The sequence below is a fragment of the Pseudomonas sp. JQ170C genome (assembly GCF_035581345.1).
Classification (GTDB): Bacteria; Pseudomonadota; Gammaproteobacteria; order Pseudomonadales; family Pseudomonadaceae; genus Aquipseudomonas.
Genome location: NZ_CP141608.1, coordinates 5,091,365 through 5,147,821 on the forward strand (window position 1 = coordinate 5,091,365; position 56,457 = coordinate 5,147,821).

Genomic DNA, 56,457 nt, shown 5'->3' on the forward strand with positions numbered 1-56,457 from the left:
GTGAAGGTGTAGTTGGTGGCCAGCGACAGGCTCTGGGTGATGTCCCAGTCCAGGGTCGCTTCGATACCGCGCATTTGCGCTTCATCCACGTTCACCCGGTCGCTGATGAACTTGTACGAGGTGCCGCCGATCTGGCATTGGCCCGAGGCATTGCCGGTGCTGTCGGTGCAGCGGCGCTGTTCGGTGATCTTGTCCTTGAAGTCGGTGTTGAACACGGTCAGGCCCGTGGAGAACCCTTCCAGGTTGTCCCAGATCACGCCGATTTCCTGGCTCAGGCTTTCTTCAGGCTTGAGGCTGGAGTTGCCGACGATGATTGCCGGGTCGCCACCGCCGCCGGTGATCTGGCCCCAGTCATCCACCGCTGCACGGATATCCGGCGAGCGATAGCCGCTGGACACCCCCCCCTTGACGGTCCAGTGCTCGGTCGGGTGATAAACCCCGTACAGGCGCGGCGACCAGTGCGTACCGTAGTTCTCGTCGCGGTCCATGCGCAGGCCGCCGGTCAGGGCGAAGTCATCGGTCAGGCGCCACTCGTCTTCGGCGAACAGTGCCCACGACCAACGCGTCAGCTGGTTCACGCTGGAGGCCGACGCCAGTTGGTTGCCTTCGTCACTCAGGTCTTCGTACTTGTACTGGCCACCGAAGGTGGTGATGTGCGACTCGCTGAAGTACGAGACCTGGGAGTTGAGGACCGTGTTCTCCAGCTCCATGCGCCGGCCGGGGTTCTCGATCTTCTCGCGTTGCAGGTAGCTTTCGCTGGTCAGGCTGTCCCAGCGGCCGGAGTGGGTGATCGAGAAGTTGGTGCGGTCGTAATCGTTTTCGCTGTCGGAGGAGCGCGCCGAACGGCCCACGGTGGCGTTGCGCTCCTGCTCGGACTTGCCCGCTTCCAGGGTGATGTCGTTGTGCTCGTCAGGGGTGAACGAGAGCTTGGCGGTGCCGCTGTCGGTGCTCTGTTCGTTGAAGCCGTTGACGATGTGGTCTTCATCGCGGTGGGAGGTCAGGCCGTACAGCTGCAAGCCCACCAACCCCTCGACCAGCGGCCCGGAGATGAAGGCGCTGGTGCTGTTGTAGTCACCCGAGTCGGAGCGGTCCTGGAAGGTCGCTTCGCTGCGCACGCCGCCATACCAGGTCGGTGTCACCTTGCGGGTGATGATGTTGATCACCCCGCCCATGGCGTCGGAACCATACAGCGACGACATCGGGCCACGCACCACTTCGATCCGCTCGATGGCTTCCAGCGGCGGCATCCAGCCTTGCTCGATGCCGGCACCGTCACTGTTGGGGCGGGTGGCCCGGGAGTCCTGGCGCTTGCCGTCGACCAGCATCAGGGTGTACTTGGAGGCCATGCCGCGAATGCTGATGTCGCTGGAACTGGCGCCACCGGTGACGACCACGCCTGGCACATCGCGCAGGGCGTCAGTGACGTCACGGTAGGATTTGTTCTCGATCTGCTCGCGGGTAATCACCGAAATCGACGCCGGCGCATCCTTGATCTGCTGGGAGAAACCCGAGGCGGTCACCACGACATTGTCCAGCTCCAGCGATTTGGTTTCGGCACTGGCCTGGGCGGTGTACAGCGAGCAAATGGTGAGTGCAAGGCACGACTTGGTGAAAAACGGGGACACGAGGACCTCTCCCTGAGAACTGTAAAGATTGGGTAAATTCATTCAGGGCGCGGATGCTAAAGATTCTCAAATGAGAGTAAAGCGTATTTACGTTATTTACATTTTGCCGCTTCTGGTCTTGCCATCAGTCAGCGCCTGATTGCCGAGCGCACAGCACCTCTCTACAATGCGAACAATTCTTATTCTGTTGCGCAGCTTGGCGCCGGAGTGTTCACGGTGCCCAGTGCGTCCTCCCCTTCTTCGCTCGAAGGCCTCTACCACGCCCATCACAGCTGGCTGACCGGCTGGCTGCGCCGACGCCTGGGCTGCCCCGACAATGCCGCCGACCTGGCCCAGGACACCTTCATGCGCCTGTTGCAGGCCCGCGAAACACCAGTGCTCAACGAGCCACGGGCGTTCCTGACCACCGTGGCCAAGCGCGTGTTGTTCAATCACTACCGGCGCCAGGACCTGGAGCGTGCCTACCTCCAGGCCCTGGCCCAATTGCCGGAAGAACTGGCGCCATCGGAAGAGCACCGGGCAATCATCCTTGAAACCCTGCTGGAGCTTGACCGCCTGCTCGACGGCCTGGCGCCGGTGGTCAAGCGCGCTTTCCTGCTGGCCCAGGTCGATGGCCTGAGCTATGGCGAAATCGCGGCGCAGCTGAACATTTCGCTGGCCACGGTCAAGCGCTACCTGAACAAGGCGGCCTTGCGCTGTTACTTCGCCCTATGAACACGGCCCACCAGGAATTTTCACCCCAGGTGGCCGAGCAGGCCGTGCACTGGCTGATCGAACTGCAAGGTGGTGGGCTCGACCCGCGCCAGCAGCAGGCCATGCAGCAGTGGTTGCAGGCCCACGAGGACCATCGGCGGGCGTGGGAGCATATCCAGCGGGTCAACCAGCGGCTGAGCGGATTGTCGTCACCCTTGGCCCATGCCGCGCTTCAGGCGCCCCGTTCGGCGAGCCGTCGCCGGGCACTCAAGACCTTGCTGATACTCGGCGTCGGCGGCGCGGCGGGGCTCAGCCTGCAACAGCACAATCCCATGCCCGGCCTGCTCGCCGACTACCGCAGCCCGGTCGGCGAACGCCGCCGCCTGCAACTCGACGACGGCAGCCAGTTACACCTGAACACCCGCAGCAGCGCCGACGTGCGCTTCGACAGCCAGCGGCGCCTGGTACGCCTGCTTGAAGGCGAGCTGCAACTCACGGTGGCCGATGACGCCCGGCCCTTGCGCCTGCTGACGGACTTCGGCCTGCTGCAACTGGGGAGCGGGCGCTACAACCTGCGCCAGTTCGAGCACTACAGCCTGCTCGCGGTTCATCAGGGCAGCGCCAGCCTTGCCGGCAACGCCCTGGCCGCGGGTTTGCAAGCCCGCTTCAACGGCCCGCAATGGCAAGGCCGCCAGGTGCTGGACCCGAATGCCGGCGCTTGGGTTGATGGCATGCTGGTGGCGGCGCACATGCGCCTTGGCGACTTTCTCGGCGAGCTGGGCCGCTACCGCCGCGGCCAGCTCAACTGCGCCCCGGAGGTGGCCGAGCTGTTGATTTCCGGCAGCTATCCACTGGCCGACAGCGAGCGGATTCTCGACCTGCTGGAGGTGGCCTTGCCGGTGCGGGTCAGGCGCTTTACCCGCTACTGGGTGACGGTCGAAGCCCGCGCCTGATTTTTTTCCATGCCCCTGAGCCGTTTTTGCATCTCGCGTGACAGAGAAGGCAGAACCCTTTGCTTTGACCTTCTCAAGGACCTCCTGCATGCCCCTTCGACCGAGTCCACTCGCCCAGGCCCTTCGTGCATTGCTGTTCGGTGCCGGCCTGGCCGTTGCCGCCGTTCCCGCCCACGCCACCGAGGCTGCAGCGCGTACCTACCACATCGCGCCGATGTCGCTGGAAAGCGCCCTGAACCAGTTCGGTCGGGAAAGTGGCGTGCTGGTCTCGTTCGGCTCGCAGGTCACCAGCGGCATGCAAAGCCCGGGGCTGGAAGGACAACACAGCCCGCAACAGGCACTGGAGATCCTGCTCCGGGGCAGCGGCCTGCAAGCCCGCGCCGAAGGTGAGAATGCCTTCAGCCTGCAACCGGCAACGGCAGTGAACGCACCGGTAGAACTGGGCACCTCGACGGTGGTCGGTGACTGGCTGGGCGCGGCGCAGCAGGACAATGTCTTCGAGCACCCGGGTGCGCGGGATGTGATTCGCCGCGAAGAATTCGAGCGCCAGGGCGCCACCACCGCCCGCGAAGTGCTCAATCGCATTCCCGGCGTCAACGCGCCGGAAAACAACGGCACCGGCAGCCACGACATGGCGCTGAACTTCGGTATCCGCGGCCTCAACCCGCGCCTGGCATCGCGCTCCACGGTGCTGATGGACGGCATTCCGGTGCCCTTCGCCCCTTACGGCCAGCCGCAGCTGTCGTTCGCCCCGGTGAGCATGGGCAACATGGATGCCGTGGACGTGGTGCGCGGTGGCGGCGCGGTACGCTACGGCCCGCAGAACGTCGGCGGCATCGTCAACTTCGTGACCCGGGCGATTCCCGATGAGCCGACGGTCAAGGCCGGCATGCAGACCCAGACCAGCCCGTCGTCCAGCCACGACGGCTTCAAGACCAGCGCCAACCTGCTCGCCGGTGGCACCAACGCCAACGGCCTGGGCGGCGCCCTGCTCTACTCCGGCACCCGTGGTGGCGACTGGCGCGAGCACAGCGACACCCAGATCGACGACCTGATCCTCAAGGGCAAGCTGCAGCTCGACGAGGCCAACAGCCTGCACGCCATGGCCCAATACTACGAGGGCGAGGCGCAGATGCCCGGCGGCCTGAGCGTGGCCGACTACGACGCCGACCCGTACCAGTCCACCCGCCTGCAGGACAAGTTCTGGGGCCGGCGCACGATGTTCAATTTCGGCTACGACTACAAAGAGGATGCCCGCCAGTTCAGCGTCAACAGCTTCTTCACCAAGACCCTGCGCAGCGGTTACCTGGACCAGGGCAGCTTCGTCTCGCTGTCGCCGCGCGAATACTGGGTACGCGGTATCGAAACCCGCTTTTCCCAGGGGTTTGCCTTGGGCGAAAGCTGGCACGAAGTGGGCGTGGGTTATCGCTACATCAACGAAGCCGGGCACGAGCTGCGCTACCGCGAGCCGATCAGCGCCAACGAGCTGCCCACCACCGCCAGCCGCAACGACCGCGATACCCGTGGCAGCACTGAAGCCCATGCGATATTCCTCGACGACCGTATCGACATCGGCCAGTGGACCATCACCCCGGGCATTCGCTACGAGATGATCGACTCCGAGCAGAGCAACAAACTCACCGGCCAGCGCTACCAGGGCGACTACAACACCGCCCTGCCAGCCTTGAACGTGATGTATCACCTAACCGACAGCTGGAACCTGTACGCCAACACCGAGGGCTCGTTCGGCAGCGTGCAGTACAGCCAGATGCCCAACCGGGTCACCAGTGGCGAGGTCAAACCGGAAAAGGCCCGCACCTGGGAGCTGGGTACCCGCTATGACGACGGCCTGTTGCAGGCTGAAATCGGCGCCTTCCTGATCAACTTCGACAACCAGTACGAAAGCAACCAGACCAACGATTCGGTGATCGCCCGCGGCGAAACCCGCCACCAGGGTATCGAGACCAGCATCAAGTACGCACTCGAAGGTTTGAACCCGGCGCTGGCAGGTTTCGATGTGTACGCAACCTATGCCTTTGTGGACGCTAAAATCCGCGAAGACGGGCCGAACAAGGGCAATCGCGTACCGTTCTCGTCACGTCACAAAGGCACCCTGGGCGTGGGCTACAGCGAAGGCCCGTGGCAGCTGAACCTGGACAGCACCTACCAGAGTGACCAGTTTGCCGACAACGCCAACACCTCCAGCGAGAGCGCCGACGGCAGCACCGGACGCATCCCCGGCTACATGCTGTTCAGCAGCCGGGCGGGCTATGATTTTGGCCCGCAACTATCGAACCTGAACGTCGCGGTGGGGGTGAAAAACATCTTCAATCACCAGTACTACACGCGCTCTTACGACGACAACAACAAGGGCAAGTACGTGGGTGAACCCCGTACGATATACCTGCAAACCTCCATCGCGTTCTGATCCAGCGCATGCAAAAGCCCGGCCGATGCCGGGCTTTTGCTACAAGATATTTATCTTTGAAAAGGGGTTGAAAAGTTGCGCCAAGTGCCTGACCTTGTAGTCAAGAGGCGATGAGTTCCATCGGCCGCAACGGCCCATCGATTCTCTTGCGAGCTAGCTGAATAAGGGATTGAACTATGCAAATCCAAGTCAATAGCGACAACCATATTCAAGGCAACATTCGTCTGAACGAATGGGTCCGTAGCACACTGCAAAGCACGCTCGAACGTTATGAAGAAGACCTCACCCGCATTGAGGTCCACCTGCGCGACGAGAATGGCGACAAGCCAGGCCTGCATGACAAACGCTGCCAGATGGAGGCACGCCCAAAAGGCCATCAACCGATTTCCGTAACCCACAAGGCCGCTTCGCTGGACGATGCCGTCGACGGCGCCGCCACCAAGCTCACCAACGCCCTGGAACACTTCTACGGCAAACTGCGCAGCAAACGCGCCGTGACCCAGCAAAGCGCCAGCGACGGCAGCACAGATGGGCTGCTACAGGAAGAATTCCTGGAGAATGAACAAGCGCGCAGCATTGGCTGAACGCCATAACGCAGACGGTAAAAAGGCGAGCCCGGTGGGCTCGCCTTTTTTGCTTTTCACCATCAATTCTTGCCTTCAGACAGCTCGTACAAGCCCAGCCCTATAAGCACCCACACAGCCCCGATTACCGTCAGCCAGAATGATGCAATCATTCGATATTTGAGAGATGCGGGGAAAACGCGCAACTCATCGGCGTCAAACAATCCTCTTTGAATGCCAATCCTTGGAAAAACCATCGCCGCACACACTGTATTAACAAGGTAACAACGGGACACCAGGCTTTTGGTGCCCCAGAAAGGCATTTGCTGCTCAAGCCAAAGGCTGCTCTGAAGCGCTGCGAGCATGGTATTGAAGTCACGACTGCAGGCTATATATGCGCCCAATGCCACACCGGCCATGCTGATCAAAAATGGCGCTATGCCGAAAGCGATCTGAAGGTTTAACGGCCAGCTGTTGATATCAATCATTTCTGACCCTCATAGATACTCTCACCTACTTTCTCCCCTAAAGCTCCACCGCTCACGCCTCCCGCAATCGAGCCACCGCCAACCAAAACAATGCCGCAGACGGCCCCTCCGACCCCTCCCGTAGCAGCCGCTACAACTCCACAGACTACATACGCTGTATAACCTCCGAGATAGGCACCCGCTACGCTGCCACCAATTCCCCCAGTCAAGCTTCCAGCTTCAGTAAAACGAATCTTCTGGCATTCTTCGGTCTCCCCGGCTCGACAAGCTTCTTTCACTTTTAGCAATGACGCACCGCCCCCCAAAGCAATGCCAACATACCCACCGTACTTGAGATACTTCGCTGCCTTCGCCACTTGATCCAAATGCGTTGCATATCCCGGAATCTGGCCCGGCCCACCTGCGCGGCTCCAGTGATGCACAAGGCTTTTAGTGGAAATCCCCAGATCACGGCGCAAGGTGTCATAGCTTCCTAGATTCAGGTATTTATTGAGGAAGGCACTCTTCAATTGGGCATCAAGGTTCTTACGCAATTGCTGACGCGCCGCGAAGAAGTCCGGACTATTCAGATGACCATGAACAGCGAACGAACGCTGATGCAACTGCTCAATCGCGCGCAAAGTTTCATCAACTTGCTGCAGCCCTCGCCCAAGCATGGCCGTGCCAACCCCCATTGACAGGCTCGCATCCTCCAACAACCCAGCAATCTCCCCTTGGTACTTGACCATGAAGTCGGCCTCGGCCTCGCTAAGCTCCGCCAGCGCTTCGCGCACTTGGGCAGCGGCGCCCATCAGTTGGGCTTCTTCGCGGGTACATGCCGTACCCTTGTCCGGATCGCCGAGGATGAAGAGTTCACCGGCCTTGAAGCCCTGGCTGAAGGTGGGGTTGAGCCGGTGCAGGCCAGCCGAGAGGTAGGGGTTGCCCAACCGGGCCAGTACCTGCGGACCAGACATGCTGCGGGGGACGATATAGAAGCCGGGCTCCAACGTGCCAGGGGTGGCGGACATGACTGGCGTGGCATGTCGGGTACCCGCGAAGCTGGACGCTGGCGAGGGTGATGAAACTGCTGACGCCGGGTTAGCGGCTTCAGCAGATGACGACGACGCCGGCCCCCCAGGCCCGATCCATTCTCCCAATGGGGCAACCAGCCTGTTGGTACCCGGCGGACAACCGCAGCTAACCAGCATGCCGTCCAGCGCAACCGGAATGCCCTGAAAGGTGAAGCGCGAGTCCCCCTCGACGATGGTGCCCGGCTTGCTGCACTTCGGACAGGGGGTGGTGCTATCGCCCCGGCGCAGCACGCCGCGTCCGGAATGGGCTGCCTGCGGCAAGCTGCTGATGCACGTTGCCCCGCTCGTGGTCTTGTCGCCGTGAAGTCCTTCACCGCGACCGAACATATTGGCGCGCTTGCCCATTCACCACCCCACGGCCAGAAAATGATCTGCCGACGGCGCGCCGGGGTGCATTGCAGGGTGATTATTCCTTGTCATGTAGAGGTTCCTTGGGCAAATGAAGCCCGGAACCTAGCACGCCAGATTCAGCCTTCTGTTCAGGCAAAGGCGAAACAGAATCCTCCTACAAAGTTTTCAGAATGCCGTCTCGGTAGGAACGGGCTTGCCCCGCGATGGCGGTGTAACGCTCAGATCGCTGTCGCGGGGCAAGCCCGCGCCTACACGTCATTCGGCGGGCGTGCTGAACCAAACTCGCTTGCACCCGGTCAATCTCTGCATGTATTCACCAGGTGAAGCACCATGTTCAACCCCTTCAAACTGATCAACGAGGCTTTCGCCTCGCGCTACCGGGTCAATCTGAGTATCGAGCGGCTCGACGGCAGCATCATGCTGACCCTCTCCACCGATCAGGGCGTGGTTGCCAAGCGCTTGATCAACCCCGCCCAGCGCAACGACCCCAAACGCCTGCAGCGGGTGATCGACAGTGTGCAGTCCGGCATCGCTGTCGAGCATAGCGTGCCCGTGCTTGCCCACGTAGCCAGCCGCCGTCAGGCCGGGAAGGTCATTTGCCTTCCTCGATCTCCTTTCCATTAGCATCGATGGCTTTGGTCGACGGGTAGCGGTACGAGGCGTAGCGCACCACCAGGATGGCGAACGCCAGCAGCAGGATGCCGCCGCACACATACAGCAGGCCCACATCCGGCGCCTTGTGGTGCGACACGTCGCCGATCAGCAAACGGGTCAGCGCGGTGATGGCCACATACAGGAGGAAGCGGATCGGCATGTGGTTGGTCTTGAAGTAGATCCCCACCATCGCCCCAAGCTCGAGGTAGATGAACAACAGCAAGATGTCATCGACACTGATGCCGCCCTTGTGGAGCATGTCGATGAAGGTGGCCACCGCCGCGTAGGCGGTGATCGCACCGATGCCGAACAGGGCCAAGTAGTGGAACGCCTCGACGCAGAGGTTGCCCAGCGAGTCGGCCGAGCCATGCAGGCCTTTGCGCAGTTTGTCAGCCCATTTGATGTTCACGATGTGGTTTCCTTGATACGGCTTGAAGGATGATGCGGCACGCGCATGACGCTTTGTCTGCATGCAGTAAAAAGGCCAGGCACCCTGCTTGAGAAGGCGACCAAATGCCGCAAGGCACAGCCATCGCTGGCTGTGCCTTGTCCGTTCAAGCGTGTATCAGGAAAACCGCATCATTCCAGGGCAGAGGCCGGGCCGAAGAATTCGTAGCGGCTCTGCTTCTCTGGCACGCCCAGGCCCTTGAGGTGGCCCTTGATGGTGGCCATGAAGCCTTTGGGGCCGAGGAAGTAGGCGTCCAGGTCGCGTTCCTGCGGCAGCCACTGACCCAGCTGATCGGCACTGAGCAGGCCGACCGCATCGGCAGGCGCGCTGACACCGTCGTCTTCGGCGTAGCAGTAGAAGCGCTTGACCTGCGGGTGACGCGCCGCCAGTTCGTCGACCCAGTCACGGAAGGCGTGCACCGCGCCGTTGCGCGCGCAGTGGATGAAGTGCACCAGACGACCGCTTTCCAGCGCCGCTTCGAGCATCGGCAAGGTTGGGGTAATACCCACGCCGCCGCTGATCAACACCAAAGGCTTGTCACTGGCGCTGAGGGTGAACTCGCCCGATGGCGGGAACAGTTTCAGCGTATCGCCCACCGCCAGTTGCTCGTGCAGGTAGTTGGAAACCTTGCCACCGGCTTCGCGCTTGACGCTGATGCGGTACTGGCCGGCATCGCTCAGGGCCGACAGCGAGTAGTTGCGACGCTGCTCTTCACCGTCGATGAACAGCTGCAGGCCGATGTACTGGCCAGGCTCGGCCTTGAGAATCGCCCCGCCATCGGCCGGTGCGAAGTAGAACGAGACGATCTCGCTGCTCTCTTCGACCCGCTCTACCAGTTTGAAGTCGCGCGCCCCGCGCCAGCCGCCTGGCGCTTCGGCTTTCTGGGTGTACATGTCGGCTTCAGCGCCGATGAGGATATCGGCCAGTTGCTGATACGCCGCGCCCCAGGCAGCAATGACTTCAGGCGTGGCGATTTCCTTGCCGAGCACTTCTTCGATGGCACGCAGCAGGCAGCTGCCGACGATCGGGTAATGCTCCGGCAGGATCTGCAAGGCCACATGCTTGTTGATGATCTGGCCGACCAGGCCGCCCAGTTGTTCCAGCTGGTCAATGTGCCGGGCATACATCAGCACGCCGTTGGCCAGGGCACGGGGCTGGTCGCCACTGGCCTGGTGGGCCTGGTTGAACAGCGGACGCACTTCGGGGTATTCGCTGAGCATCAGCTTGTAGAAATGGGTGGTCAGCGCCTCACCACCGCTTTCCAGCAGGGGAACAGTGGCTTTGACGATCGCACGATCCTGGGCATTGAGCATTGAATGACTCCTGAGCCTGTGGCTTCTTGATGAATGCGTGGGTTATTACAGGTTCCGTGCCAACTTTAAAAACCTTATAAATCAATAAGTTATAAATTAATGAGTCAAAAAGACCATTGCTGTGATATAGTCATTTCGACTAACAGGAGTCTTTATGACTGCAAAATCCCTGCTCACCGCCCTGCTGCCCCTGGTCAGCGACCTGTCCCGCGACTTGCCCGAGCGCGAGCGCTATCGACGCCTGCTCGAAGCCATGCGCAGCCTGCTGCCGTGCGACGCCGCCGCGCTGCTGCGCCTGGACGGCGAGTGGCTGGTGCCGCTGGCGGTGGATGGCCTGAGCACCGACACCCTGGGGCGACGCTTCAAGGTCAGCGAGCACCCGCGCTTTGCTGCCATTCTCAGCCGCAGCGAACCCACCCGGTTTGCCAGCGACAGTAACCTGCCCGACCCTTACGACGGCCTGGTCGAAGGCCTGCACCATCACCTGGAAGTCCACGATTGCATGGGCTGCCCGCTGTTTGTCGATGAACAGCCCTGGGGCCTGATTACCCTGGATGCCCTCGACCCGGAGCAGTTCCAGCAAGTCGAGCTCGATGCCTTGCAGGCCTTTGCAAGCCTTGCGGCGGCCACGGTGAATGTCGCCGAGCGCATCAAGCGCCTGGCCCTGCGCGCCGAAGATGAACACGAACGCGCCGAGGTCTATCGCCAGGCCAGCGGCCAGCAGCACAAGGAACTGATCGGCCAGAGCAAGGCGCACAAACGTCTGCTCGAAGAAATCCAGCTGGTGGCCAGCAGTGACCTGACCGTGCTGATCACTGGCGAAACGGGCGTGGGCAAGGAGCTGGTGGCCCAGGCCATTCACCAGTATTCGGCGCGGGCCGACAAACCCATGATCAGCCTCAACTGCGCCGCCCTGCCCGATACCCTGGTCGAGAGCGAGCTGTTCGGTCATGTGCGTGGCGCGTTCACTGGCGCAGTGGGCGAACGTCGCGGCAAGTTTGAACTGGCCAATGGCGGCACCCTGTTTCTCGACGAGGTGGGTGAGCTGTCGCTGACCGTGCAGGCCAAGCTGTTGCGGGTGCTGCAGAGCGGGCAGTTGCAGCGCCTGGGGTCGGATCAGGAACACCGGGTGGACGTACGCCTGATCGCCGCCACCAATCGCGACCTGGCCGAAGAAGTGCGTGCCGGCCGCTACCGTGCCGACTTCTACCACCGCTTGAGTGTTTACCCGCTGCAAGTGCCGCCGCTGCGTGACCGTGGCCGCGATGTGCTGCTGCTCAGCGGCTACTTTCTTGAACAGAACCGCTCGCGCATGGGCCTGGGCAGCCTGCGCCTGAGCGCCGAAGCCCAGGCCGCCCTGCTGGCCTACGACTGGCCCGGCAACGTGCGCGAGCTGGAGCACCTGATCGGCCGCTCGGCGCTCAAGGCCCTGGGCCAGCACCGTGAGCGACCGAAGATCCTCACCCTCGACGCCACCGACCTGGACCTGCGCCCGGTCGAGCCCTCCACCCTCACCGCCCAGGCGCCGCAAGCCGTCGATGCACCGTTGCCCGCAGGTGACCTGCGCCAGGCCCTGGACGACTACCAGCGCCGGCTGATCCAGGCGAGCCTTGAACGCCATGACCACAACTGGGCCAGCTGCGCCCGCGAACTGGGGCTGGACCGGGCCAACCTGAGTCGCCTGGCCAAGCGCCTGGGTCTACGCTGATTTGGCCTGAATGATTAAAGCCAGGCATCGGCGGGTCGATAACCCGGCAACCCCCCAATGAATCTGTCCTGAAGGTGCCTATGGCCACGCAAAACGCTCGCGCGGACTCGCTGTCGCTGCTGCTGTTCACCCTGCGCAGCGGCAAGCTCATGGCGATCAACCTGCTCAAGGTCAGTGAAATCATCCCCTGCCCGCCCCTGACCCGACTGCCCGAGTCGCACCCCCACGTCAAAGGCGTGGCCACCTTGCGCGGCAATGCGCTGTCGGTGATCGACCTGTCACGGGCCATTGGCGAACGCCCGCTGGAAGACCCCGCCGGCGGCTGCCTGATCGTCACCGACATCAGCCGCTCCAAGCAGGGCCTGCATGTGCAGGCGGTGAGCAAGATCGTCCATTGCCTGAGCACCGACATCAAGCCGCCCCCCTACGGCTCGGGCAGCAAGTCGTTCATCACCGGCGTGACCCGGGTCGACAACACTTTGGTGCAGGTGCTGGACATCGAAAAGGTCATCCACGGCATCGCCCCGCCCACCCACGATGTGCTCGGCAGCGAACTGAGCGGTGAAGACGCCGCCGCGCTCGCCGCCACCAACATTCTGGTGGTCGATGACAGCCAGGTCGCCCTGCAGCAATCGGTGCACACCCTGCGCAGCCTGGGCATCGAATGCCATACCGCGCGCAGCGCCAAGGATGCGATCAACACCCTGCTGGAGCTGCAAGGCACCGACCGGGAAATCAACGTGGTGGTGTCGGACATCGAAATGTCGGAGATGGACGGCTTTGCCTTCACCCGCACCCTGCGCGAAACCCCGGACTTCAAGCACCTGTACGTGCTGCTGCATACCTCGCTCGACAGCGCGATGAACAGCGAAAAAGCCAGGGATGCCGGCGCCAACGCAGTACTGACCAAATTCTCCTCACCCGAGCTCACCGACTGCCTGATTGTCGCGGCCCGGGCGGTAGCCTTCGCCGAACACTGAAGCATCCGCGGCGTGCACTGCGCTTAATACAGACGGTAAAAAGGCGAGCTCCGTGGGCTCGCCTTTTTTGCTTTCCACCATTAAATTTTGCCTTCAAACAGCTCGTACAAACCCAGTCCTATAAGCACCCACACAGCACCGATTACCTCAGCCAGAATGATGCAATCATTCGATATTTGAGAGATGTGGGGAAAACGCGCAACTCATCGACGTCAAATAATTTTCTTAGAATTATATTTTGACTCTCGGAACACCTGAACACAAAATTCTCCTCGCCAGAAACTACACACGGCCATCAGGATAACCTCCAAATAATTAACCTTTGGCCACCCTCCCCAACGCCTAAACCGCCTGCGAGTCCTCCCGCGCCTGTAAATACCATTATGGTTCTACCACCTCAATTAACGCTCAGATAATTCAACCAGTCCCACTGCCAGAGCCAGCCAAGTAATACCAACCATGACAAGCCAGAACGAAGCAACCAGCCAATGCTGAAGGTAACTAGGGAAATTACGAACATCGTCAAAATTCACTAATCCTTTTCGGATGCTATAGCTCTTCCAAGTCAAGAAGCCACTGATACCTGCTACCAGGTTAAGCCGTGAAGTCAATACAACAACCCCATATTTATAGCACTGCACGCTCGGCCAAGTACTATTTGGCATTGCTGCAAGCATAACTCTAAAGTGACGACTACAGGCTATATAGTATTGAATGACAACCCCTATAAGGCACATCACAAAGGGAGCACCAACAAGTATTAACTGACAATCAAGACACCAAGAATAAAAATTGAACACCATTATTCCCACCGTTGGTAAATTACATCAGCAGCAATTTCCCCTCCTTTTCCTCCCAATACTCCAACAGCCAATGAGCCCACCCCAACCAGGACAATTGTACATATCGGAACACCCACCGGGCCGGTAATAGCTACCGCCGCACCACAGACAAAACCGGCAACAACTTTTCCAGCAGATGCACCGGCGGCTCCTCCGACCAATGCCCCCGAAAAGCTCCCCGCTTCAGTAAACCGAACTCTCTTACACTCCTCTGTTTCCCCCGCCCGACAAGCCTCCTGCACATTAAGCACCGACGAAACACCCCCAAGCGTAATACCCACATACCCACCGTACTTGAGATATTTCGCCGTCTTAGCCACCTGATCCAAGTGCGTGGCATACCCTGGAATCTGCCCCGCTCCACCGGCGCGACTCCAGTGATGCACCACGCTTTTGGTAGAGATCCCCAGGTCACGACGCAAAGTGTCGTAACTACCGAGGCTCAGTTGCTTGTTAAGAAAGGCACTCTTCAATTGAGCATCAAGGGTCTTGTACAACTCTCGGCGCGCCGCGAAGAAATCCGGGCTGTTCAGATGCCCGTGAAGTCTGAAGGAGCGCTGGTGCAGTTCCTCCAGGGCCCGCAAAGTACCTTCAACCTGCCGCAAACCTTGACCCACCATGACGGCGCTGATGCCCATTGACTGACTCGCGCCCGCCAACAACCCAGCAATCTCCCCTTGATACCTGACCATGAAGTCGGCCTCGTCCTCGCTAAGCTCCGCCAGCGCTTCGCGCACTTGGGCAGCGGCGTCCATCAGTTGGGCTTCTTCGCGGGTACAGGCCGTACCACTGTCCGGATCGCCCAGGATGAACAGTTCACCGGCCTTGAAGCCCTGGCTGAAGGTGGGGTTGAGCCGGTGCAGGCCAGCCGAGAGGTAGGGGTTGCCCAACCGGGCCAGTACCTGCGGACCGGACATGCTGCGGGGGACGATATAGAAGCCGGGTTCCAACGTGCCGGGGGCGGCGGACATGGCGGGCGCGGCGTGTCGGGTACCTGCGAAGCTGGACGCTGGCGAGGGGGATGAAACTGCTGATGCCGGGTTAGCGGCTTCAGCAGATGACGACGACGCTGGTCCCCCAGGCCCGATCCATTCTCCCAATGGGGCAACCAGTCGGTTGGTACCCGGCGGACAGCCGCAGCTAACCAGCATGCCGTCCAGCGCAACCGGAATGCCCTGAAAGGTGAAGCGCGAGTCCCCCTCGACGATGGTGCCCGGCTTGCTGCACTTCGGACAGGGGGTGGTGCTATCGCCCCGGCGCAGCACGCCGCGTCCGGAATGGGCGGCCTGCGGCAAGCTGCTGATGCACGTGGCCCCGCTGGTGGTCTTGTCGCCGTGAAGCCCTTCACCGCGACCGAACATATTGGCGCGCTTGCCCATTCACCACCCCACGGCCAGAAAATGATCTGCCGACGGCGCGCCGGGGTGAATTGCGGGGTAATTATTCCTTGTCATGTAGAGGTTCCTTGGGCAAATGAAGCCCGGAACCTAGCACGACAGATACAGCCTTCTGTCTAGGCAAAGCTGAAACAGAATTTCCCTACAACGCTCTCAGAACTCCACCTCGGTAGGAGCGGGCTTGCCCCGCGATGGCGGTGTGCCAGGCGCCTTCTTGCCGGGAAGGTCATTTGCCTTCCTCGATTTCCTTTCCATTAGCATCGATGGCTTTGGTCGACGGGGAGCGGTACAAGGTGTAGCGCACCACCAAGATGGCAAGCGCCAGCACCAGAAGGGAATCAAAGCATCCGCGGCGTGCACTGCGCTTGAATGTGCCTGAACCTCAGGCACAATCGGGCCCATTGTCGACCGAGGTACCGCCATGAAAGCCTTTCTCTTCACCCTGCTCGGCTGTGCGCTGTTGAGCACCGTCGCCCAGGCCTCCAGCGACCAGGCCTGGAACGAACACACCACGCAGATGAGCCAACGCTGCATCGCTGCCAGCGGCCTGAAAGACGTCAAGGCCGTGGGCAAGCCCGCCGAGTTCGACGACCGCGTCGGCTACAGCGTCCTGCTGCTCGAAGGCCGTTACCCGCAAAAGCACATGAACAACCGCAAGGGCAGCGAGCTGTGCCTGTTCAACAAGCAGGATAAAACTGCCTTTGTCACCGAATGGGCGCCCGGCAAACCGTGAATAACGCTCAGACCCGCGACATCCATTTCGACTGCACCGGTTGCGGCAAATGCTGCACCGGCCATCACGTGCCCCTGACCCTGAGCGAAGCCCGTCAATGGACCGGCTCCGGTGGCCAGGTGATTGTCCTGGTCGAAGCCTTCATGGCCGATGGCCTGGGCTTGCCGGCCGATCAGCGCGAGCATGCCCTGCGCCGTTCCTTTGCCGTCCCTTGCGGCAGCACCGAGGCGCATGTAGCGATCACCTTCGCCGCCTTCAACCCGGAGCGCTGCCGCAACCTGGACGCGGACGACCGCTGCACCATCTACGAGATCCGCCCGCTGGTGTGCCGCATCTATCCGATGGAGATCAACCCGCACATACCGCTGCGCCCCGAAACCAAGGACTGCCCGAGCGAGGCCTGGCAACGCGGGCCGGTGCTGATTCACGGCACCCGGTTGGTGGATCATCGCCTGGCAGAACTGATCGAACGTTCGCGCCAGGCCGACCGCGACGACATCCGTGACAAGGTCGCCATCTGCCAGGCCCTGGGTATCGACACCAGCGCCCTCAAGGGCAACGGCTTTACCGCCTACCTGCCCAACACCCAGGCGCTGGATCAGGCGCTGCGGCAAGTAGATGCCACGGCTGAAATCTCCGCCTGGACCCTGCATGTGGTCGATCCCGCCCTATGTGAACAACTCAGCGCCAGCGGCGCCCAGGTACGTAGCGAAGCCGCCGACTACTACAGCTTCATCGGCTTCTGACCTGCCGGTGGAAGCGGGCTTGCTGTAGGAGCGGGCTTGCCCCGCGATAGCGATGTGACAGAAATACCGCTATCGCGGGGCAAGCCCGCTCCCACAACAAGCCCGCTCCTACAACTGACAGCGCTGTCAGTTGGCGGTCACTCTGCTGACCCGATCGGAAGGCTATAAAGTAGGCATCGCCCTGAGATTTCACCTATGCGTATCCACTCCCGCTCCGTTGTGATCTGCGCCGTTCTGTTCGCCCTGGCAGGCGCCGCCTTTTGGTTGTACGGCCGCTCGGGCGAGGAAAAAGCCGTGCACAGCCCGGTCATTCCCGTGCGCGTGGTCGCCGTCAAGCAGCAGGACGTTCCGCGCTATGTCAGCGGCATCGGCTCGGTGCTGTCACTGCACAGCGTGGTGATCCGTCCCCAGGTCGAGGGGGTGCTGACCCGTCTGCTGGTCAAGGAAGGGCAATGGGTCAAGCAGGGCGATCTGCTGGCCACCATCGACGACCGTGGCATCCGCGCCAGCCTCGAACAGGCCAAGGCGCAACTGGGCCAGAGCCAGGCCCAGTTGCAAGTGGCCGGGGTCGATCTGAAGCGCTACAAGCTGCTCAGCACCGACAACGGCGTGTCGCGCCAGACCCTCGATCAGCAGCAAGCCCTGTTCAACCAACTGCAAGCCACGGTGCTGGGCAATCAGGCAGCGATTGCCGCCGCTCAGGTGCAGTTGTCGTATACCCAGATCCGCTCGCCGGTCACCGGCAGGGTCGGTATCCGCAATGTCGACGAAGGCAATTTCTTGCGGGTGGCCGATGCCCAGGGATTGTTCAGCGTCACCCAGATCGACCCCATCGGGGTCGAGTTCTCGTTACCCCAACACATGCTGCCGACCCTGCAAGGGCTGCTCAAGGCGCAATCCCCCGCGGCCGTGCAGGCCTATCTGGAAGGCGACGGTGACAGTGGCGGCACCTTGCTCGGTGAAGGCCGGCTGACCCTGATCGACAACCAGGTGGCGGCCAACACCGGCACCATCCGGGTCAAGGCCGAGTTCGCCAACACCGATGCCCGACTCTGGCCCGGCCAGTTGGTGACCCTGAAGCTGCAGACCGCCCTGGACCAGAAGGCCCTGGTGGTTCCGCCCCAAGTGGTGCAGCGCGGTATCGACGGGCACTACGTGTACCGCGTGGTGGGCGACAAGGTCGAAAGCGTGCCGGTCAAGGTGCTGTACCAGGACAGCACGCTGAACATCGTCGCCGGGGTCAACAGTGGCGACACACTGGTCTCCGATGGCCAGTCGCGGCTCAAACCCGGTGCCACCGTCGAAGTCGCCGCCCAAGCACCGCCCCCGCAAGACGTTGCCGAACGCCAGGTGCAGCCATGAAGGCCCGGGGCTCGATTTCGGCCTGGTGCATCGACCGCCCCGTCGCCACCCTGCTGCTGACATTCGCCCTGGTGCTGCTCGGGGTCATCGCCTTTCCGCGCCTGCCGGTCGCGCCCCTGCCGGAGGCCGACTTTCCGACCATCCAGGTCAGCGCGCAACTGCCCGGCGCCAGCCCGGAAACCATGGCCTCCTCGGTGGCAACGCCCCTTGAAGTGCAATTCAGTGCCATCCCCGGCATGACCCAGATGACCTCCAGCAGCGCGCTGGGCTCGACCAACCTGATCCTGCAGTTCAGCCTGGAAAAAAGCATCGACACCGCCGCCCAGGAAGTTCAGGCGGCCATCAACACCGCCACCGCCCGCCTGCCCCAGGACATGCCCAGCCCGCCGACCTGGCGCAAGGTCAACCCGGCCGACAGCCCGGTGCTGATCCTCACCGTCAGTTCCGCGCAAATGCCGGCCAACGAACTGAGCGACTACACCGAAACCCTGCTGGCCCGCCAACTGAGCCAGATCGATGGCGTGGGCCTGATCAACATCACCGGCCAGTTGCGCCCGGCAATTCGCGTACAGGCGCAACCGGAAAAACTGGCCGCCCTTGGCCTGACCCTGGCCGACCTGCGCCAGGCCATCCAGCAAACCAGCCTGAACCTGGCCAAGGGTGCGCTGTATGGCGAGAGCAGCGTCTCCACCATCGCCACCAACGACCAGCTGTTTCACCCCGAGGAATACGCCCAGCTGATCGTCTCGTACCGCGACGGCGCCCCGGTGCACCTGAAGGATGTCGCCAAGGTCATCGATGGCGCCGAAAACGCCTATGTCAAAGCCTGGTCCGGCGAGCAGCAGGGCCTGAACCTGGTGGTGTTCCGCCAGCCCGGGGCGAACATCGTCGATACCGTCGACCGGGTCATGGACGCCCTGCCCGGCCTTGAACAGATGCTCCCGGCGGCGGTGCAGGTGTCGGTGCTCAACGACCGCACCCAGACCATCCGCGCCTCGCTGCACGAGGTAGAGATCACCTTGATGATCGCCGTGGCCCTGGTGATCGGGGTCATGGCGCTGTTCCTGCGCCAGTGGTCGGCGACGCTGATCGTCTCCAGCGTGCTGGGGGTGTCGCTGACCGCCAGCTTCGCCCTGATGTACCTGTTCGGTTTCAGCCTCAACAACCTGACCCTGGTGGCCATCGTGATCGCCGTGGGCTTTGTGGTCGATGACGCGATAGTGGTGGTGGAAAACATCCACCGGCACCTGGAGGCCGGTGACGGCATGCGCGAGGCCGCGATCAAGGGCTCCGGGGAAATCGGCTTCACCGTGGTGTCGATCAGTTTCTCGCTGGTGGCGGCGTTCATTCCGCTGCTGTTCATGGGTGGCGTGGTGGGCCGCCTGTTCAAGGAATTCGCCCTCACCGCGACCTCGACCATCCTGATTTCGGTGGTGGTTTCGCTGACCCTGGCACCCACGCTCTGCGCCCTGTTCATGCGCCGCCCCGAGCACGGCGAGCAGCACAAGGTGGGCTTCGGCGAACGCCTGCTGGGCGGGTACGAACGGGCGCTGGTCAAGGCGCTGGCGCATCAGCGACTGATGATGGGCATTTTCGGTATCACCCTGGCCTTGGCAGTGGTGGGCTATGTGCTGATCCCGAAAGGTTTCTTCCCGGTCCAGGACACAGGCTTCGTGCTCGGCACCAGCGAAGCGGCGGCCGACATCTCCTACCCCGACATGATCAAGAAGCACCAGGCCCTGGCCAAGGTCATCGAGGCAGACCCTGCGGTGCGCGCCTTCTCCCATGCCGTGGGCGTGACCGGCAGCAACCAGACCATCGCCAACGGCCGTTTCTGGATTGCCCTCAAGGACCGGGGTGACCGCGATGTGTCGGCCAGCGAATTCATCGACCGCCTGCGCCCGAAACTGGCCAAGGTGCCTGGGGTGGTGCTGTACCTGCGCGCCGGCCAGGACATCAACCTGAGCTCCGGCCCCAGCCGCAGCCAGTACCAGTACGTGCTCAAGAGCAACGATGGCGCGGCGCTGAACCTCTGGACCCAGCGCCTCACCGAGCGGCTGAAAGCCAACCCGGCATTCCGCGACCTGTCCAACGACCTGCAACTGGGTGCCAGCGTTACCCGCATCGACATCGACCGCCGCGCCGCCGCGCGCTTCGGCCTGACCACGGCCGATGTCGACCAGGCGCTCTACGACGCGTTCGGCCAGCGGCAGATCAGCGAGTTCCAGACCGAGACCAACCAGTACAAGGTGATCCTCGAACTCGACGCCCGCCAACGCGGCAAGGCCGAAAGCCTCAACTACTTCTACCTGCGCTCGCCGCTCACCGGCGAGATGGTCCCGCTGTCAGTGCTGGCCAAGGTCGCAGCGCCCAGCACCGGCCCGTTGTCGATCGCCCATGACGGCCTGTTCCCGGCTGCCAACCTGTCATTCAACCTGGCACCGGGCGTGGCCCTGGGCGATGCGGTGCAGATCCTTGAACGTACCCAGCGCGAACTGGGCATGCCCGACTCGATCATCGGCAACTTCCAGGGCGCGGCCCAGGCGTTCCAGAGTTCGCTGTCGAGCCAGCCCTGGCTGATCCTCGCGGCGCTGGTGGCGGTGTACATCATCCTCGGCGTGCTCTACGAGAGCTTCGTCCACCCCCTGACCATCATCTCCACCCTGCCCTCGGCCGGGCTCGGCGCCCTGGCGCTGCTGTGGTTAAGCGGTCAGGACTTCAGCATCATGGGCCTGATCGGCATCGTGCTGCTGATTGGCATCGTCAAGAAGAACGGCATCCTGCTCATCGACTTTGCCCTCGATGCCCAACGCACCCTGGGCATGAGCCCCGAGCAGGCCATCCACCAGGCGTGCCTGACGCGCTTCCGGCCGATCATGATGACCACCCTGGCGGCCTTGCTTGGCGCCGTGCCGCTGATGTTCGGCGTCGGTGCCGGCGCCGAGCTGCGCCAGCCCCTGGGGATTGCTGTGGTCGGCGGCCTGTTGGTCAGCCAGGCGCTGACGCTGTTCACCACACCGATCATATACTTGGCCCTGGAGCGCCTGTTCCACCGGCGTCGGGCGCCCCAGGGCCAGGCGCAGCCCACTGCCAGTTGAGAACCGATCATGCGTGTGCTGATTATCGAAGACGAAGAAAAGACCGCCGATTACCTGCATCGCGGTCTCACCGAGCAAGGTTTTACCGTGGACCTGGCGCGCGATGGGATCGACGGCCTGCACTTGGCCCTTGAAGGCGACTACGCGGTGATCGTGCTCGATGTCATGCTCCCGGGCCTGGACGGCTATGGCGTATTGCGTGCCCTGCGGGCGCGCAAGCAGACACCGGTGATCATGCTCACCGCTCGCGAGCGTGTGGAAGACCGCATCCACGGCCTGCGCGAAGGGGCCGACGACTACCTGGGCAAGCCGTTTTCCTTCCTTGAACTGGTCGCCCGCCTGCAGGCCCTGACCCGCCGCACCGGCAACCAGGAGCCCGTGCAGATCCAGGTGGCGGACCTGTGGGTCGACCTGCTCAGCCGCAAGGCCAGCCGCGCCGGCCAGCGCCTGGACCTGACCGCCAAGGAGTTCTCGCTGCTCAGCGTACTGGCGCGGCGACACGGTGAAATCCTCTCCAAGACGGCCATCGCCGAGCTGGTCTGGGATATCAATTTCGACAGCGACGCCAATGTCGTGGAAGTCGCGATCAAGCGTCTGCGGGCCAAGCTCGACGGCCCCTTTGAAACCAAGCTGCTGCACACCATCCGAGGCATGGGCTATGTTCTGGAAAACCGTGCCGACTAACTCCGTTGCCCTGCGCCTGAGTGCCTTGTTCACCCTGGTGGCGCTGGGCGTGTTCCTGGTCATTGGCACCGCCCTGTACAAGCAAGTGGACCGTAGCCTCGACCTGCTCCCGGCGGCGGAGCTGGAGGCGCGCTTCAGCGTGCTGGAGTCGTCCCTGACCCGCTATGACACCCGCGAGCACTGGGTCAAGATCACCAACAAGCTCAACCTGCTCAGCGAAGAAGACCGGCGCATCCGCTTCTGGGTGGTGAGCGACAACAGCCCCTTTGAATACGGCCACCCCGATGACCCGGTGCGCGCCTTCGCCCAAGGCCCGGTGGGCATGCGCGACCTGCGCCTGGCCAGCAGCCCCTACCCGTACAAAGTGCTGGTCAGCGAACTGCCGGCCATGGGCAATCGCCCGCCGCTGCGCTTTCTGATCGCCATCGACACCGAAGCCTTCGGGCAAACCCAGCACACCTTGCTGGTGGCGATCATCAGCCTCTCGGTGTTCGGGGTGCTGCTGGCCTCGCTGCTGGGCTACTGGGTGGCGCGGGTGGGGCTCAAGCCGCTGCGCACGCTCTCGGCCGAAGCGCAAAAGCTTGCACCGCCCCGCCTGAGCGGCCGCCTGCAGCAAGCTGACCTGCCACCGGAGCTGGCGCAATTCGCCAGCGCCTTCAATTCCACCCTGGAGCGCGTCGACCAGGCCTATACGCGCCTGGAGGCGTTCAATGCCGACGTCGCCCATGAGCTGCGCTCGCCACTGACCAACCTGATCGGCCAGACCCAGGTCGCCCTCACCCGGGGACGCAGTGCCGAGCACTACTTTGAGGTGCTGCAGTCGAACCTCGAAGAACTCGAACGCCTGCGCACCATCATCAACGACATGCTGTTCCTGGCCAGTGCCGACCAAGGCAGCAAGGCCACCGCCTTGACCATGAGCTCGCTGGCCGAAGAAGTGGCGGCGACCCTCGACTACCTGGATTACATCCTTGAAGACGCCCAGGTGCAGGTTGAAGTGAGCGGTGATGCCCAGGCGCACATTGAAAAGGCCCAGTTGCGCCGCGCCCTGATCAACCTGCTTAACAACGCCGTGCAGCACACCGCGCCCGGGCAGGTGATCCAGGTGCACATCGAACAGCAGGACGGGCAGATCAGCATTGCCGTGAGCAACCCGGGGCCGGCAATTGAGCAGGAACACCTGCCCATGCTGTTCGAGCGTTTTTACCGCGTCGATGCCGCCCGCACCAGCGGCGGCGGCAACCATGGCCTGGGGCTGGCCATCGTCAAGGCCATTGCCCTGATGCATGGTGGCAGCGTCTTCGTGCGCAGCCAGGCGGGGGCCAATACCTTCGGCATTCTGCTGCCCCTCTAAAAACGGACCGTAGGAGCGGGCTTGCCCCGCGATGCGATGTGTCTGCGGGATTGCTATCGCGGGGCAAGCCCGCTCCTACAACTGTTACCTTTGACGCAATAGTACTTCTCGAAAAAGTAACTGTTTCTGGCGAGGCTTTGGGACTAATTTACGCACACCTACTTAACACTTGCTCCGCAAGAAGGTTGTTGCAAATGTCCAACAGTATGGGTATTGCCAGCGTATTCGCCCTGTCTTCCCTGTTATTGTCCCCCCTGGCCATGGCCGAAGAATCCCAGGCGTTCGTTGCGCAAAATGCTGCCCGTGCCGCCGTCCACGATCAAGCTCGCCAGGCCTTCGCCGCCGAGCAGGGACAGTCGACAAAGCCCGCAGAACAGACCGCTTCCAAGGTTTCTTCGAGTGACGCTGCCGACAGCTGATCACCCCCAGGTTTCATCCGTCTACTCCCATGATGCCCGCACAGGTGACTTGAGCGCCTGTGCGGTTGTCTTTCAAAGCCGCTGCCTGTCAGCGGCTTTTTTTTTGCGTGTCGAAAAGTGCCAGTGAGCTGGCCCGTTTGTTCATAACAAGATCGTTTTTCGCACAATAAGAATTGCCTTACCTTCACCTCAAGGAGTCCATACCGGTGAACACTGCGTTACGCTTCACCCCCCTGTTCGTTGCAATGGCTGCAACGATCCCCTTCAACGCCCAGGCCAACGAGGATCAGGCCGACGGCTTTATCGAAGGGTCGAGCCTGAACGTGCATGCACGCAACTACTACCTCAACCGCAATCAGTTGAACCGTGGCGTGAATGACAATCGGGAATGGGGACAGGGTTTTCTCGGCAAGTTCGAGTCTGGCTACACCCAGGGCACGCTAGGTTTCGGCCTGGACGCCCATGCCATGCTCGGCCTGAAGCTCGATGGCGGCGCCGGCACTTCCGGCTCCAGCATTCTGCCGATCAATACCCAGGGCGATGGCGAGCCAGGCAAGGCGCCTGATTCGTTCTCCACCGCGGGCGCGGCGGTCAAGCTCAAGGCATTCGACACCGAGCTCAAGGCCGGTGACCTGTTCCTGACCAACCCGGTGATCGCCGGTGGTGAGTCGCGCATGCTGCCGCAGACCTTTCGCGGCGTCAGCCTGACCAACAACAGCTTCGATGGCCTGATGCTCGAAGCGGGCCAGGCCAGCTTCACCAAGCCCTACAACCAGAGCGGTCACCGCCGCATCGACACCTTCTACGGCGCCCTGCCGGATGACCGCGAAAGCCGTCACCTGAACTGGGCCGGCATGGCCTGGAGCGGTGTGCCCAACCTGACCTCCAGCCTGTACGCCGCCGAGCTCAAGGATATCTGGAACCAGTACTACTTCGACCTCGACTACACCTGGCAGGTGAGCGACCTGGTGAGCCTGAACCCCGGCCTGCACTACTACCACACCCAGGACACCGGCCAGGCACTGCTGGGCACTATCGACAACAACACCTACAGCCTGCACTTCACCGTCAACCTCGGCTACAACAGCCTCACTGCGGTGTACCAGCGGGTCAACGGCAACACCCCGTTCGACTACATCAACCAGGGTGACAGCGTTTTCCTCGACAACTCGCAAATGTACTCGGACTTCAACGGCCCGAACGAGCGCTCGTGGAAACTCAAGTACGCCTACGACTTCGCAGGCCAGGGCATTCCCGGCCTGACGTCGGTCATCTCCTACTCGCGCGGCGAGCTGGACCTGACCAAGGTCGATCCCAACAGCGTTGGCTATGGCGAGCACTGGTACAACCCCGAGGGCAAGAATGCCCAGCACTGGGAACGTGACTTCGATGTGCAGTACGTGTTCCAGGAAGGCAGCCTGAAGGACCTCTCGGTACTGCTGCGCTGGGCCAGCCACCGCGGCAGCCAGGGGTACTCGCAGATCGACAACGACGTCGACGAGTACCGGGTGATCGTCGACTACCCGCTGAACATCTTCTAATCTCCCTCCTGCAAGGGCTGGCGCAGGCCGGCCCTTTCCGTCGGCTGGTAGCCATTAAGTTCTTGTTCGACAATGTGGCGGCACCTAGAATACCGCCGCCGCGTAACCACGCCGCGACTCCTCTGACGGTCTTCCGCTGCAGCGCCCATGACTTTGCCCAACCGATCCCAGCGATCTGCCCTGTACAAGTCTCATCCGGAGCTGATCCTGAACCTGGGCAGTTGCCTTGCGGTGCTCGCCATTGTGGCCATCGTCACCTACCTGGTGATGCGTGAACGCATCAACATCGAACAGAGCGCCGCGCGCTCGGCGAGCAACATTGTCCAGTTGATCGAAAGCGACATCGTGCGCAACGTCGAGCTCTACGACCTGTCATTGCTCGGCCTGATCCGCGCGGCGAAGCAGCCACTGCTGCAAGGGCTTCCTGACGAACTGCGCCAGCAGCTCTACTTCAACCAGGCCTTCACCACCCCGGTACGCGGCGACATTCTGTTGATCGACGCCCAGGGCAATGTGGCAGCCGACTCCACCAGCGTGGTGCCGCGCCAGGCCAATTTCGCCGACAGCAAAGTATTCCAGGCCCATCGCCAGAACCCCGATACGGGGCTGGTGATCAGCCCGCCGTTCAAGGCCCGCCTGGGCAGCCTGAACTGGTGCATCAGCTTCAGCCGGCGCATTTCCGGCGCCAACGGCGAATTCGTCGGCGTAGCCGCCGGCGCCATGCGCCTGTCGTATTTCACCGACCTGTTCAAGCGCCTGGACATTGGCCGCGACAGCAGCATCAGCCTGCTGAACACCGACGGCGTGCTGCTGGCCCGTCAACCGAGCAGCGAAGACGATCCGCTGATCGGTGCCAACTTCTCCGACCGTCCCAATTTCAAACGCTTGCTGGCCGATGGCAAAGGCAGTTTCGCCGGCCACTCCGGCACCAGCGGCCAGGCCAAGCTCTACACCTTCGCCCGGGTGACCGAACTGCCGCTGATCGTGGTGGTGGCGCGCTCGGCAGACGAGATCTTTTCTTCGTGGCGGCGCACCGTCCTGCTGGTCGGCTGCGCCACCGGCGTGCTGTGCATCGGCATCCTCTGGCTGACCTTGCTGCTGGGCCGCGAGTTGCGCCGTCGTCACAGCGCCGAACAAGACCTGGCAGAGCTGGCCGCCACCGACAGCCTCACCGGCCTGGCCAACCGCCGCCAGCTCGATCAAGTGCTGCGCCGTGAATGGTCACGGGCCCAACGCAATCACCGCCCGCTGGCGGTGTTGATGGTGGATGTCGATCACTTCAAGGCCTTCAACGAGCGTCATGGTCACCAGGGCGGCGACGAAGCCTTGCGCGAGGTGGCTGCCGCTATCGCTCGCAGCATCCGCCGCCCGGCGGACCTGGCGGCGCGCTACGGTGGCGAGGAGTTTCTGGTGGTCTTGCCCGAGACCGAACGCCACGGCGCCCAGACCCTGGCCGAGCGCATCCGCAGCAGCGTCGAGGGGCTGCCGCCCTTTGGTGATGACAGCGTGCCAGTGACCGTCAGCATCGGTATCGGCTGCTACACGCCAGGCGCCCAGCAAGATCTCGCGACCTTGCTGGGCTGTGCCGACGATGCGCTCTATTGCGCCAAGCGCAACGGCCGCAACCGGGTAGAGACCGCCGACTAAGAGCGGGCCCGGGCGGTATTGCGCAGCGCCTTGACCTGATCATGGTTGCGCTGCACACCGTGGTACTGGCGCTCGACCAGGGCATACACCTCACTGCCCGGCGCCATGGTCAGCTTGGTGAGTTTTTCCAGGGCGTCCTTGTAGGCCTTCAGGGCATGATCTTCGCCGCGCTCCACCTCGTTGAGCACCGCTTCTTCATCCTTGCCGGTCAGCATCGACTTGAGATTGACCCAGCCACGGTGCAGGTCGCCGCTGACGCTGGTGGAGGTTTCCGGATCACCGCCCAGGGCGCGGACCTGATGCTGAAGCTCGGAGGCTGCAGTGCCGCATTCACCGGCGCGTTGCAGGAAATAGGTTTTCAGCTCGGGGTTCTTCACATCTTCGGCAGAGGTTTTGAAACCCTTCTCGCCATCCTTGCTGAACTCGATCAGTTCATTGAGCACCGAGATAACGTCTTTGTTGGGGCTGGTCATGGCACGACTCCTTTGCATGGAAGAAAGATGCAGGGATACGGAGCAGTGTTCGTGCCAGTCCTTGATTAAGGATTTTTTATATTATTTTCAATAAGTTACGATTTACTGAACGTTCCAGCCCCAAGCGTTCTGCATGAACTGTCCTTTGGCCTTCATGCAGATTGCATGTATGTTCGGCCCTTTCCTGTCAGAACCCCGCTCCATGAATCCTGAACTGCTTGTCTTGCTGGTGACCCGCGAAATGCCCTTCGGCAAATACCAGGGCAGGCTGATTGCCGACCTGCCCGGGCATTACCTGGCCTGGTTCGCGCGCCAGGGGTTTCCCAAGGGGGAACTGGGCGGGTTGCTGGCCTTGATGCACGAGATCGACCACAACGGCCTCGGCGAACTGCTCGTGCCGCTGCGCAAGAAACATGCAGGAGCGGGCTTGCCGCTGCGCGGTGGGCGCGGGCTTGGCCCGCGATAGCGATCCCACTGTCACATCGCCTCGCGGGGCAAGCCCGCTCCTACACATGCCTGCCGGTGGGAGCGGGCTTGGCCCGCGATGGCGATCCCGCTGTCACTTCGCCTCGCGGGGCAAGCCCGCTCCTACACGGGTTGTACGGCCAGTTCCTGCACTTCGTTGCGCTTGAGCAGTGCATAGACAACCGCCGTCAACAGGCTCCCCGCCAGGATCGCCAACAGGTACAGCAGCGCATGGTTGATGGCATTGGGGATGAGCATGACGAACAGCCCGCCATGGGGTGCCATCAGCTTGCAGCCAAAATACATCGACAACGCACCGGTCAACGCTCCACCGGCAACGCTCGCCGGGATCACTCGCAGCGGGTCTTTGGCAGCAAACGGAATGGCGCCTTCGGAGATAAAGCACAAGCCCAGCACAAACGCCGCCTTGCCCGCTTCGCGCTCGCTCTGGGCGAATTTGCGTCGGGCAATGAAGCTGGCGATGCCCAGGCCGATCGGCGGCACCATGCCGGCGGCCATGGTCGCGGCCATCGGTGCATAGCTCTGCGACGCCAACAGCCCCACCGAAAAGGCATAGGCAGCCTTGTTGATCGGCCCGCCGAGGTCCACGCACATCATCCCGCCCAACAGCACGCCGAGCAGAATCGCGTTGGTGGTGCCCATGCTGTCGAGAAAGTGGGTCAGCGCTTCAAGCATCCCGGCCACCGGTTTGCCGACCACATAGATCATCACCAACCCGGTAAACAGGCTGGCCAGCAACGGGATGATCAGGATCGGCTTGAGGGCATCGAGGCTGGTGGGCAAGCGTACCCAGCGGCTGATGGCCTTGGCGCTGTAGCCGGCCAGGAAGCCTGCAACGATGCCACCGATAAAACCGGCCCCCAGAGAGCTGGCCAACAAACCTCCGATCATGCCCGGCGCCAGGCCCGGCCGGTCGGCAATCGAGTAGGCGATGTAACCGGCCAGCAGCGGCACCATGAGTTTGAAGGCGGCTTCGCCACCAATCTGCATGAGGGCGGCCGGCAAGGTGCCGGGCTCCTTGAACGCTTCGATGCCGAACACGAACGACAAGGCAATCAGCAAGCCGCCCGCGACCACCATCGGCAGCATGAACGAGACGCCCGTGAGCAGGTGTTTGTACACCCCGGTTTTCTCGCCCGTGGCCGGGCTGGCCGTCGCGCCCTGCGCGGGTGACTCTTCGCGACCTTCGGCCAGGGCTTTGTTCAAGGTGGCCTGGGCCTGCTTGAGGGCCACGCCGGTGCCGCAGCGATAGATGCGCTTGCCGGCAAAGCGTGTAGTGGGCACCTCGATATCGGCCGCCAGCAACACCACGTCGGCATCGGCGATGGCCGCCGCTGGCAACGGATTGCGCGCACCGACCGAGCCCTGGGTTTCCACGATCAGTTCATGGCCCAATTGCTGCGCCGCCTGTTGCAACGCTTCGGCGGCCATGAAGGTGTGGGCGACGCCGGTCGGGCATGCGGTGATGGCGACGATCCTGGCGCTACGCGTCGGGGCGTCAGGCGGAACGTCGGCAGCGGGTTCATAGACCTCGGCCTGCTGCGCCGCCTCGCGCAAGAAATGCTGGGGATCGGCCAGGGCCTTGGCCGGGGTACTCTGGAACAGGCGCTTGCCGGCAAAACGGCGCAGGTCCAGCGGCCCGGTGTTGACCACCAGCACCCAGTCGGCCGCGGCGATCACGGCCTCTGATAGCTGTTTTTGAGGTTGCTGCCGGTCATGAATTTCAACGCTGGTGCTCCAGCCCAGGCGCTGCGCGGCGGCGTCCAGCAGGCGCGCACTGAGCACACTGGACACCTGGCCGTTGGGGCAGGCGGTGACGATGGCAATGTTCATCTGCAACCCTCTTGTTGTTCTTCGCGCAGCTGCACACCCTGCTCCAGTTGCGCCAACTGGGCCCGGTCGTTGATGCCAAAACCGATCTGGGTCACGGCCTGGGCGGCGATGGCCGTGGCCCGACGCAAGGTCTGCGCCGGCGTGTCGCCGCCCAGCAGGCCGTGAACCATCCCCGCCAGCAACGAGTCACCCGCCCCCACCGTGCTGGCCACCTTGACCTTGGGCGGCAACGCCCCCAGCACGGCATCGCGACGGAACCAGTTGACCCCCTGCTCGCCCTGGGACACCACCACATGCTCAACGCCCCGGGCGATCAGCTCACGGGCCGCGGCCTGCTGCTCGGCGAAACTGTGGACCGTGCAGCCCAGCACTTCGCCCAGCTCATCGGTGTTGGGCTTGACCAGCCAGGGCGCGCAGTCGAGCCCGGCACGCAGGGCTTCGCCGCTGCTGTCCAGCGCAACATTCAGGCCCATGCCCTTGAGCTGGGCGATCAGGTACTGCAACCACGCCCCGCTGACACCCCGTGGCAGGCTACCGGCGATGACCACCGCCTCATGCCCGGGAGCGACCTGGGCCAGCCTGGCCAGCAGTTCGTTTCGGGCCTGTTCATCGACCTGCGGGCCCGGGCCATTGATATCCGTGACGCGACCATCGGCCTCAACCAGCTTGATGTTGCAACGGGTCTCACCCGGTACGCGGACAAAGCAGTCGGCAAAGCCACGGCGGGCGATCAGTTGTTCAAAGGGCTGGAGGTTGTCTGCACCCAGAAAGCCCCCGACGGTCACGTCGTGGCCCAGGTCAGCCAGCACCTGGGCGACGTTCAGGCCCTTGCCGGCGGCATGGCTGTGCTGGGCCTGGCTGCGGTTGACGACACCGCACTGCAGGGCATCGAGGCTGACGGTCAGGTCCAGCGCCGGGTTGAGGGTCAGGGTGAGGATCTTGGCCATTCAGTGGGTCTCCACCAGCGCGCGGACGGCGCTGGCACTTCCTTGCAGCAAGGCTTGCCGAGCCAGTTGCCGGGTGTGTTCAAAATTCAATTCGCGTACCTGCGCCTTGACCTCGGGGATGCTGCGCGCCGCAACACTCAGTTCATCGACCTCCAGGCCCAGCAGCACCGCCACCGCCTGCGGGTCGGCCGCAAGCTCGCCGCACACGCCCACCCACTTGCCGTGGGCATGGGCGGCGCGCACGGTCATGTCGATCAGTTGCAGGACAGCCGGGTGCAGGCCGTCGGCCTGGGCCGAAAGGCTCGGGTGGCCACGGTCGATGGCCAGGGTGTACTGGGTCAGGTCGTTGGTGCCGATGCTGAAGAAATCCACCTCCGGTGCCAGCACCGGGGCCAGCAAGGCCGCCGACGGCACCTCGATCATGATCCCCAGTTGCAGGTCGCTGACGCTGATGTCCTGGCGCAGGCGCTCGACCATCGCCCGCGCCTGCTGCCACTCCTCAAGCTGGCCGACCATGGGGAACATGATCCGCACCGGGCGATCCTCGGCAGCGCGCAGCAGGGCCCGCAGCTGGCTTTCCATCACCTGCGGGCGCTGCAGGGTCAGCCGTATGCCGCGCACCCCGAGAAAGGGGTTCTCTTCCTTGGCAATCGGCCAATACGGCAGCGGCTTGTCTCCGCCCACATCGAGGGTGCGCACCACCAGCGGCCGACCGCCCAGGCCATCGAGCACACGTCGGTATTCGGCTTCTTGCTGGGCTTCGTCCGGCAATTGCGGATGCGCCATGAAAATCAGTTCGGTGCGCAGCAGGCCGATGCCTTCGGCGCCCTGGTCCACCACCGCGTCGATACCTTTGCTTTCGCCGATGTTGGCGAACACCTCGATGGCATGACCGTCGCGGGTAACGGCCGGCTCCAGGCGATGCTCGCGGGCGAGCTGCAAGCGTTGCTCACGGCGGTCGCGTTCGGCCAGGGCGCGCTGCAATTCATCGGCAGGCGGTGCTACGTGCAGGCGGCCCCGTTGCCCGTCGAGCAGCAGCGGCGTATCCGCTGCAATCAGCAGCACCGCATCGCCCGCCCCCACCACCGCCGCAATGCCCAGGGCGCGAGCGACGATGGCGCTGTGGGCGGTGGCACCGCCGCGGGCGGTGAGGATGCCGGCGACCCGGGCCGGGTCCAGGCGCGCCACATCCGAGGGCCCCACCTCTTCCATGACCAGCACATAGGGTTGCTCGGGCGCGGCCACGTCGGCCTCGCCACAGAGTTGCGCCAGCACCCGCCGACCGATGTCGCGCAGGTCGGCAGCGCGCTCGGCGAGCAAGGCATCGTGCAGCGACTCCTGCTGGCGGGCAGCGGCATCGATCACGGCCATCCAGGCGGCCGGGGCGCTCTCGCCCTGGCGCAGGCGCTGGTCGACTTCGTCGCCCAGCTCAGGGTCGGCGAGCATCTCCTGGTGGGTAATGAAGATCTCGCCGATGGCCTTGGCCTGGCTGCGCCGGATCAGTGCGTCGATCTCGGCATTGACCGTCGCCAGCGCCTGCTGCAAGCGCTGACGCTCGACGGGCAAGGATTCACCGCGCAAGGGGTAGTCGAATTCGCGCACCACCTGAACATACGCCGGGCCACTGGCAATCCCGGGGGCGGCGGCCACACCCTGGATCACCGCACCCGCCGCCGGGGCCTGAAGCGCAGGCTCGGGCAACGGCGGCGGCGCGGCCTGTGACACCTCTTGCGCGAGCGCCTCGACCTCTTCACCCAGACCCGCTTCGATGGCCGCCAGCAAGGCGGGCAATGCATCAGCGGCCACGCTCGGTTCAGCAATGATCTCCAGCACCTGGCCACGGCGGGCGCCAAGGCTGAGCAGCTTGCTCAGGCTCTTGGCCGAGACGGCGGCCTGAGCACTGTCGACCAGACGCACGCGAATCTCGCCGTCGAACGCCTTGGCCAGTTGCGCCAGCTCCTTGGCCGGGCGCGCATGCAAGCCATGGGCATTGGCCAGGCCAATGCGCGCGCTGGGCCAGTCGGCCGGCACTTCGCCGCCGAGCACTTCAAGCACCGCGCGGCTGCTGGTGGCGCGGCACAGCGCCTGGCCACGGCCTTCGATCAACAGCGTGCACAAGCGCTCAAGCAAAGCCTGATGGGCCGCGCCGAGGCTGGCCAGGCAGAACACCCCCTGTACCGGCTGGTCGCGATAACGCAGCGGCTGCTGCGGGGTGACAAAGGCCAGGCCCGGTTGCCGCACCGCCTGCTCGCTGTGCAGCCACCACAGGCCTTCGCCCAGTGGCAGCGGCTCGACTTGCTGCAACACCCCGGCAAACTCGCCGCCCACGCACTCGGCGCGGTGCAGCAGGCGGGCAGCGCGCCACACCAGTTCGTCAAAATCTTCTGCCGGTACGCCCAGGCCGATCATCTGTGCATCCAGCGCCAACGCCTGCGGTGCGCCTTGCAGCAGTTTCAGCAGGGCTTGAGCCGAACTTGCCCGGCGCAGCGCCTCGGCCAGGTCGGTTTCGCCCAGTGCGCGGGTGAGCAGTTGCAACAGGCGCAGGTGCTCGTCGGAGCGCGCGGCAATGCCAATGGCCAGGTACACCCGCTGGCCGTCACCCCAGTCCACCCCTTCGGGGAACTGCAGCAGGCGCACGCCGGTGGTAAACACCAGGTCGCGGGTTTCGGGGGTGCCATGGGGGATCGCAATACCTTGCCCGAGGAAGGTCGAACCCTGAGCCTCGCGCGCTTGCAGGCCGGCCAGATAACCCTCGGCAACCAGGCCGTCACTGACCAGGCGCTCGGCCAGAAGCTGCAGCGCCGCCGACTTATCCACAGCCGACTGGCCGATGGATATCTGCTCTACAGTGAGCTCGAGCATGACCTTCTCCTTTGCAGCACCAGGCCGGTGCTGAGGTATTGTTGTGAATTTTTCAACAGAGGGCCAGTTGCTCAAGGCCCTGCGCAGGCGTTGCTTGGGCAGAAAATTCGCCTGCTGAAACGATTAATCTGTAATTGTGAGCACGTTACTCGATAATCTCCGATCAATGAAGCCCCATCTTGTCGGACAATTGCGACAATGGTCGTCTGCGCCATGATCACAGGATCGGCGACAATTCCCGGTCAGGCTGTGCAAGCAGTCGCGGTAATAACAAGGAATATGCGGTGAAACTCAGCGATATCGCCCGTCTGGCTGGTGTGTCCGTAACCACGGCCAGCTACGTCATCAACGGCAAGGCCGAACAGCAACGCATCAGCAACAGCACGGTGGAACGTGTGCGTGCGGTGGTCGAAGCCCATGGCTTCACCCCCAACCCGCAAGCAGCCGGCTTGCGTAGCCGGCACACCAAGACCCTGGGGTTCATTCTCCCGGACCTGGAAAACCCCAGCTATGCGCGCATTGCCAAGCAACTGGAACAGGGCGCCCGGGCCAAGGGTTACCAATTGCTGATTGCCAGCAGCGACGACCAGCCCGAGAGCGAACGCCAGCTGCAGCAGCTGTTCCGTGCGCGCCGCTGCGATGCGCTGTTCGTGGCCAGCTGCCTGCCGGCCGGTGACGACAGCTATCGCCAGCTGCAAGCCAAGGGCTTGCCGATCATTGCTATCGACCGTGCCCTGGACCCGGCGCATTTCTGCTCGGTGGTCAGCGATGACCGCAACGCCAGCCTGCAACTGACCCGCAGCCTGCTCGACACCGCGCCCAAACACATCGCCCTGATCGGCGCCCGCCCGGAGCTCAGCGTCAGCCAGGCCCGTGCCGGTGGTTTTGATGAAGCGCTGCGAGGCTTTGGCGGCACCATCAGCCGCTACCAGGGCGAGGCGTTCAGCCGTGAATGCGGCCAGCGCCTGATGAACGAACTGCTCGCCGAACTGGGCGGCCTGCCGGACGCGCTGGTGACCACCTCCTACGTGCTGCTGCAAGGTGTGTTCGACGTGCTGCAGGCCCGCCCTGCCGGTTCGCGCCACCTGCACCTGGGCACCTTCGGCGACAACCAGCTACTGGATTTCCTGCCGCTGCCGGTCAACGCCATGGCCCAGCAGCACGGCCAGATGGCCGAAATCGCACTGGAACTGGCCCTCGCCGCCGTCGAGCAGAAACGCTATGAACCCGGCGTTCACGCCATCGGTCGAACCTTCAAGCAGCGGATCACCAAGGCCTGAGCATGCGCCTGATCGACACCCACACCCATCTGGATTTTCCGGATTTCGACCACGACCGCCCGGCCTTGCTCGCCGAGGCCCGGGCAGCGGGTGTCGAGGAAATGGTGGTGCTGGGGGTGTATCAGGACAACTGGCAACGAGTGTGGGATCTGGTGTGCAGCGATCCCAAGCTGTACGCCGCCTTCGGCCTGCACCCGGTGTACCTCGATCAGCATCGCCCGGCGCACCTGCGTGAACTAGGCGACTGGCTGAACCGGCTGCGCGGCGAGCGCCAGCTGTGCGCGGTGGGCGAATTCGGCCTGGACTACTACCTGCCCGAGCTCGACCGCGAGCGCCAGCAGCAGTTGTTTGAAGCTCAACTGCAACTGGCGGTGGACTTCAACCTGCCTGCCCTGCTGCATGTACGCCGCAGCCATGCGGCGGTGATTGCCACCCTCAAGCGCTACAAACTGGCGCGCGGCGGCATCATCCATGCCTTTGCCGGCAGTTTTGAAGAGGCGCGCGAGTACCACAGGCTCGGCTTCAAGCTTGGCCTGGGCGGCGCGGCGACCTGGCCTCAGGCGCTGCGCCTGCACAAGGTGCTACCGCAGTTGCCGCTGGATAGCCTGGTGCTGGAGACCGACTCACCGGACATGGCCCCGGCGATGTTCCCCGGCGTACGCAACAGCCCGGCGCACCTGCCGCAGATTGCCGAAGCGCTGGCGCAGGTGATCGGGATCGAGGTGGAGCAACTGGCGCAGGTGAGTACGCACAATGCCTGCGAGGTGTTTGGCTGGTAGGCGCGGTGAGAGCGGGTTTGACCCGCGTGTGGGAGCGGGCTTGGCCCGCGATGGCGTTTCCCCTGCCCCACCGTTTCGCGGGGCAAGCCCGCTCCTACAGCAGGCAACTGCTCGGGCCCGCGATGGCGTTCTCCCTGTCACACCGCTTCGCGGGGCAAGCCCGCTCCTACGGCAGCCAACTGCCCGCTCCTACAAGGTTGTGGGTTGGCCGTTGCGGTCGAGCTCGAAGACTTTGTTGTGCTGCAGGCGCTCTTTGAGCCAGCGCTGGGCTTTGTCCAACGGCCGCTGGCGGGCCCAGAGCATGTCTACGCCCACGTGCCAGTCGGTGTGCGGGTATGCCGTCAGTTGCAGTTCCACCAACTCCCCTCGCGCCAGTTCGCGTTGTATCAATTGGCGCGGCAGCGTGGTCCAGCCTAGCCCCGCACGCACCATTTCAAGCAACGCAAGGTAGCTTTCGGCCTGCCACAGTTGGGTCGCGCGCAGGTACTCGCTACTGGGCAGTTTGCTGGCATGGGCGCTGAAGGCCAGGCGCCGGTGCACGTGCAAATCGTCAAAGGTCACCGTGGCCATTTTCGCCAACGGGTGAGCCGGGTGGCAGACGTGCAGCATGATCAGTTTGCCCAGTTGCTGGAACGCCAGTTCTTTCGGATACCCCGGCTGTGAGAACGCGATGCCCAGCACGGCTTCGCCCCTGGCCACCAGCTCGCTGACATCACCATGCACGGGGTGGCGGATGATCAGGTCGACAAAAGGGAATGCCTGCTCGAAATCCTTGAGCACCGGCATGATCGGGCCGTAGGGCGTTTCAATCGCCAGCGTCAGGCTCGGCTCCACCGTTTCAGACAGGCAATCGGCATGGGCTTCCAGTGCCAGGCAGCGCTCCAGCACCGCCTCTGCCTGAATCAGCAGCTTCTGCCCGCTGGCCGTCAGTGTCGGGCTGCGGCTGGCCCTATCGAACAACTCGACCCCAAGGTCTGCCTCCAGGTTGGCAATGGCCGCGCTGATGGTCGATTGCGTCCTGCCCAGCTTGCGCCCGGCCGCAGAGAACGAGCCGCGCTTTACCGCCTCGGTGAACATCAGCAATTGATCCAGTGAAAAGCGCAACGTGCCTGCTCCTGAGCCGTGGGGTGAGTCGACCGGTGCGAATCGTGCAACGCAATCGGCGTGGGGTGCAAGGGCGCCACCCATCGACCGGGTCGATAGTTACTAACTTGTTTCATCGCTCACAGCGTTCAACTATAGCCACGGCGTCAGCAGTTCCTGCTCAAAAACAATAAAGCCGCACTTTCAGGAGACACACGACATGAGCACTAAACAGGTTCATCCGGTGGACGAGGTTCTGCCCCTGCGACAGCTGTTCACCTTCGGCCTGCAACACGTGCTGGTGATGTACGCCGGCGCCGTGGCGGTGCCGCTGATTCTTGGCAGTGCCCTGGGACTGACCTCTGCCCAGATCATCACGCTGATCAACGCCAACCTGCTCACCTCGGGTATAGCGACGTTGATCCAGACCCTTGGCTTCTGGAAATTCGGTGCACGCTTGCCGTTGATCCAGGGCTGCTCGTTCATCGCCCTGGCGCCGATGATCATGATCGGCAAGGAGTTCGGGCTCAGTCAGATATTCGGCGCGGTGATTGCGGCAGGCGCCATCACCATTGCCCTGGCCCCGGTTTTCAGCCGCTTGCTGCGCTTCTTTCCGCCGGTGGTGATCGGCAGCCTGATCACCATCATCGGCATCTCGCTGATGCCTGCGGCGGCCATCTGGCTGGGCGGCGGCAACCCGGGCGCAGAAGACTTCGGCAACCCCGCCAACCTCCTGCTGGGCCTGGCGACGGTCAGCGTGACCCTGGTGATCTATGCCAAGTTCTCGGGCTTTATCGGCAACCTCAGCGTGCTCATCGGCCTGTTTGCAGGGAGCCTGATTGCCGCGGCCTTCGGCATGACCAACTTCAGCCGCGTGGGCGATGCCGCCTGGTTCGAGCTGAGCCCGCCGATGGCCTTCGGGGTGCCTGAGTTCTCGCTGGTGCCGATCATGATCATGACCCTGGCGATGCTGGTGATCATGGCCGAGACCACCGGCAACTGCCTGGCCATCGGCAAGCTGACCGGCAAGCCGACCACCCAGCAAACCCTGGGTAACGCGTTTCGTGCCGATGGCCTGTCGACCATGCTGGGCGGTGTGTTCAACAGCTTTCCGTACAACGCCTTCACCCAGAACACCGGCCTGATCGCGCTTTCCAACGTCCGGAGCCGCTTCGTGGTCGCTGCGGCGGGCGCGATCATGGTGCTGATGGGCCTGTTCCCCAAGCTCGGCGCCCTGATCGCCGCCGTGCCCACCCCGGTGCTGGGCGGGTGCGCCATCGTGATGTTCGGCATGACCACCGTGGCCGGCATCCAGGAGCTGTCACGGGTGAAGTTCGAGGGCACCCGCAACGGCATCATCGTGGCGGTGTCGGTCAGCGTCGGCGTGCTGCCGATGTCATTCCCTGCCCTGTTCGAGCACGCCCATGGCGCGCTCAAGCTGATTCTAGAAAGCGGCATCTTCCTCGGTGCGATCACCGCCATCGTGCTCAACGTTTTGCTCAATAACGAAAAGAACACCAGCGACGGCATTGCCGCCGAACTGGCGGACTGATGTGCCCCCTTTTACTGCCAAGGAGCTTCCCATGACCCACTTCACCCAACTGACCCCGGCTGGCGTATCCGAACTGGACCTGCTGTTGCTGCGCCGCAGCATTGCCCTGTCCACCGCCTCTCGGGAGCGGGGTCGTCACCCGTTTGCCGCGCTGGTGGCCGATCGCGACGGCAACATTATTGCTGAAGCCGGCAACAACTCCATGCCGCCGGAAGGCGATCCGACCCAGCATGCCGAGTTGGTTGCCGCGGCAATGGCGGCAAAAAAACTGTCGCCGCACGCCTTGGCCGACTGCACCCTGTACACCAGCGCCGAGCCTTGCTGCATGTGTGCCGGCGCGGTGTACTGGACCGGCATTGGCCGTGTGGTCTATGCGTTGTCGGAGCATGCGTTGCTGGGGCTGACGGGTGATCACCCGGAGAACCCGACCTTCTCGTTGCCGTGCCGCGAAGTGTTCGCCAAGGGCCAGCGCAAGGTCAGCGTGGAGGGGCCGATGCTGGAAGATGAGGCCGCTCAGTCGCACCAGGGGTTCTGGTCATGAACGGCGGCATTTCCATCCACGTGGTGGATGTGGCCAGTGGGCGGGTGGCCGAAGGCCTGGAGGTTCGCCTGGAGCGACTGGACGCTGGCCAGCGGGCGTTGATCTGCGAAGGCCGGGTTGGGGGCAATGGCCAGTTGCCCGGCCTTGAGGCCTGCCATGCGCTGTGCACGGCAGGCGTGTACGAGGTGAGTTTGCAGGTGGCGGATTTTTATCGCACCCAGGGCGTGGCGTTGCCGGCCGTGCCGTTTCTGGATGAGCTGGTGTATCGCTTTGGGGTGGGCGATACGGCCCAGCACTATCACCTGCCGTTCAAATTGACGGCATGGGGAGTATCTTGCTTCAGGGGCGGGGCCTGACACAGCGCAAGTCGGGCGAAACGTCCGTACCGTACTGCTCGCAAAGAAACGCCTGGATTGCTCTGACCGTCCTTCCACCGGTGAGCGTCTGTGCGGTACGCGCGCCAAGGTATCTTGGTAGCTGGGCGTATCGAAGCTGGGGTTCGTGGATCACTCACAGTGCAGCAGGCTGGACGCCCTGAATGACTCTCCAACTGACCGCATCAGCATGGAGAGCGCAGGGCCATGCTGTTAGTGGGCTCTCACCTTTTTCAGTTTTCGGGTACCACGAATCCCTCTTGTGCGACGTACCTCGTCAGCGTCATAAAATTCTTGATCATGGCGGCTGGGGGAGGCGCAGGCTGCGACACCGCTAAGCACCACGCCTTGCGCGTGAAGGTAGTCCAGCATCCCCAAGAAATGACGGAGCTCGGGCTGATAGTGACCGCTTTTGTTCGTGATCCCGATGAGCTTTCCACTGTGGACGGCGATTTCGCCGGCACTGTTGACAGGCGCACCAGAAAGGAAAGAAGAGTGGTGAAAGGCATGCACCTTGTGCGAATGAGCGTAGATTTTATTGGCGGGGTCGCGAACGTAAATTCCCCAGCCAGCGCCCGCGGCATTTGTCTGCATAGTACCGGTATGAAATCTTTCGCCTAGCGAATTGTAAAAGACACCATTTTTTATATGCAGTTGCTTTTCTTCTCGTTGGTGCCAACCGAGGTATTTCACATTATTGAAAAAGCGCAAGAACAGTTCTTTGGTGTTGCCATCTGATATAAGTTTTGGGAGGTAGTGGTTACGCACCCATTCAATATACTCCCAGTCGTTATGATGCTCTTGGACGGCATCGGACTTCTTCCAAGACTCGAAGGGGTCGCTCGGGTCACGTCGTAAAGCAAAATGATCCTTGTTCAGCGCCTCCTGCCAGTAATCGGGACGCAGGGTACGTGTCTGACTATTTGCGCCCTTGAAGAGGACGGGGACTGCCGCCTTGACGCGCGCCCAACCTCTCTTTGTGGCATACGGGCTGTCCCAGGTTACGCGCTGGTTGACAAGGTACTCTATCTCGGTAATCGCCTCATAATGTAATTCTATAATCGCGGACACCTTACGATTTTGAGATTTTTTATTTAAAAAGCCCCAGCACGCGTTGACGATGTTCATCAAGCTCAGAATTTCTTTTCTTACCGAACGGTAGTTTGTTCTTTGGTGTTCCAGGAGTAACTGGTCAATTAGTGTCAGCTCGCGGTTGCCCCGTCGCTCAACAAAACTGGTCGCCGCCATGAAGTTTTCTGCTGTGTGCATCGTTTAACGCCCCATTGAATAGTGTTAACTGCAATGTCTCCTGGGCCCGCCAGCCGACGCCATGCTCGAACGGCCTGCTGTCCGATGAATGCGTCAGCCAATAAGTTGGAACAGTGGCGCCGGGTGTTGATCAGGGTGTTCACGATCGTAACAGTGCTAAACAGGGACGTATTTAGGAAGCTTCCGAGACATGGGCTCGCGCGATAAGGCATCGTGTTGCGAGGTATTCAGCCATGAATATTTTGTATATGTTCCATGAACGCCACATTTAAGAAAATGCTGAAAAAGACTTTCAGGTTTAGCAAGTTCATGCGCCCCGTTCGACCAAGAATAAGGACGGCACGCGCGCGGTGGGAGCGGGCTTGCCCCGCGATCAATCGTTTTTTGCTGGCTGTACCGACCTCTCGCGGGGCAAGCCCGCTCCAACCTACGGTGGCGAGTTGAGCCGGTTGAGCTGGCACAGAACCACGACCGCTGCGCGGCCGATAGCAGCCTGGCGGCAGCGGCTACACCGCCCCCACAGGCGATCAGGTAAGCGGGCGATCAAAACCAGCCCCGGTCATCCTCCAGCTCGGCCCGGCACTGCTTCAACTGCGCGCCATAATTGCGCGACTGCTGCTCCACCTTGCGCGCCACCTGCATCAACCAGGGCTTGCTGCGATAGGTACCGCGCTTAAAGCCGCCCCGCCCCTCGTGGTACGCCAGGTACTGGTTGTAGGCATCCCACTTGGAAATCCCCAGCTGACTTTGCGTACCGGCCGTGTACCAGCCGATAAACATGATCGCGTCGTCGAAATTGTCCCGCGAGCCGCCGTTGCCGGTGCCGCTCTTGTACTCACCCCAGACCGGGTCCTGGGCTTGCGCATAGCCATAGGCCGAACTCACCCGCCCCCACGGAATCACCCACAGCAGATAGTCACGCGGCGGCAGCGCATCGGACACAAAGCTGCTTTCCTGCTTCATGATCGCCATCGCCACATGCTGCGGCGTGCCGAATTGTTGCTGCATCGCCAGCGAGTCTTCATACCAGTCGGGGTACTCGCGGAAGATATTGCAGAGGTTGTTCTGGTCCCTCGGTGGCGCCGTGGCGCATCCCGACATCAGCACCAACAACAGCATCAGCGCCCACACTCGCCCTTGTTTCATCCATCGCCCCAGCCAAAAAATGAGGGCATTGATTGCCCTTCGTATGTTGCACAGCACCTGAGCGGATCAGGCTTTGGTGAGCAGGTAGGATGGCCCGGATGCACACAGGGTCACCTGATGGGTGGCAGATTTTGCGCAGGTAATTTCGGAATTTCCTGATTACATGCAGTCCGCTTCCCAAAGATACTTACCCCCGTTCAGAGCCATTGCAGGGTCTCTGATGAGCGGCCAGCCTCGCTCGCTTTGGCAATTGTACGTGGGGCACCCCTGGGTGCGCCGAGTGATCTGGTGATCGGTCTATCAGCCTGCGTACAGTTGTCCTTTATTGGTTCGAGCCAATTGTGTGAAGACTTCCTTATCTGCGTCAGCTTCCCTCCGCCCAAAATGATCAGAACTTCCTGATTCCCTGTAGTCCTTTTCCCAAACATACTTGGCTGGCGTTCAAGCCATTGCAGTGCTCGCTTCAGGAATCTAGTCTCACTCGGTCGTTGCCAACTGCAACGATCGGTTTTGACAGGCCGTTCTGATTTCGGACCACATGTGCTTCGCTTTATGGCGGCTGTGCGTGGGGCACTTCGTGTGCGCCGAGTTCCGATATCCTCGGTCTGTCAACCCGCGTACAGCTGCCACCTTTTTGTTTGACAGCAGAGATGTGGCGGCTCCACCGATGTCGGAGCTTGTCATGTTAAAGATCGTTCCAGACCCACCGAACAACCCCAACCAATCCCTCGAAGACCTTCTTATCCAGACCTCCGAATACCTGGTCTGCGCCCTCACCATCGCCCAGCAAAGCGTCCTGCTGCACACCAAACCGCCCGGCCAGGTGATGACCTTGGCCACCATGCACGAAATCGAACACGCCCGAAGCCTGGTCGAACTGGCCTTGAGCAAGGTGCAGCCCAAGCATTGAGATACCCCTGACAAAAGCGCCAGCCCTGCAGAAGCAAGGCTGGCGCTTGGGAGGTTTGGATGGACAAGAATCTAGAACTCAACACCACCGGCGTCGGCACCTTCGGCGAAGGCCACAGCGGGACATCGACGGATCGACTGTTTCGGGTCGAGCCCGGTCATAGCGCGGAATTTGTCTTGGAGCAGGCGGCAGCATTGATCGGCTGCGTGAACAAACTGAGCCATCACCTGCAGTTTGAACAGGACGAGGCCATGCGCTGCGCGGTGCATTACTTGAGTGGGATGGCGAAAGCACTAATCGAAGACTTGGGCCATGCCGCACAAGTCAAAGCCCCCACCCGGTAGGACCGGGCTTGCCCCGCGATCTGGGCGTCGCCTGGATCGCAGGCCAAGCTTGCTCTCACAGGTCCGGTCGAAAGCGGTCGCCAGCGCCAAAACAACAAAGCCCGCACTGGGCGGGCTTTGTGGGGTGTTTCGTAGGCTGTCATAGACTGCTGGAAACTGGTCTCTGGTGCCGGAGACAGGAATCGAACCTGCGACCTTCGCGTTACGAGTGCGCTGCTCTACCGACTGAGCTACACCGGCGTGGCGTCAACGCTACCACTGCCGGATCGCTTACGCAAATCACTGTTTATTAACAGCAAAGCTCACTGTGACGGGGTGCCTTCGGCGGGCTTGCAGCCGGAGGGGGCGAGGTCTTCGGGGAGGTCGCTGGTGCAGGCCCAGCCGGTGGCCGAGCGGGTCAGGGTGAGGGTTTTGCCATGGGCCACGGCCGGGGCGTCGACCAGGGTGCAGGTGAGTGTGCCAACGCCGGTGGCTGCTGTGCCGGTGGCGGTGATGGCGCAGTGGCTGGTGCTGGCCTGGCCGCCGAGGGCGGCAACGTCGGTGACGTCTTTGCCGTCGTTCAGGCGCAGGTCGAACGGGGTTTTCAAGGCGGAGATTTCTACCAGGGCGGCCGTGGCCTTGGTGCGTGCCTGGTGGTTGCTGTACATGGGTATGGCGATGGTCGCCAGGATGCCGATGATCGCCACGACGATCATCAGTTCTATCAAGGTAATGCCGCGTTGCCCTTTCATGGACGTTCTCCCTCGCAAAATCGGTTCTTGTCGGCAGCGGGTTTGGCCCTGCCGCCTACAGGCGCGCCAGTAGGCCCGATCAGACACCTTTTGTCACCCCGGCGTCGCCAAACGTGCCTCCTGGCTCGACTACTCTAGTGAGCAGCGGGTAATCCTGCCCGCCGGCCGGGCCCTCAAGCTGTTTCCGGGTTTGTTGAGGCCACGCAGCAAGGATGTCGCGATGACCGAGAAAAACCAGATCTATCGCTGGCAGGGCATCACCGCCCAAGGCACGCCCATTCATGGCCAGAGCAGCGAACGCAGCCCCGCGTTGTTGCGGGCAGCGCTGCGCAAGCGTGGCATTCGCCCGGCCAATGTCGAGCGGGTTCGCAATGGCTTGTGGCCCCAGCGGGCCGCGCTTGGCACGCAAGAGCTCGGTCAGTTCAGCCGCCAGCTGGCAACGTTGATCAGTTCGGGGGTTGCGCTGCTGCAAGCGCTCGAGGCGATCGCCCAGAGCACCAGCAACCCCGCCCTGCTCTCTCTGCTCGACGCACTTAAAACCGATATCGGTGCCGGTTGCAGCCTGGCCGATGCCCTGCGTCGACATCCGAGGCATTTCGATACGCTTTACTGCAATTTGATCGCCGCCGCCGAGCAGGCCGGCACGCTTGAGTCGGTACTGGAGCAGGTCGCCAGCCTGCAGGAAAAACGCCAGGCGCTGCGCGCCCGCTTGAAGAAGGCCATGACCTATCCGTTGATTGTGCTGCTGACCGGGCTGGGCGTTTCCAGCTTGTTGCTGCTGCAAGTGGTACCTCAGTTCGAGACGATGTTCAGCGGCTTCGGCGCCGAGTTGCCGGCGTTTACCCGGCAGGTGATCGGGCTGTCGAACTGGCTCGGGCAGTACGTTGGTTGTTTATTGTTGATTGCGCTTGGCAGTGGCTGGGCACTACGCCGGGCCTACCGCCAGCAACCCGGGTTTCAGCGCTGGTGCCTGCGCTCGGCCCTGAAGCTGCCGATTGCCGGTGCGCTGCTGAGCAATGCCGCCCTCGCCCGCTTTTCCCGCACTTTATCTACCTCCTTCGCCGCGGGTGTGCCGCTGGTCGAAGCCTTGGGGCCCGTGGCCGGCGCGTGTGGCAACCCGCTTTATGAACAAGCCGTGTTGCGGGTGCGCAAAAGCCTCGTCAGTGGTCAGTCGTTGAGCCTGGCTCTGGCCGGCAGCGATTTGTTTCCACGCTTGATGCAGCAGATGTGCGCCATAGGCGAGACAGCCGGTACGCTGGACGATATGCTCGCCAGGGTCGCCAGCCACTATGAAAGTGCGATAGAGCGCTCGCTCGATAACCTGGCCAGCCTGCTTGAACCTCTGATCGTGCTGATTCTCGGGCTGCTGGTGGGCAGCCTGGTGATTGCCATGTACCTGCCAATTTTTCAGTTGGGTAGTGTGATCTGACCATGGACCTGATGGATACGCTGGCCAGCCAGCCGTTGTTGTATGTGTGTTTTGCCGTGGTGTTGGGGCTGATCGTCGGCAGTTTTCTCAATGTGCTGGTGCATCGCTTGCCGATCATGTTGCAGCGCCAGTGGCAGGCCGAAGCACGCGAGGTGCTGGAGCTGCCCGCCGAGGCCGAGCCTGAACGCTACGATCTGTGCCTGCCCGCTTCTCAGTGCCCGCATTGCGGGCATCGCATTCGCCCTTGGGAAAACATTCCTGTACTCAGTTACCTGCTGCTGCGCGGGCGCTGCTCGAGTTGTCGCAGCACCATCAGTGCGCGCTACCCGCTGGTGGAACTGGGCTGCGCGGTGTTGACGGGGTTTGCCGCCTGGCACCTGGGCGCCAGCGCCAGCGCGCTGGCCTTGATGGTGCTCACCTGGGGCCTGTTGGCCATGAGCCTGATCGACATCGAGCACCGCCTGCTGCCCGATGCGCTGGTGTTCCCGCTGCTGTGGCTGGGACTGATCGTCAATGCCTTTGACGTTTTCGTGCCTCTGGAGGCGGCGCTGTGGGGCACAGTCGCCGGTTACTTGAGCCTGTGGTCGGTGTTCTGGCTGTTCAAGCTCATCACTGGCAAGGAGGGCATGGGCTACGGCGATTTCAAGTTGCTGGCCCTGGTCGGTGCCTGGGGGGGCTGGCAAGTGTTGCCGCTGACGCTGCTGCTGTCGTCGTTGCTGGGAGCGGTGATCGGGCTGATTGTGCTGCGCCTCAAGCGCCAGAAAGCCAGTACGCCGATTCCCTTTGGTCCTTATCTGGCCATCGCGGGCTGGATCGCTCTGCTCTGGGGTGGTCAAATAACCACTTCTTATCTGAAACTCTCTGGAATGTGATGACCACTGCTGCATTCACTCCCTGGATTCTCGGCCTCACCGGCGGCATCGGCAGTGGCAAAAGCGCTGCGGCGCAGCGCTTTGTCGAACTGGGTGTACATCTGGTCGACGCCGATCAGGCTGCCCGCTGGGTGGTAGAGCCCGGACGCCCGGCCCTGGCCAGCATCGTCGAGCGCTTTGGCGCGGGTGTGCTGCAGGAGGACGGGCAACTGAACCGTGCGGCGCTGCGCGAGTTGATCTTCTCCGATCCAGAGCAACGCCGCTGGCTTGAGGCGCTGTTGCACCCCTTGATCGGCCAGGAGATTTTCAGCTACCTGGCCAAGGCCGAGTCGCCGTATGCCGTGTTCGTTTCGCCGTTGATGGTGGAGTCGGGCCAGTTTCAGCGCACTCAGCGCCTGCTGGTGATCGATGCCCCCCAGGAACTGCAGATCCAGCGCACCTTGCTGCGCGACCAGACCAGCCCCGAGCAGGTCCAGGCCATCCTCAAGGCCCAGGCCAGCCGCGAAGAGCGCCTGCGTCACGCCCATGATGTGGTGGTCAACGACCGTGACCTGGCCTGGCTGCATTCGGAGGTCGACCGCCTGCACCACTTTTACCTGACTTTGCGAGGAGGCCAAGCATGAGCCAACCCCTGACCGTTGAATGCCCAACTTGCGGCGCCCCCGTGGAATGGATCGAGGCCAACAAGTTCCGGCCGTTCTGCTCTGACCGCTGCAAGTTGATCGACCTGGGTGCCTGGGCCGCTGAAGAGCACAAGATTCCAGTAGCACCGGATGCCGAAGACGAGTTGTTCTCCGGCGAGCTCGATCCCCGCGCCCACCATTGAGCCTCAGCGCCCGGGGTCGTCATCCTTCCACGGCGCCTGCAAGTAGCGGGTGCGGTTGAAGGTTTCCAGCCACTCCGGGCAGAACACCACCAGGGCGCTGACCACCATGCCGTTGATGAACGCCTCGGGGAAGATGATCAGCCAGAGGTAGCCGATAAAGTCCTCGATCCACTCCGGCATCACGAATCGCCCATCCATCCACAGCAGACCGAGCGCCGCCAGCAGGCACAGCAGCGCCGACAGCGCGGCGGCAAAAAAGCCTGAGCAAAAGATATACACGAACAGGTTTTTCGGTTGCGCGCGCTCCACCAGGATCGCGCAGCCTTCGGTGATCATCACCGGCAACACGATGAACAGCAGGCCGTTGACGCCCATGGCGGCGAGGTCCTGGCGCCCCATCATGACCAGCCCCAGCTGGGCCAGTAATCCACCGACAATCGCCAGCGGCCAATCGAGCAGTAGGGTGACGGCGGTCATGCCGATGAAGTGATACGACACGCCGGTGTCGAAATCACGACGAACCAGCCACAAGGCAAACAGCGCGAATACCGTTCCGAACAGCAGGTGCTGACGGCGGCTGTCGGTGAACAGCTCGACCCAGCGCGTGCGTGCCGTCGCCCACACCAGCAACACGACATAGCCGATCCAGCCCACAAGCAGGCTCTGGTCAGACAGCACTTGAGCATCAATCACGGTACTTGCGCCCTTCTGCAATGAACGTGATGGCAGTCTACACCGCAAGGCACGAGCAGGGCCGCGAATGGGCGGCCAACGCCGCCAAGCGCATGACTTTATTCATGAAGACACAATTGAACGCTAAGCTTGTCCCCATGGACGACTCAGATTATTTGCGCCTGCTCACCATTCAGGCCGAACAAGCCAATGCGTTTCTTTCCAACGCCCGAAAATGGGAACGTGAGCGTTGGGTCTGCCAGCGCCTGCTGCAAGGCTTGAACATTCCCTACCGCAGCGAGGACTTCACCCCCGCCGGCCAGGAGCCGCCCGATGTGCTGTTTCGCGATGCCTCCTTCGAGGTGTTCTTTGTGCTCGACGAAGGGCGTCGGCTCAATGACGAATGGCGCGAAGAGCTGCAACGACGTCGCAGTGCCTTTTCCCTGAGCCAACTGGTGCGCCGCGAAGCCCGGCCGCGCAGGATCAGCGCCCAGGAGCTGCTGCAGCGGCTGGCGCCGACACTGCGCAAAAAAGCCCACAACTACCAGGAGCGCGGGCTGGACCTGAGCGAGCTGGACATCATCGCCTTCGCCAGCCTCAAGCGCGAAGTGCTCGACCTCAACAGCCACTTCCCACCGCCCACCGAATACCTGCGCCAGGGCTGGCGCTCGCTGTCGCTGGTGGGCCCGACCTTTGCCCGTGTGCTGTTCGCCCACCCCGATGCACCGGACTTTCTGCGCGGCAACCTGGGGCGCAGCATCGTGTTCGACGTTGGTATCAGCCTTTGAGCTGGCCCCCTGCCAACGCGTAATGGCATAAATTTCGCGCCGGTGATACAAAGCGCAATCATTCGTCATAATGGCTGCGGTGTGACTGCACGATGGGGCCTGGTTCAAACGACTACAGTGAACCCTGTAGCTTCCCTTCAGTCACATGCGTCTACCTGACGAGGCCCTCATGACCAGCCGCCTGAATCCCGAAGACCAACGTCGTGTCGATCAATACCTGCAAGCTCCCCAGCATCAAGTCGAGCGCAAGCCTTTCAGGCCGTGGCTGCTCCTTTGCATGGTGGTGCTGGTGACTATTGGCCTGGGCCTGTTGAGCCGCCTCTTGAGTAACCTGGTGCTATGAGCTGCCTTGCGCTCGCCCAAACCGCCCGCCCCGTGCGGCCGCCCACTCGAGACCCGAATTCCGTAAACCTTATGAGATATCCCCATGACTCACCGTATTGTGATTGTCGGCGGCGGCGCCGGCGGCCTGGAACTGGCGACCCGCCTGGGTAAAACCCTGGGTAAAAAGGGCACCGCCAGTGTCACCCTGGTCGATGCCAACCTGACACACATCTGGAAGCCGTTGCTCCACGAAGTGGCCGCCGGCTCGCTGAACTCCTCGGAAGACGAACTGAACTACGTGGCCCAGGCCAAGTGGAATCACTTCCAGTTCCAGCTCGGCCGCATGAGCGGGCTGGACCGCGAGAGCAAACTGATCCAGCTGGCCGCGACCCTCGATGAAGAGGGCCGTGAGCTGCTGCCCGCTCGTACGCTGGGCTATGACACGCTGGTCATTGCCGTAGGCAGCAACACCAACGATTTCGGCACCGAGGGCGCGGCGCAGCATTGCCTGTTTCTCGATACCCGCAAGCAGGCCGAACGCTTCCACCAGCAATTGCTCAACCACTACCTGCGCGCCCACGCGGGCGACCAGGCCAATGAAACCATCAGTGTTGCCATTGTCGGTGCCGGTGCCACGGGCGTGGAGCTCGCTGCCGAGCTGCATCACGCGGCTCACGAACTGGCGGCCTATGGCCTGGACCGTATCCAGCCCAAGGATATGCACATCACCTTGATCGAAGCCGGCCCACGGGTGTTGCCAGCGCTGCCGGAGCGCATCAGCGTGCCGGTGCACAAGACGCTGGAAAAGCTCGGCGTTACGGTCATGACCAATGCGGCGGTCAGCGAAGTGACCGCTACCGAGCTCAAGACCAGCAATGGCGATGTGATCCCGGCCAGCCTGAAAGTATGGGCCGCCGGTATTCGGGCGCCTGGGTTCCTCAAGGACATCGACGGCCTGGAGACCAACCGCATCAATCAGTTGGTCGTTCGCCCTACCCTGCAAACCACACTGGATGACGACATCTTCGCCTTTGGTGACTGCGCGGCCTGCCCACAACCGGGCAGCGATCGCAACGTACCGCCACGGGCACAGGCTGCCCACCAGCAAGCTTCGATGCTGGCCAAGTCGATCAAGGCGCGCCTGGAAGGCAAACCCCTGCCAACCTACGCCTACCGTGACTACGGCTCGCTGGTATCGCTGTCGCGCTTCTCGGCGGTGGGCAACTTGATGGGCAACCTGACTGGCAGCGTGATGCTTGAAGGGTGGTTGGCGCGGATGTTCTATGTGTCGTTGTACCGGATGCACCAGATGGCGCTGTACGGGACATTCCGCACACTGATGCTGATGCTGGGTAGCCGGATCGGCCGAGGCACCGAGCCCCGCCTGAAGCTGCACTGATATGTAGGAGCGGGCTTGCCCCGCGATAACGCCGGCATGGCCAATGCAAATGTGCTGCCTGCCACGACGTCGTCGCGGGGCAAGCCCGCACCTACCGGGTTATCCGGTAGGTGCTTTGTACAAAGCCATTCTCGAAGGTGGTGCTGCGCACATGCTGCAGCGCCACATCCTCCGCCAGCGACCCGAACAGGCTGATGCCGCTGCCCAGCAACACGGGAATGCGGGTAATGGTCAGTTCATCCAGCCGCCCTTCTCGCAAGAAGCTCTGAATCACTTTGCCGCCGTCCAGGTACAGGCTCTTGGCGCCTGTCTCTTGCAGGTAGTCGACCAGGTCTGCCAACGGCCCGGGGTGGACCTCGACGTTTTGCCCTGCATTTTCCTGGCTCAAGGTGCTGCTCAGCACCACGACACGCTTGTGGGGGTACGGCCATTCACCGAAGGTCAGGACTTTCTCGAAGGTGTTGCGCCCCATGACCAGGGTGTCGATTGTCGCCATATAGGCTGCGTAGCCGTGGTCGTCGCTGGAGCTGGTCGCGACCATCAGCCAGTCCAGCTCACCGCTTTCACGGGCAATGAAGCCGTCGAGGCTGGTGGCGATGTATACGGAGGCTTTGAGGGTCATGGGGCAGCTCCCTTGCAGTACGAATGCCGGATAGTAGCAGGCAATGTTACAGGCTGCAGAAACGAAAAAAGGGCACCTTTTGCAAGGTCCCCTTCTTTCTGAATATGGTCGGGGTAAGGGGATTCGAACTCCTGACATCCTGCTCCCAAAGCAGGCGCGCTACCGGACTGCGCTATACCCCGGTAAAAAAAAGGCACCAATTAAGGCGCCTTTTTTAGTGGCTGGACGCTAATGGCGTTCCAACCTTTTAAGATTCAAACCCAGCGAACCGGACTCGAAAATGGTGGGTCGTGTAGGATTCGAACCTACGACCAATTGGTTAAAAGCCAACTGCTCTACCAACTGAGCTAACGACCCAAAAATGGTCGGGGTAAGGGGATTCGAACTCCTGACATCCTGCTCCCAAAGCAGGCGCGCTACCGGACTGCGCTATACCCCGGTTTGAAATTTGGCTCCGCGACCAGGACTCGAACCTGGGACCCAATGATTAACAGTCATTTGCTCTACCGACTGAGCTATCGCGGAACTATCAATTTCAATTACTGCAATTTCGAAAACCGTATCACTACCGCCTCGAACTCTTCGACCTTGTGCATCGCTGCGTTCATGTCTCTGAGGCGCGCTATTCTACAACCTTCAAAACCCTTGTCAACCCCTAATTTGCATTCAACTTACTGATTTGCAACTTTTTTTCAGATTCCCAATTTTGCCGGGAAGCTGCGGGGCGACATACAGCGGGGCGCACTTTACAAGCACTTGCAGAAAAATGCAAAGAAAAAAAAGGCCTCGAAATCGAGGCCTTAGCGTAACCCAGCGAAAAATCAGGCGAAGACGATTTCTTCGCCCTCGACCTTGGCCGTGATTGGCGTGCCAGGCAGGAACTTGCCAGCCAGTATCAACTGCGCCAACGGGTTTTCGATCCAGCGCTGGATCGCCCGCTTCAGCGGCCGTGCACCGTAGACCGGGTCGTAACCGACGGCGATCAGTTTATCCAGTGCCTCGTCGCTCAGCTCCAGGCTCAGGTCGCGCTCAGCCAGGCGGCTGCGCAGACGGCCCAACTGGATCTGGGTGATGCCAGCGATCTGTTCACGGCCCAAAGGCTCGAACACCACGACTTCGTCGATACGGTTGATGAACTCTGGGCGGAAATGCGATCCCACCGCGTCCATCACTGCAGCACGTTGCGCATCACGGTCACCGACCAGTTCCTGGATCTGTGCCGAGCCGAGGTTGGAGGTCATGACGATCACGGTATTACGGAAATCCACCGTACGACCGTGGCTGTCCGTCAAGCGACCGTCCTCGAGCACCTGCAGCAATACGTTGAACACATCCGGGTGAGCTTTCTCGACCTCGTCGAGCAGCACCACCGCGTAAGGTTTGCGCCGCACCGCTTCGGTCAGGTAGCCACCCTCTTCGTAACCGACATAGCCAGGTGGTGCACCGATCAGCCGCGCCACGGAGTGTTTCTCCATGAACTCGGACATGTCGATCCGCACCATCGCCTCTTCGGTATCGAACAGGAACTCTGCCAACGCCTTGCACAGTTCGGTCTTACCTACACCGGTCGGGCCGAGGAAGAGGAACGAGCCACTTGGCCGGTTCGGGTCAGAGAGCCCTGCGCGGGAGCGACGCACGGCGTTGGAGACTGCCACCACAGCTTCTTCCTGACCGATCACCCGCTCATGCAGCAGGTTTTCCATCTTCAGCAGTTTTTCCCGCTCGCCTTCGAGCATCTTGGCCACGGGAATGCCCGTCCACTTGGACACGACTTCAGCAATTTCCTCTTCAGTCACCTTGCTGCGCAGCAACTGGTTCTCGGCCTTGCCGTGCTGATCGACCATCTGCAGGCTGCGCTCCAGGTCCGGGATCACCCCGTACTGCAGCTCGGCCATGCGGCTGAGGTCACCCTTGCGGCGGGCTGTTTCCAGTTCCTGGCGGGCCTGCTCGATTTTTTGCTGGATCTGGGCAGAGCCCTGTACTTCGGCTTTTTCCGAAGTCCAGATTTCTTCCAGGTCGGAATACTCACGCTCCAGACGCGCAATCTCTTCGGTGAGCTTTTCCAGACGCTTGAGCGTGGCTTCGTCGTCTTCCTTCTTCAGTGCCTGGGATTCAACCTTCAACTGGATCAGACGGCGTTCCAGACGGTCGAGCACTTCCGGCTTGGAGTCGATCTCCATACGGATACGGCTGGCCGCTTCGTCGATCAGGTCGATGGCCTTGTCCGGCAGCTGGCGATCAGTGATATAGCGGTGGCTGAGCTTGGCCGCGGCAATGATCGCGCCGTCGCTGATCGCTACCTTGTGGTGCACCTCGTAACGCTCTTTGAGGCCACGCAGGATGGCGATGGTGTCTTCTTCGCTCGGCTCCTCTACCAGCACTTTCTGGAAGCGCCGCTCCAGGGCAGCGTCTTTCTCGATGTACTGGCGGTATTCGTTCAGGGTGGTGGCGCCCACGCAGTGCAGTTCGCCACGGGCCAGGGCCGGCTTGAGCATGTTGCCGGCATCCATGGAGCCTTCGCCCTTGCCGGCGCCGACCATGGTGTGCAGCTCGTCGATGAACAGGATGATCTGCCCTTCCTGCTTGGACAGCTCATTGAGCAGGCCTTTGAGGCGCTCTTCAAACTCACCACGGAACTTGGCACCGGCAATCAGCGCGCCCATGTCCAGCGATAGCAACCGTTTGCCTTTCAGGCCGTCGGGCACTTCGCCGTTGATGATGCGCTGGGCCAGGCCTTCGGCGATGGCGGTTTTACCCACGCCAGGCTCACCGATCAGCACCGGGTTGTTCTTGGTACGACGCTGCAGCACCTGGATGGTGCGACGGATTTCATCGTCACGGCCAATCACCGGGTCAAGCTTGCCATCTTCGGCACGCTTGGTGAGGTCGACGGTGTACTTGTCCAGGGCCTGGCGCGATTCTTCAGCGTTGGGGTCGTTGACCGCCTCGCCGCCACGCAGGTTGCTGATGGCGTTTTCCAGGGCTTTCTTGGTTACGCCCTGGCCGAGCAGCAGTTTGCCGACCTTGCTGTTCTCGTCCATGGCGGCGAGCAGCACCAGTTCGCTGGAAATGAACTGGTCACCTTTCTGCTGGGCCAGGCGATCGGCCTGGTTGAGCAGACGCGCCAGGTCCTGCGACATGTTGACGTCGCCAGTGGGGTTCTGGATTTTTGGCAGTTGGTCGAGTTCTTTGCCCAATGCCTTTCGCAGGCTATTGATGTCGAAACCGACCTGCATCAGCAGGGGCTTGATCGAGCCGCCTTGCTGGTCGATCAGTGCCTGCAACAGGTGAGCAGGCTCGATGGCAGGATGATCCATGCCAACGGCCAGGGATTGGGCGTCGGATATTGCCAACTGAAGCTTGCTGGTCAAACGGTCTATTCGCATAGGTTACCTTCCTTTTTGGGCAGGTCGGAGCGATGGACACACCAGTGAGTAAACCTGCCAGAGATACCCTTATAGATAGGGGTGGATAAGGCGGATTCAAGGTAAGCGGCTTGGATTCAGGGGGTAAAACGCCCCTATATAAGTAACAGTTTATAACTGTAGGAAATCAGCGCGGCTCAAGCCAGACCAGAGAGGCGAAGCGTCCACCCTGCGGAGTGCGCCGATAAGAATAGAAGCGTGGATCGCTGACGGTGCAGAAACCGCCGCCGAACACCGCCTGCACGCCACGGGCAGCCAGTCGCAGGCGAGCCAGGGTATAGATGTCGGCCATCAATTTATTCGGACGGGCACCGGGCACGAAGGCCTGGGCAGTTTCCGGATGAACGGTCGTGAAGGCGTCGCGCACTTCCAGGCCCACTTCAAAGGCCTGCGGACCGATGGCCGGGCCAAGCCACACCAGCACCTCTTCAGGCGCCAGGGCCAAACGATCGAGCGTGGCTTCGATAACGCCGCTGGCAAGGCCCCGCCAGCCCGCATGAGCTGCCGCTACCCGAGTCCCGGCACGGTCGCAGAACAGCAGCGGCAGGCAATCGGCGGTCATTGCCGTGCAGGCGATGCCGGGGGTGGCGGTCCAGCTGGCATCGGCCTCGGCGATCACGCCTGGGTCGGCATCGGCCACCACCACGCCATGCACCTGCTTGAGCCAGGCCGGCTGGATTCCGAACTCGGCGGTCAGGCGCCGGCGGTTCTCGGCCACCGCAGCAGGCTCATCGCCTACATGGTCGCCGAGGTTGAAGCTTTCATAGGGCGGCAGGCTGACACCGCCGGCCCGTGTGGTGACGCACGCACGGACCCCGGCTGGCGCTGGCCAGTCCGGGATCAGCAGGTCGTGCGCCAGCTCGGTCATCCGACGAACGCCTCGCGGTCCTGCTTGAGCAGCGACAGCAACCAGACGAAATCATCCGGCAGCGACGACTCCCAACCCATGCGTTCGCCGGTCACCGGGTGGTCCAGTTCCAGGAAGCGCGCGTGCAGGGCCTGGCGCGGGAAGGTCTTGAGCGCATCGACCATGGTCGGGTTGGCCGCAGGCGGAATGCGGAAGCGACCACCGTAGACCGGGTCGCCGACCAACGGGAAGTTCACATGGGCCATGTGTACGCGAATCTGGTGGGTACGCCCGGTTTCCAGTTTGACCCGCACGTGAGTGTGGGAACGGAACCGCTCCAGCACACGGTAGTGGCTGACAGCCGGCTTGCCGCCTTCTGTCACGGCCATGCGCTGGCGCTGGCCACCGTGGCGGCCGATCGGGGCGTTGATCTTGCCACCGGCGGTGACCACACCGATCACGATGCACTCATAGATGCGGCTGACACTGCGGCTTTGCAACTGGGCAACCAGCTGAGTCTGCGCCTGAATGGTCTTGGCCACGACCATCAGACCGGTGGTGTCCTTGTCCAGGCGGTGGACGATGCCGGCGCGCGGCACATTGATGATGTCCGGCACGTGGTGCAGCAGTGCGTTGAGCAGGGTACCGTCGGCGTGGCCCGCAGCCGGGTGGACCACAAGCCCTGCGGGCTTGTTGATCACCAGGATGTGGTCGTCTTCATAGACGATATCCAGCTCGATATCCTGGGCCACCCACTCGCCCTGGGCTTCTTGCTCGGCGTCGAGCGCCAGCAGCGAGCCGCCGTGGACGGTATCGCGCGGACGCAGGACCGCGCCATCGACCGTCAGGCGCCCCTCCTTGATCCAGGTGGAAAGGCGCGAGCGCGAGTGCTCAGCGAACAATTGGGCGGCGACTTGGTCGAGGCGTTGCCCGCCCAATTCGGACGGCACCTCTGCGCGAAGTTGAATGATCTCGGACATGCTCGAATCAGCGGGCGGCACAGCCTTTGGTTTCGACTGCACGCTTGTGGTTAAATACGACGTCTTTTGCCCCGGAGGTTGCACCGGGGTGCTCATCATAACAGGACGGCCACGCCCAAGACAGCGGCCGTCATAGGGACGCAAGCCGCTATGCAAGTGAAACACCTGCTGCTGATCGCCATCCTCGGACTCACCGCTGCTTGTTCTTCGAAGGAAGTCGTCGACGAAAACCTGAGCGAAGCCGAGCTGTACCAGCAGGCGCAGGCCGACCTGGACAACCACAGCTACACCAGCGCCACGAGCAAGCTCAAGGCCCTGGAGTCGCGCTATCCCTTCGGTCGCTATGCCGATCAGGCTCAACTTGAGCTGATCTACGCGAACTACAAGAACGCCGAGCCTGAAGCCGCCAAGTCGGCCGCCGAGCGTTTCATTCGCTTGCACCCCCAGCATCCAAACGTCGATTACGCCTACTACCTCAAGGGCCTGACCTCGTTTGACCAAGACCGAGGCCTGCTGGCGCGCTTCCTGCCTCTGGACATGACCAAGCGTGACCCGGGTGCCGCCCG

At 62.2% G+C, this 56,457-nt stretch carries 51 protein-coding genes and 5 tRNA genes (2 of these 56 only partly in view); 32 read left to right on the forward strand and 24 right to left on the reverse strand.

All coding sequences use genetic code 11. The annotated features are described in order from the left end of the window. Positions 1-1,625 carry the 5' portion of a ligand-gated channel protein gene (locus U9R80_RS23125; protein ID WP_301840167.1) on the reverse strand. Its footprint begins 343 nt before the window's first position, so 1,625 of the gene's 1,968 nt are visible here — the first part of the coding sequence; its start codon is at positions 1,623-1,625; the stop codon falls past the left edge of the window. Between the two features lie 216 nt (positions 1,626-1,841). On the opposite strand from U9R80_RS23125, the gene U9R80_RS23130 reads away from it, so the two are divergent. The 4 genes from U9R80_RS23130 to U9R80_RS23145 all read left to right on the forward strand — a co-directional run bounded on the left by U9R80_RS23130 (position 1,842) and on the right by U9R80_RS23145 (position 6,283). Beyond that, complete coding sequence (locus U9R80_RS23130) at positions 1,842-2,339, forward strand: sigma-70 family RNA polymerase sigma factor (protein ID WP_301840165.1); 498 nt, start codon at positions 1,842-1,844, stop codon at positions 2,337-2,339. Beyond that, complete coding sequence (locus U9R80_RS23135) at positions 2,336-3,271, forward strand: DUF4880 domain-containing protein (protein WP_301840164.1); 936 nt, start codon at positions 2,336-2,338, stop codon at positions 3,269-3,271. The genes U9R80_RS23130 and U9R80_RS23135 overlap by 4 nt, the downstream gene beginning before the upstream one ends. An 88-nt stretch (positions 3,272-3,359) precedes the next feature. Then, positions 3,360-5,699 (forward strand): TonB-dependent Fe(3+) dicitrate receptor FecA, encoded by a 2,340-nt coding sequence (gene fecA, locus U9R80_RS23140; RefSeq protein WP_301840162.1) that lies wholly within the window; start codon positions 3,360-3,362, stop codon positions 5,697-5,699. A 176-nt stretch (positions 5,700-5,875) separates the two neighbouring features. Further along, positions 5,876-6,283: an HPF/RaiA family ribosome-associated protein gene (locus tag U9R80_RS23145; protein ID WP_301840160.1), complete on the forward strand. Its 408-nt coding sequence runs from the start codon at positions 5,876-5,878 to the stop codon at positions 6,281-6,283. A gap of 62 nt (positions 6,284-6,345) precedes the next feature. Here U9R80_RS23145 and U9R80_RS23150 read toward each other — a convergent pair whose 3' ends face one another. Together U9R80_RS23150 and U9R80_RS23155 are read right to left on the reverse strand one after the other, a co-directional pair. Continuing rightward, a complete protein-coding gene (locus U9R80_RS23150) occupies positions 6,346-6,750 on the reverse strand; it encodes a hypothetical protein (RefSeq protein ID WP_301840159.1) in 405 nt (134 codons plus the stop codon). Next, positions 6,747-8,165, reverse strand: a complete 1,419-nt coding sequence (locus U9R80_RS23155) for a PAAR domain-containing protein (protein WP_301840157.1) — start codon at positions 8,163-8,165, stop codon at positions 6,747-6,749. Before U9R80_RS23155 ends, U9R80_RS23150 begins: the two co-directional genes overlap by 4 nt. 336 nt (positions 8,166-8,501) lie before the next feature. Here U9R80_RS23155 and U9R80_RS23160 point away from each other — a divergent pair, with 336 nt between their 5' ends. After that, on the forward strand, positions 8,502-8,795 hold the full coding sequence (locus tag U9R80_RS23160; RefSeq protein ID WP_301840156.1) for a DUF3509 domain-containing protein: 294 nt from the start codon (positions 8,502-8,504) through the stop codon (positions 8,793-8,795). Here U9R80_RS23160 and U9R80_RS23165 read toward each other — a convergent pair. Beyond that, complete coding sequence (locus U9R80_RS23165) at positions 8,764-9,234, reverse strand: phosphate-starvation-inducible protein PsiE (protein WP_301840155.1); 471 nt, start codon at positions 9,232-9,234, stop codon at positions 8,764-8,766. The two genes, U9R80_RS23160 and U9R80_RS23165, sit on opposite strands and share 32 nt — an antisense overlap. 170 nt (positions 9,235-9,404) lie before the next feature. Continuing rightward, positions 9,405-10,586 carry an NO-inducible flavohemoprotein gene (gene hmpA, locus U9R80_RS23170; RefSeq protein ID WP_301840153.1) on the reverse strand — a complete coding sequence of 394 codons (1,182 nt, stop codon included), beginning with the start codon at positions 10,584-10,586 and terminating at the stop codon, positions 9,405-9,407. Positions 10,587-10,740: 154 nt separating this feature from the next. Between hmpA and norR the strand changes: the two genes are divergently transcribed. Both norR and U9R80_RS23180 read left to right on the forward strand, forming a co-directional pair. Further along, entirely contained in the window at positions 10,741-12,294 is a 1,554-nt protein-coding gene (norR, locus tag U9R80_RS23175; RefSeq protein ID WP_301840151.1) for a nitric oxide reductase transcriptional regulator NorR, read from the forward strand. Positions 12,295-12,374: 80 nt separating this feature from the next. Continuing rightward, positions 12,375-13,274 (forward strand): chemotaxis protein, encoded by a 900-nt coding sequence (locus tag U9R80_RS23180; protein WP_301840148.1) that lies wholly within the window; start codon positions 12,375-12,377, stop codon positions 13,272-13,274. 802 nt (positions 13,275-14,076) lie between these two features. On the opposite strand, the gene U9R80_RS23185 is transcribed toward U9R80_RS23180, so the two are convergent. Further along, positions 14,077-15,495 carry a PAAR domain-containing protein gene (locus U9R80_RS23185; RefSeq protein WP_324804099.1) on the reverse strand — a complete coding sequence of 473 codons (1,419 nt, stop codon included), beginning with the start codon at positions 15,493-15,495 and terminating at the stop codon, positions 14,077-14,079. A 439-nt stretch (positions 15,496-15,934) separates the two neighbouring features. Between U9R80_RS23185 and U9R80_RS23190 the strand changes: the two genes are divergently transcribed. From U9R80_RS23190 to U9R80_RS23230, 9 genes are all read left to right on the forward strand, one after another. Further along, on the forward strand, positions 15,935-16,246 hold the full coding sequence (locus U9R80_RS23190; RefSeq protein ID WP_301842812.1) for a hypothetical protein: 312 nt from the start codon (positions 15,935-15,937) through the stop codon (positions 16,244-16,246). Beyond that, on the forward strand, positions 16,225-16,992 hold the full coding sequence (locus U9R80_RS23195; protein ID WP_301842813.1) for a YkgJ family cysteine cluster protein: 768 nt from the start codon (positions 16,225-16,227) through the stop codon (positions 16,990-16,992). The genes U9R80_RS23190 and U9R80_RS23195 overlap by 22 nt, the downstream gene beginning before the upstream one ends. Positions 16,993-17,187: 195 nt before the next feature. Then, the gene (locus U9R80_RS23200) at positions 17,188-18,354 is read left to right on the forward strand and encodes an efflux RND transporter periplasmic adaptor subunit (RefSeq protein ID WP_301842814.1); all 1,167 of its coding nucleotides are present in this window, start codon (positions 17,188-17,190) and stop codon (positions 18,352-18,354) included. Beyond that, positions 18,351-21,452 (forward strand): multidrug efflux RND transporter permease subunit, encoded by a 3,102-nt coding sequence (locus U9R80_RS23205; RefSeq protein WP_301842815.1) that lies wholly within the window; start codon positions 18,351-18,353, stop codon positions 21,450-21,452. The genes U9R80_RS23200 and U9R80_RS23205 overlap by 4 nt, the downstream gene beginning before the upstream one ends. 9 nt (positions 21,453-21,461) lie before the next feature. Beyond that, positions 21,462-22,136 (forward strand): heavy metal response regulator transcription factor, encoded by a 675-nt coding sequence (locus U9R80_RS23210; protein ID WP_274114953.1) that lies wholly within the window; start codon positions 21,462-21,464, stop codon positions 22,134-22,136. Next, positions 22,111-23,490, forward strand: a complete 1,380-nt coding sequence (locus U9R80_RS23215) for a heavy metal sensor histidine kinase (protein WP_301842816.1) — start codon at positions 22,111-22,113, stop codon at positions 23,488-23,490. Before U9R80_RS23210 ends, U9R80_RS23215 begins: the two co-directional genes overlap by 26 nt. 194 nt (positions 23,491-23,684) lie before the next feature. After that, on the forward strand, positions 23,685-23,909 hold the full coding sequence (locus U9R80_RS23220; RefSeq protein WP_028944672.1) for a hypothetical protein: 225 nt from the start codon (positions 23,685-23,687) through the stop codon (positions 23,907-23,909). 206 nt (positions 23,910-24,115) lie between these two features. Next, the gene (locus U9R80_RS23225) at positions 24,116-25,450 is read left to right on the forward strand and encodes an OprD family porin (RefSeq protein ID WP_301842818.1); all 1,335 of its coding nucleotides are present in this window, start codon (positions 24,116-24,118) and stop codon (positions 25,448-25,450) included. Between the two features lie 153 nt (positions 25,451-25,603). Further along, entirely contained in the window at positions 25,604-27,097 is a 1,494-nt protein-coding gene (locus U9R80_RS23230; RefSeq protein ID WP_301842869.1) for a sensor domain-containing diguanylate cyclase, read from the forward strand. Here the strand turns inward: U9R80_RS23230 and U9R80_RS23235 are convergent. Next, positions 27,094-27,570, reverse strand: coding sequence for a PA2169 family four-helix-bundle protein (locus U9R80_RS23235; protein WP_301842819.1), 477 nt, complete (start codon positions 27,568-27,570; stop codon positions 27,094-27,096). The two genes, U9R80_RS23230 and U9R80_RS23235, sit on opposite strands and share 4 nt — an antisense overlap. 202 nt (positions 27,571-27,772) lie before the next feature. Here U9R80_RS23235 and U9R80_RS23240 point away from each other — a divergent pair, with 202 nt between their 5' ends. Continuing rightward, on the forward strand, positions 27,773-28,036 hold the full coding sequence (locus tag U9R80_RS23240; RefSeq protein WP_301842820.1) for a DUF3820 family protein: 264 nt from the start codon (positions 27,773-27,775) through the stop codon (positions 28,034-28,036). Between the two features lie 122 nt (positions 28,037-28,158). Here U9R80_RS23240 and U9R80_RS23245 read toward each other — a convergent pair whose 3' ends face one another. From U9R80_RS23245 to ptsP, 3 genes are read right to left on the reverse strand one after another with little or no spacing between them, the layout of a single operon-like run. Continuing rightward, a complete protein-coding gene (locus U9R80_RS23245; RefSeq protein WP_301842821.1) occupies positions 28,159-29,889 on the reverse strand; it encodes a fructose-specific PTS transporter subunit EIIC in 1,731 nt (576 codons plus the stop codon). Beyond that, entirely contained in the window at positions 29,886-30,836 is a 951-nt protein-coding gene (gene pfkB / locus U9R80_RS23250; protein ID WP_301842822.1) for a 1-phosphofructokinase, read from the reverse strand. Before pfkB ends, U9R80_RS23245 begins: the two co-directional genes overlap by 4 nt. After that, complete coding sequence (gene ptsP / locus U9R80_RS23255) at positions 30,837-33,698, reverse strand: phosphoenolpyruvate--protein phosphotransferase (protein WP_301842823.1); 2,862 nt, start codon at positions 33,696-33,698, stop codon at positions 30,837-30,839. 284 nt (positions 33,699-33,982) lie between these two features. Here ptsP and cra point away from each other — a divergent pair, with 284 nt between their 5' ends. Then, entirely contained in the window at positions 33,983-34,978 is a 996-nt protein-coding gene (gene cra, locus U9R80_RS23260; RefSeq protein ID WP_301842824.1) for a catabolite repressor/activator, read from the forward strand. A gap of 2 nt (positions 34,979-34,980) precedes the next feature. Next, positions 34,981-35,757, forward strand: a complete 777-nt coding sequence (locus U9R80_RS23265; RefSeq protein WP_301842825.1) for a TatD family hydrolase — start codon at positions 34,981-34,983, stop codon at positions 35,755-35,757. Between the two features lie 189 nt (positions 35,758-35,946). Here U9R80_RS23265 and U9R80_RS23270 read toward each other — a convergent pair whose 3' ends face one another. After that, entirely contained in the window at positions 35,947-36,861 is a 915-nt protein-coding gene (locus U9R80_RS23270) for a LysR family transcriptional regulator (protein ID WP_301842826.1), read from the reverse strand. A 199-nt stretch (positions 36,862-37,060) separates the two neighbouring features. Here U9R80_RS23270 and U9R80_RS23275 point away from each other — a divergent pair, with 199 nt between their 5' ends. Genes U9R80_RS23275 through U9R80_RS23285 form a run of 3 tightly spaced genes read left to right on the forward strand, consistent with a single transcriptional unit; the run spans position 37,061 to position 39,289 of the window. Continuing rightward, on the forward strand, positions 37,061-38,392 hold the full coding sequence (locus tag U9R80_RS23275; RefSeq protein ID WP_301842827.1) for a nucleobase:cation symporter-2 family protein: 1,332 nt from the start codon (positions 37,061-37,063) through the stop codon (positions 38,390-38,392). 31 nt (positions 38,393-38,423) lie between these two features. Beyond that, complete coding sequence (locus tag U9R80_RS23280) at positions 38,424-38,933, forward strand: nucleoside deaminase (RefSeq protein WP_301842828.1); 510 nt, start codon at positions 38,424-38,426, stop codon at positions 38,931-38,933. Then, positions 38,930-39,289: a hydroxyisourate hydrolase gene (locus U9R80_RS23285; protein WP_301842829.1), complete on the forward strand. Its 360-nt coding sequence runs from the start codon at positions 38,930-38,932 to the stop codon at positions 39,287-39,289. Before U9R80_RS23280 ends, U9R80_RS23285 begins: the two co-directional genes overlap by 4 nt. Positions 39,290-39,520: 231 nt before the next feature. On the opposite strand, the gene U9R80_RS23290 is transcribed toward U9R80_RS23285, so the two are convergent. Together U9R80_RS23290 and U9R80_RS23295 are read right to left on the reverse strand one after the other, a co-directional pair. Continuing rightward, positions 39,521-40,576, reverse strand: a complete 1,056-nt coding sequence (locus tag U9R80_RS23290) for a hypothetical protein (RefSeq protein WP_301842830.1) — start codon at positions 40,574-40,576, stop codon at positions 39,521-39,523. A gap of 543 nt (positions 40,577-41,119) precedes the next feature. Then, positions 41,120-41,722 (reverse strand): transglycosylase SLT domain-containing protein, encoded by a 603-nt coding sequence (locus U9R80_RS23295; protein ID WP_301842831.1) that lies wholly within the window; start codon positions 41,720-41,722, stop codon positions 41,120-41,122. 682 nt (positions 41,723-42,404) lie between these two features. Between U9R80_RS23295 and U9R80_RS23300 the strand changes: the two genes are divergently transcribed. Further along, entirely contained in the window at positions 42,405-42,632 is a 228-nt protein-coding gene (locus tag U9R80_RS23300) for a hypothetical protein (protein ID WP_301842832.1), read from the forward strand. Between the two features lie 59 nt (positions 42,633-42,691). Further along, positions 42,692-42,976, forward strand: coding sequence for a DUF3077 domain-containing protein (locus tag U9R80_RS23305; RefSeq protein WP_301842833.1), 285 nt, complete (start codon positions 42,692-42,694; stop codon positions 42,974-42,976). A gap of 164 nt (positions 42,977-43,140) precedes the next feature. On the opposite strand, the gene U9R80_RS23310 is transcribed toward U9R80_RS23305, so the two are convergent. After that, a tRNA-Thr gene (locus U9R80_RS23310) sits at positions 43,141-43,216 on the reverse strand. A gap of 62 nt (positions 43,217-43,278) precedes the next feature. Continuing rightward, positions 43,279-43,707: a pilin gene (locus U9R80_RS23315; protein ID WP_301842834.1), complete on the reverse strand. Its 429-nt coding sequence runs from the start codon at positions 43,705-43,707 to the stop codon at positions 43,279-43,281. 220 nt (positions 43,708-43,927) lie between these two features. Between U9R80_RS23315 and U9R80_RS23320 the strand changes: the two genes are divergently transcribed. From U9R80_RS23320 to yacG, 4 genes are read left to right on the forward strand one after another with little or no spacing between them, the layout of a single operon-like run. Next, complete coding sequence (locus U9R80_RS23320; RefSeq protein ID WP_301842835.1) at positions 43,928-45,136, forward strand: type II secretion system F family protein; 1,209 nt, start codon at positions 43,928-43,930, stop codon at positions 45,134-45,136. A 2-nt stretch (positions 45,137-45,138) separates the two neighbouring features. Then, positions 45,139-46,008 (forward strand): prepilin peptidase, encoded by an 870-nt coding sequence (locus tag U9R80_RS23325; protein ID WP_301842836.1) that lies wholly within the window; start codon positions 45,139-45,141, stop codon positions 46,006-46,008. Further along, on the forward strand, positions 46,008-46,631 hold the full coding sequence (gene coaE, locus U9R80_RS23330) for a dephospho-CoA kinase (protein WP_028944619.1): 624 nt from the start codon (positions 46,008-46,010) through the stop codon (positions 46,629-46,631). Before U9R80_RS23325 ends, coaE begins: the two co-directional genes overlap by 1 nt. Further along, a complete protein-coding gene (gene yacG / locus U9R80_RS23335) occupies positions 46,628-46,834 on the forward strand; it encodes a DNA gyrase inhibitor YacG (RefSeq protein WP_301842837.1) in 207 nt (68 codons plus the stop codon). Before coaE ends, yacG begins: the two co-directional genes overlap by 4 nt. 3 nt (positions 46,835-46,837) lie before the next feature. Here the strand turns inward: yacG and U9R80_RS23340 are convergent, their stop codons facing one another. Next, positions 46,838-47,527 carry an energy-coupling factor ABC transporter permease gene (locus tag U9R80_RS23340; RefSeq protein ID WP_301842838.1) on the reverse strand — a complete coding sequence of 230 codons (690 nt, stop codon included), beginning with the start codon at positions 47,525-47,527 and terminating at the stop codon, positions 46,838-46,840. Positions 47,528-47,664: 137 nt separating this feature from the next. Here U9R80_RS23340 and U9R80_RS23345 point away from each other — a divergent pair, with 137 nt between their 5' ends. From U9R80_RS23345 to U9R80_RS23355, 3 genes are all read left to right on the forward strand, one after another. After that, a complete protein-coding gene (locus tag U9R80_RS23345; protein WP_028944616.1) occupies positions 47,665-48,294 on the forward strand; it encodes a DUF1780 domain-containing protein in 630 nt (209 codons plus the stop codon). Positions 48,295-48,463: 169 nt separating this feature from the next. Further along, complete coding sequence (locus U9R80_RS23350; RefSeq protein ID WP_036989987.1) at positions 48,464-48,637, forward strand: DUF3094 family protein; 174 nt, start codon at positions 48,464-48,466, stop codon at positions 48,635-48,637. A gap of 84 nt (positions 48,638-48,721) precedes the next feature. After that, on the forward strand, positions 48,722-50,017 hold the full coding sequence (locus tag U9R80_RS23355) for an NAD(P)/FAD-dependent oxidoreductase (RefSeq protein ID WP_301842839.1): 1,296 nt from the start codon (positions 48,722-48,724) through the stop codon (positions 50,015-50,017). Between the two features lie 91 nt (positions 50,018-50,108). Here the strand turns inward: U9R80_RS23355 and U9R80_RS23360 are convergent, their stop codons facing one another. The 8 genes from U9R80_RS23360 to rluD form a co-directional block, all read right to left on the reverse strand. Further along, the gene (locus U9R80_RS23360) at positions 50,109-50,639 is read right to left on the reverse strand and encodes a dihydrofolate reductase family protein (protein ID WP_301842840.1); all 531 of its coding nucleotides are present in this window, start codon (positions 50,637-50,639) and stop codon (positions 50,109-50,111) included. A gap of 105 nt (positions 50,640-50,744) precedes the next feature. Then, positions 50,745-50,821: transfer RNA gene (locus U9R80_RS23365), tRNA-Pro, on the reverse strand. Positions 50,822-50,920: 99 nt separating this feature from the next. Next, a tRNA-Lys gene (locus tag U9R80_RS23370) sits at positions 50,921-50,996 on the reverse strand. A 5-nt stretch (positions 50,997-51,001) separates the two neighbouring features. Then, positions 51,002-51,078: transfer RNA gene (locus U9R80_RS23375), tRNA-Pro, on the reverse strand. Positions 51,079-51,088: 10 nt separating this feature from the next. Further along, positions 51,089-51,164, reverse strand: a tRNA-Asn gene (locus U9R80_RS23380). 296 nt (positions 51,165-51,460) lie between these two features. After that, positions 51,461-54,025: an ATP-dependent chaperone ClpB gene (gene clpB, locus U9R80_RS23385; protein ID WP_301842841.1), complete on the reverse strand. Its 2,565-nt coding sequence runs from the start codon at positions 54,023-54,025 to the stop codon at positions 51,461-51,463. A 166-nt stretch (positions 54,026-54,191) separates the two neighbouring features. Then, positions 54,192-54,932, reverse strand: coding sequence for a peptidoglycan editing factor PgeF (gene pgeF, locus U9R80_RS23390; protein WP_301842842.1), 741 nt, complete (start codon positions 54,930-54,932; stop codon positions 54,192-54,194). After that, positions 54,929-55,891 (reverse strand): 23S rRNA pseudouridine(1911/1915/1917) synthase RluD, encoded by a 963-nt coding sequence (rluD, locus tag U9R80_RS23395; RefSeq protein WP_301842843.1) that lies wholly within the window; start codon positions 55,889-55,891, stop codon positions 54,929-54,931. Before rluD ends, pgeF begins: the two co-directional genes overlap by 4 nt. Positions 55,892-56,041: 150 nt before the next feature. Here rluD and U9R80_RS23400 point away from each other — a divergent pair, with 150 nt between their 5' ends. After that, a protein-coding gene (locus U9R80_RS23400; RefSeq protein WP_301842844.1) for an outer membrane protein assembly factor BamD crosses the window boundary here: on the forward strand, positions 56,042-56,457 show its 5' portion. The gene runs 601 nt beyond the window's last position; 416 of the gene's 1,017 nt are visible here — the first part of the coding sequence; the start codon lies at positions 56,042-56,044; its stop codon lies off the right edge, out of view.

Excerpts from the sequence above, each read along its gene's own strand:
- pgeF (WP_301842842.1), bottom strand. The coding sequence starts at position 54,932 with ATGACCGAGCTGGCGCACGACCTGCTGATCCCGGACTGGCCAGCGCCA.
- U9R80_RS23160 (WP_301840156.1), top strand. The coding sequence starts at position 8,502 with ATGTTCAACCCCTTCAAACTGATCAACGAGGCTTTCGCCTCGCGCTAC.
- U9R80_RS23320 (WP_301842835.1), top strand. The coding sequence starts at position 43,928 with ATGACCGAGAAAAACCAGATCTATCGCTGGCAGGGCATCACCGCCCAA.
- U9R80_RS23295 (WP_301842831.1), bottom strand. The coding sequence starts at position 41,722 with ATGAAACAAGGGCGAGTGTGGGCGCTGATGCTGTTGTTGGTGCTGATG.
- U9R80_RS23350 (WP_036989987.1), top strand. The coding sequence starts at position 48,464 with ATGACCAGCCGCCTGAATCCCGAAGACCAACGTCGTGTCGATCAATAC.
- pfkB (WP_301842822.1), bottom strand. The coding sequence starts at position 30,836 with ATGGCCAAGATCCTCACCCTGACCCTCAACCCGGCGCTGGACCTGACC.
- ptsP (WP_301842823.1), bottom strand. The coding sequence starts at position 33,698 with ATGCTCGAGCTCACTGTAGAGCAGATATCCATCGGCCAGTCGGCTGTG.
- U9R80_RS23315 (WP_301842834.1), bottom strand. The coding sequence starts at position 43,707 with ATGAAAGGGCAACGCGGCATTACCTTGATAGAACTGATGATCGTCGTG.
- hmpA (WP_301840153.1), bottom strand. The coding sequence starts at position 10,586 with ATGCTCAATGCCCAGGATCGTGCGATCGTCAAAGCCACTGTTCCCCTG.
- clpB (WP_301842841.1), bottom strand. The coding sequence starts at position 54,025 with ATGCGAATAGACCGTTTGACCAGCAAGCTTCAGTTGGCAATATCCGAC.
- norR (WP_301840151.1), top strand. The coding sequence starts at position 10,741 with ATGACTGCAAAATCCCTGCTCACCGCCCTGCTGCCCCTGGTCAGCGAC.
- U9R80_RS23360 (WP_301842840.1), bottom strand. The coding sequence starts at position 50,639 with ATGACCCTCAAAGCCTCCGTATACATCGCCACCAGCCTCGACGGCTTC.
- U9R80_RS23210 (WP_274114953.1), top strand. The coding sequence starts at position 21,462 with ATGCGTGTGCTGATTATCGAAGACGAAGAAAAGACCGCCGATTACCTG.
- U9R80_RS23150 (WP_301840159.1), bottom strand. The coding sequence starts at position 6,750 with ATGATTGATATCAACAGCTGGCCGTTAAACCTTCAGATCGCTTTCGGC.
- U9R80_RS23180 (WP_301840148.1), top strand. The coding sequence starts at position 12,375 with ATGGCCACGCAAAACGCTCGCGCGGACTCGCTGTCGCTGCTGCTGTTC.
- U9R80_RS23285 (WP_301842829.1), top strand. The coding sequence starts at position 38,930 with ATGAACGGCGGCATTTCCATCCACGTGGTGGATGTGGCCAGTGGGCGG.
- fecA (WP_301840162.1), top strand. The coding sequence starts at position 3,360 with ATGCCCCTTCGACCGAGTCCACTCGCCCAGGCCCTTCGTGCATTGCTG.
- U9R80_RS23200 (WP_301842814.1), top strand. The coding sequence starts at position 17,188 with ATGCGTATCCACTCCCGCTCCGTTGTGATCTGCGCCGTTCTGTTCGCC.
- U9R80_RS23135 (WP_301840164.1), top strand. The coding sequence starts at position 2,336 with ATGAACACGGCCCACCAGGAATTTTCACCCCAGGTGGCCGAGCAGGCC.
- U9R80_RS23185 (WP_324804099.1), bottom strand. The coding sequence starts at position 15,495 with ATGGGCAAGCGCGCCAATATGTTCGGTCGCGGTGAAGGGCTTCACGGC.
- U9R80_RS23145 (WP_301840160.1), top strand. The coding sequence starts at position 5,876 with ATGCAAATCCAAGTCAATAGCGACAACCATATTCAAGGCAACATTCGT.
- U9R80_RS23240 (WP_301842820.1), top strand. The coding sequence starts at position 27,773 with ATGAATCCTGAACTGCTTGTCTTGCTGGTGACCCGCGAAATGCCCTTC.
- coaE (WP_028944619.1), top strand. The coding sequence starts at position 46,008 with ATGACCACTGCTGCATTCACTCCCTGGATTCTCGGCCTCACCGGCGGC.
- U9R80_RS23245 (WP_301842821.1), bottom strand. The coding sequence starts at position 29,889 with ATGAACATTGCCATCGTCACCGCCTGCCCCAACGGCCAGGTGTCCAGT.
- rluD (WP_301842843.1), bottom strand. The coding sequence starts at position 55,891 with ATGTCCGAGATCATTCAACTTCGCGCAGAGGTGCCGTCCGAATTGGGC.
- U9R80_RS23265 (WP_301842825.1), top strand. The coding sequence starts at position 34,981 with ATGCGCCTGATCGACACCCACACCCATCTGGATTTTCCGGATTTCGAC.
- U9R80_RS23300 (WP_301842832.1), top strand. The coding sequence starts at position 42,405 with ATGTTAAAGATCGTTCCAGACCCACCGAACAACCCCAACCAATCCCTC.
- U9R80_RS23190 (WP_301842812.1), top strand. The coding sequence starts at position 15,935 with ATGAAAGCCTTTCTCTTCACCCTGCTCGGCTGTGCGCTGTTGAGCACC.
- yacG (WP_301842837.1), top strand. The coding sequence starts at position 46,628 with ATGAGCCAACCCCTGACCGTTGAATGCCCAACTTGCGGCGCCCCCGTG.
- U9R80_RS23275 (WP_301842827.1), top strand. The coding sequence starts at position 37,061 with ATGAGCACTAAACAGGTTCATCCGGTGGACGAGGTTCTGCCCCTGCGA.
- U9R80_RS23215 (WP_301842816.1), top strand. The coding sequence starts at position 22,111 with ATGTTCTGGAAAACCGTGCCGACTAACTCCGTTGCCCTGCGCCTGAGT.
- U9R80_RS23195 (WP_301842813.1), top strand. The coding sequence starts at position 16,225 with ATGGGCGCCCGGCAAACCGTGAATAACGCTCAGACCCGCGACATCCAT.
- U9R80_RS23290 (WP_301842830.1), bottom strand. The coding sequence starts at position 40,576 with ATGCACACAGCAGAAAACTTCATGGCGGCGACCAGTTTTGTTGAGCGA.
- U9R80_RS23205 (WP_301842815.1), top strand. The coding sequence starts at position 18,351 with ATGAAGGCCCGGGGCTCGATTTCGGCCTGGTGCATCGACCGCCCCGTC.
- U9R80_RS23325 (WP_301842836.1), top strand. The coding sequence starts at position 45,139 with ATGGACCTGATGGATACGCTGGCCAGCCAGCCGTTGTTGTATGTGTGT.
- U9R80_RS23235 (WP_301842819.1), bottom strand. The coding sequence starts at position 27,570 with ATGACCAGCCCCAACAAAGACGTTATCTCGGTGCTCAATGAACTGATC.
- U9R80_RS23355 (WP_301842839.1), top strand. The coding sequence starts at position 48,722 with ATGACTCACCGTATTGTGATTGTCGGCGGCGGCGCCGGCGGCCTGGAA.
- U9R80_RS23345 (WP_028944616.1), top strand. The coding sequence starts at position 47,665 with ATGGACGACTCAGATTATTTGCGCCTGCTCACCATTCAGGCCGAACAA.
- U9R80_RS23305 (WP_301842833.1), top strand. The coding sequence starts at position 42,692 with ATGGACAAGAATCTAGAACTCAACACCACCGGCGTCGGCACCTTCGGC.
- U9R80_RS23220 (WP_028944672.1), top strand. The coding sequence starts at position 23,685 with ATGTCCAACAGTATGGGTATTGCCAGCGTATTCGCCCTGTCTTCCCTG.
- U9R80_RS23155 (WP_301840157.1), bottom strand. The coding sequence starts at position 8,165 with ATGGGCAAGCGCGCCAATATGTTCGGTCGCGGTGAAGGACTTCACGGC.
- U9R80_RS23280 (WP_301842828.1), top strand. The coding sequence starts at position 38,424 with ATGACCCACTTCACCCAACTGACCCCGGCTGGCGTATCCGAACTGGAC.